At 37.7% G+C, this 56,585-nt stretch carries 57 protein-coding genes and 4 tRNA genes (2 of these 61 only partly in view); 19 read left to right on the plus strand and 42 right to left on the minus strand.

The annotated features are described in order from the left end of the window. On the plus strand, window positions 1–688 hold the 3' portion of the coding sequence (locus LEP1GSC203_RS03845) for an LIC10025 family lipoprotein (protein ID WP_002972677.1). 536 nt of this gene lie to the left of the window's left edge; 688 of the gene's 1,224 nt are visible here — the last part of the coding sequence; its start codon lies beyond the left edge, outside the window; it ends in the stop codon at window positions 686–688. Between the two features lie 55 nt (window positions 689–743). On the opposite strand, the gene LEP1GSC203_RS03850 is transcribed toward LEP1GSC203_RS03845, so the two are convergent. The 6 genes from LEP1GSC203_RS03850 to LEP1GSC203_RS03875 form a co-directional block, all read right to left on the minus strand. Continuing rightward, the gene (locus LEP1GSC203_RS03850; protein ID WP_002972776.1) at window positions 744–1,349 is read right to left on the minus strand and encodes an anthranilate synthase component II; all 606 of its coding nucleotides are present in this window, start codon (window positions 1,347–1,349) and stop codon (window positions 744–746) included. Between the two features lie 57 nt (window positions 1,350–1,406). Next, window positions 1,407–2,789, minus strand: a complete 1,383-nt coding sequence (locus LEP1GSC203_RS03855) for an anthranilate synthase component I family protein (RefSeq protein ID WP_002972448.1) — start codon at window positions 2,787–2,789, stop codon at window positions 1,407–1,409. Between the two features lie 111 nt (window positions 2,790–2,900). After that, entirely contained in the window at window positions 2,901–3,476 is a 576-nt protein-coding gene (locus LEP1GSC203_RS03860; RefSeq protein WP_002972537.1) for a superoxide dismutase, read from the minus strand. Between the two features lie 107 nt (window positions 3,477–3,583). Beyond that, window positions 3,584–4,426, minus strand: a complete 843-nt coding sequence (locus LEP1GSC203_RS03865; protein WP_002972357.1) for an inositol monophosphatase family protein — start codon at window positions 4,424–4,426, stop codon at window positions 3,584–3,586. A 12-nt stretch (window positions 4,427–4,438) separates the two neighbouring features. Next, complete coding sequence (locus LEP1GSC203_RS03870; RefSeq protein ID WP_002972600.1) at window positions 4,439–5,329, minus strand: LIC_10030 family protein; 891 nt, start codon at window positions 5,327–5,329, stop codon at window positions 4,439–4,441. A 24-nt stretch (window positions 5,330–5,353) separates the two neighbouring features. Then, on the minus strand, window positions 5,354–7,336 hold the full coding sequence (locus tag LEP1GSC203_RS03875) for a beta-galactosidase (RefSeq protein WP_002972667.1): 1,983 nt from the start codon (window positions 7,334–7,336) through the stop codon (window positions 5,354–5,356). 75 nt (window positions 7,337–7,411) lie between these two features. Between LEP1GSC203_RS03875 and LEP1GSC203_RS03880 the strand changes: the two genes are divergently transcribed. The 4 genes from LEP1GSC203_RS03880 to LEP1GSC203_RS03895 are packed head-to-tail and all read left to right on the plus strand — an operon-like array spanning window position 7,412 to window position 11,586. Continuing rightward, complete coding sequence (locus LEP1GSC203_RS03880) at window positions 7,412–8,266, plus strand: Hsp33 family molecular chaperone HslO (protein WP_002972461.1); 855 nt, start codon at window positions 7,412–7,414, stop codon at window positions 8,264–8,266. Beyond that, window positions 8,263–8,721, plus strand: coding sequence for a tRNA (adenosine(37)-N6)-threonylcarbamoyltransferase complex ATPase subunit type 1 TsaE (tsaE, locus tag LEP1GSC203_RS03885; RefSeq protein WP_002972509.1), 459 nt, complete (start codon window positions 8,263–8,265; stop codon window positions 8,719–8,721). The genes LEP1GSC203_RS03880 and tsaE overlap by 4 nt, the downstream gene beginning before the upstream one ends. Next, window positions 8,718–9,389: a tRNA (adenosine(37)-N6)-threonylcarbamoyltransferase complex dimerization subunit type 1 TsaB gene (gene tsaB, locus LEP1GSC203_RS03890; protein WP_002972138.1), complete on the plus strand. Its 672-nt coding sequence runs from the start codon at window positions 8,718–8,720 to the stop codon at window positions 9,387–9,389. The genes tsaE and tsaB overlap by 4 nt, the downstream gene beginning before the upstream one ends. 4 nt (window positions 9,390–9,393) lie before the next feature. After that, window positions 9,394–11,586, plus strand: a complete 2,193-nt coding sequence (locus LEP1GSC203_RS03895; protein ID WP_002972294.1) for a ribonuclease R family protein — start codon at window positions 9,394–9,396, stop codon at window positions 11,584–11,586. Between the two features lie 20 nt (window positions 11,587–11,606). On the opposite strand, the gene LEP1GSC203_RS03900 is transcribed toward LEP1GSC203_RS03895, so the two are convergent. Then, window positions 11,607–13,295 (minus strand): alkaline phosphatase family protein, encoded by a 1,689-nt coding sequence (locus LEP1GSC203_RS03900; protein WP_002972785.1) that lies wholly within the window; start codon window positions 13,293–13,295, stop codon window positions 11,607–11,609. Here LEP1GSC203_RS03900 and LEP1GSC203_RS03905 point away from each other — a divergent pair. Beyond that, entirely contained in the window at window positions 13,270–14,361 is a 1,092-nt protein-coding gene (locus LEP1GSC203_RS03905; RefSeq protein WP_084764898.1) for a CapA family protein, read from the plus strand. The two genes, LEP1GSC203_RS03900 and LEP1GSC203_RS03905, sit on opposite strands and share 26 nt — an antisense overlap. A gap of 62 nt (window positions 14,362–14,423) precedes the next feature. On the opposite strand, the gene LEP1GSC203_RS03910 is transcribed toward LEP1GSC203_RS03905, so the two are convergent. The 3 genes from LEP1GSC203_RS03910 to LEP1GSC203_RS03920 are packed head-to-tail and all read right to left on the minus strand — an operon-like array spanning window position 14,424 to window position 16,058. Further along, on the minus strand, window positions 14,424–15,053 hold the full coding sequence (locus LEP1GSC203_RS03910; RefSeq protein ID WP_002972750.1) for an L-threonylcarbamoyladenylate synthase: 630 nt from the start codon (window positions 15,051–15,053) through the stop codon (window positions 14,424–14,426). 13 nt (window positions 15,054–15,066) lie between these two features. Further along, window positions 15,067–15,804, minus strand: coding sequence for an SDR family NAD(P)-dependent oxidoreductase (locus LEP1GSC203_RS03915; RefSeq protein WP_002972739.1), 738 nt, complete (start codon window positions 15,802–15,804; stop codon window positions 15,067–15,069). Then, window positions 15,801–16,058 carry a hypothetical protein gene (locus tag LEP1GSC203_RS03920; RefSeq protein WP_232225760.1) on the minus strand — a complete coding sequence of 86 codons (258 nt, stop codon included), beginning with the start codon at window positions 16,056–16,058 and terminating at the stop codon, window positions 15,801–15,803. The genes LEP1GSC203_RS03915 and LEP1GSC203_RS03920 overlap by 4 nt, the downstream gene beginning before the upstream one ends. A gap of 24 nt (window positions 16,059–16,082) precedes the next feature. On the opposite strand from LEP1GSC203_RS03920, the gene LEP1GSC203_RS03925 reads away from it, so the two are divergent. Continuing rightward, window positions 16,083–16,643 carry a Maf family protein gene (locus LEP1GSC203_RS03925; protein ID WP_002972717.1) on the plus strand — a complete coding sequence of 187 codons (561 nt, stop codon included), beginning with the start codon at window positions 16,083–16,085 and terminating at the stop codon, window positions 16,641–16,643. On the opposite strand, the gene LEP1GSC203_RS03930 is transcribed toward LEP1GSC203_RS03925, so the two are convergent. Beyond that, window positions 16,640–16,870 (minus strand): hypothetical protein, encoded by a 231-nt coding sequence (locus LEP1GSC203_RS03930; protein ID WP_039937101.1) that lies wholly within the window; start codon window positions 16,868–16,870, stop codon window positions 16,640–16,642. The genes LEP1GSC203_RS03925 and LEP1GSC203_RS03930 overlap by 4 nt on opposite strands. 51 nt (window positions 16,871–16,921) lie before the next feature. On the opposite strand from LEP1GSC203_RS03930, the gene holA reads away from it, so the two are divergent. Further along, the gene (holA, locus tag LEP1GSC203_RS03935) at window positions 16,922–18,031 is read left to right on the plus strand and encodes a DNA polymerase III subunit delta (RefSeq protein ID WP_002972494.1); all 1,110 of its coding nucleotides are present in this window, start codon (window positions 16,922–16,924) and stop codon (window positions 18,029–18,031) included. Here holA and LEP1GSC203_RS03940 read toward each other — a convergent pair. Further along, on the minus strand, window positions 18,010–18,897 hold the full coding sequence (locus tag LEP1GSC203_RS03940) for an AAA-type ATPase lid domain-containing protein (protein WP_002972385.1): 888 nt from the start codon (window positions 18,895–18,897) through the stop codon (window positions 18,010–18,012). The two genes, holA and LEP1GSC203_RS03940, sit on opposite strands and share 22 nt — an antisense overlap. Then, entirely contained in the window at window positions 18,878–20,455 is a 1,578-nt protein-coding gene (locus tag LEP1GSC203_RS03945) for an LIC10012 family protein (RefSeq protein ID WP_002972152.1), read from the minus strand. The genes LEP1GSC203_RS03940 and LEP1GSC203_RS03945 overlap by 20 nt, the downstream gene beginning before the upstream one ends. A gap of 129 nt (window positions 20,456–20,584) precedes the next feature. On the opposite strand from LEP1GSC203_RS03945, the gene LEP1GSC203_RS03950 reads away from it, so the two are divergent. After that, window positions 20,585–21,166 (plus strand): lipoprotein LipL21, encoded by a 582-nt coding sequence (locus LEP1GSC203_RS03950; protein ID WP_002972335.1) that lies wholly within the window; start codon window positions 20,585–20,587, stop codon window positions 21,164–21,166. A 71-nt stretch (window positions 21,167–21,237) separates the two neighbouring features. Here the strand turns inward: LEP1GSC203_RS03950 and LEP1GSC203_RS03955 are convergent, their stop codons facing one another. From LEP1GSC203_RS03955 to LEP1GSC203_RS04000, 10 genes are all read right to left on the minus strand, one after another. After that, complete coding sequence (locus LEP1GSC203_RS03955) at window positions 21,238–21,621, minus strand: PilZ domain-containing protein (protein ID WP_002972820.1); 384 nt, start codon at window positions 21,619–21,621, stop codon at window positions 21,238–21,240. An 11-nt stretch (window positions 21,622–21,632) separates the two neighbouring features. After that, window positions 21,633–22,646 (minus strand): tRNA dihydrouridine synthase, encoded by a 1,014-nt coding sequence (locus LEP1GSC203_RS03960; RefSeq protein WP_002972910.1) that lies wholly within the window; start codon window positions 22,644–22,646, stop codon window positions 21,633–21,635. A gap of 13 nt (window positions 22,647–22,659) precedes the next feature. Next, window positions 22,660–25,185, minus strand: coding sequence for a DNA gyrase subunit A (gene gyrA, locus LEP1GSC203_RS03965; protein ID WP_002972496.1), 2,526 nt, complete (start codon window positions 25,183–25,185; stop codon window positions 22,660–22,662). Between the two features lie 19 nt (window positions 25,186–25,204). Continuing rightward, complete coding sequence (gene gyrB, locus LEP1GSC203_RS03970; RefSeq protein ID WP_039937103.1) at window positions 25,205–27,124, minus strand: DNA topoisomerase (ATP-hydrolyzing) subunit B; 1,920 nt, start codon at window positions 27,122–27,124, stop codon at window positions 25,205–25,207. Window positions 27,125–27,203: 79 nt separating this feature from the next. Then, a complete protein-coding gene (locus tag LEP1GSC203_RS03975) occupies window positions 27,204–27,527 on the minus strand; it encodes a DUF721 domain-containing protein (RefSeq protein WP_002972938.1) in 324 nt (107 codons plus the stop codon). Further along, on the minus strand, window positions 27,524–28,627 hold the full coding sequence (gene recF, locus LEP1GSC203_RS03980) for a DNA replication/repair protein RecF (protein ID WP_002972755.1): 1,104 nt from the start codon (window positions 28,625–28,627) through the stop codon (window positions 27,524–27,526). Before recF ends, LEP1GSC203_RS03975 begins: the two co-directional genes overlap by 4 nt. Further along, the gene (gene dnaN / locus LEP1GSC203_RS03985; RefSeq protein WP_002972312.1) at window positions 28,627–29,745 is read right to left on the minus strand and encodes a DNA polymerase III subunit beta; all 1,119 of its coding nucleotides are present in this window, start codon (window positions 29,743–29,745) and stop codon (window positions 28,627–28,629) included. The genes recF and dnaN overlap by 1 nt, the downstream gene beginning before the upstream one ends. A gap of 246 nt (window positions 29,746–29,991) precedes the next feature. After that, on the minus strand, window positions 29,992–31,317 hold the full coding sequence (gene dnaA, locus LEP1GSC203_RS03990; protein ID WP_002972158.1) for a chromosomal replication initiator protein DnaA: 1,326 nt from the start codon (window positions 31,315–31,317) through the stop codon (window positions 29,992–29,994). Between the two features lie 215 nt (window positions 31,318–31,532). Then, window positions 31,533–32,465, minus strand: coding sequence for a hypothetical protein (locus LEP1GSC203_RS03995; protein WP_002972592.1), 933 nt, complete (start codon window positions 32,463–32,465; stop codon window positions 31,533–31,535). 5 nt (window positions 32,466–32,470) lie between these two features. Further along, a complete protein-coding gene (locus LEP1GSC203_RS04000) occupies window positions 32,471–33,394 on the minus strand; it encodes a branched-chain amino acid transaminase (protein ID WP_002972699.1) in 924 nt (307 codons plus the stop codon). Window positions 33,395–33,564: 170 nt separating this feature from the next. Between LEP1GSC203_RS04000 and mnmG the strand changes: the two genes are divergently transcribed. Then, window positions 33,565–35,439: a tRNA uridine-5-carboxymethylaminomethyl(34) synthesis enzyme MnmG gene (gene mnmG / locus LEP1GSC203_RS04005; protein ID WP_002972532.1), complete on the plus strand. Its 1,875-nt coding sequence runs from the start codon at window positions 33,565–33,567 to the stop codon at window positions 35,437–35,439. Between the two features lie 139 nt (window positions 35,440–35,578). Here mnmG and LEP1GSC203_RS04010 read toward each other — a convergent pair whose 3' ends face one another. Beyond that, complete coding sequence (locus tag LEP1GSC203_RS04010) at window positions 35,579–36,304, minus strand: hypothetical protein (protein WP_002972515.1); 726 nt, start codon at window positions 36,302–36,304, stop codon at window positions 35,579–35,581. Window positions 36,305–36,362: 58 nt separating this feature from the next. Between LEP1GSC203_RS04010 and LEP1GSC203_RS04015 the strand changes: the two genes are divergently transcribed. Genes LEP1GSC203_RS04015 through LEP1GSC203_RS04025 form a run of 3 tightly spaced genes read left to right on the plus strand, consistent with a single transcriptional unit; the run spans window position 36,363 to window position 38,755 of the window. Beyond that, a complete protein-coding gene (locus LEP1GSC203_RS04015) occupies window positions 36,363–37,106 on the plus strand; it encodes an RsmG family class I SAM-dependent methyltransferase (protein WP_002972389.1) in 744 nt (247 codons plus the stop codon). Then, complete coding sequence (locus LEP1GSC203_RS04020; protein WP_002972914.1) at window positions 37,099–37,860, plus strand: ParA family protein; 762 nt, start codon at window positions 37,099–37,101, stop codon at window positions 37,858–37,860. Before LEP1GSC203_RS04015 ends, LEP1GSC203_RS04020 begins: the two co-directional genes overlap by 8 nt. Before the next feature lie 4 nt (window positions 37,861–37,864). Beyond that, the gene (locus LEP1GSC203_RS04025; protein WP_002972171.1) at window positions 37,865–38,755 is read left to right on the plus strand and encodes a ParB/RepB/Spo0J family partition protein; all 891 of its coding nucleotides are present in this window, start codon (window positions 37,865–37,867) and stop codon (window positions 38,753–38,755) included. Here LEP1GSC203_RS04025 and LEP1GSC203_RS04030 read toward each other — a convergent pair. From LEP1GSC203_RS04030 to LEP1GSC203_RS04045, 4 genes are read right to left on the minus strand one after another with little or no spacing between them, the layout of a single operon-like run. Next, entirely contained in the window at window positions 38,729–40,549 is a 1,821-nt protein-coding gene (locus LEP1GSC203_RS04030) for an ABC transporter transmembrane domain-containing protein (RefSeq protein ID WP_002972840.1), read from the minus strand. The genes LEP1GSC203_RS04025 and LEP1GSC203_RS04030 overlap by 27 nt on opposite strands. Window positions 40,550–40,553: 4 nt before the next feature. Next, window positions 40,554–41,024, minus strand: coding sequence for a YaaR family protein (locus tag LEP1GSC203_RS04035; protein WP_002972235.1), 471 nt, complete (start codon window positions 41,022–41,024; stop codon window positions 40,554–40,556). A gap of 8 nt (window positions 41,025–41,032) precedes the next feature. After that, entirely contained in the window at window positions 41,033–41,386 is a 354-nt protein-coding gene (locus LEP1GSC203_RS04040) for a bactofilin family protein (protein WP_002972551.1), read from the minus strand. Next, window positions 41,386–42,375, minus strand: coding sequence for a M23 family metallopeptidase (locus LEP1GSC203_RS04045; protein WP_002972343.1), 990 nt, complete (start codon window positions 42,373–42,375; stop codon window positions 41,386–41,388). The genes LEP1GSC203_RS04040 and LEP1GSC203_RS04045 overlap by 1 nt, the downstream gene beginning before the upstream one ends. A gap of 105 nt (window positions 42,376–42,480) precedes the next feature. Here LEP1GSC203_RS04045 and LEP1GSC203_RS04050 point away from each other — a divergent pair, with 105 nt between their 5' ends. Genes LEP1GSC203_RS04050 through LEP1GSC203_RS04070 form a run of 5 tightly spaced genes read left to right on the plus strand, consistent with a single transcriptional unit; the run spans window position 42,481 to window position 48,436 of the window. After that, the gene (locus LEP1GSC203_RS04050) at window positions 42,481–43,290 is read left to right on the plus strand and encodes a TatD family hydrolase (protein WP_039937106.1); all 810 of its coding nucleotides are present in this window, start codon (window positions 42,481–42,483) and stop codon (window positions 43,288–43,290) included. Beyond that, window positions 43,283–44,539: a serine--tRNA ligase gene (serS, locus tag LEP1GSC203_RS04055; protein ID WP_002972706.1), complete on the plus strand. Its 1,257-nt coding sequence runs from the start codon at window positions 43,283–43,285 to the stop codon at window positions 44,537–44,539. Before LEP1GSC203_RS04050 ends, serS begins: the two co-directional genes overlap by 8 nt. A 28-nt stretch (window positions 44,540–44,567) precedes the next feature. Further along, complete coding sequence (locus LEP1GSC203_RS04060; RefSeq protein WP_002972416.1) at window positions 44,568–45,983, plus strand: OmpA family protein; 1,416 nt, start codon at window positions 44,568–44,570, stop codon at window positions 45,981–45,983. A 42-nt stretch (window positions 45,984–46,025) separates the two neighbouring features. Next, window positions 46,026–46,883, plus strand: a complete 858-nt coding sequence (locus tag LEP1GSC203_RS04065; RefSeq protein WP_002972940.1) for a substrate-binding periplasmic protein — start codon at window positions 46,026–46,028, stop codon at window positions 46,881–46,883. A 5-nt stretch (window positions 46,884–46,888) separates the two neighbouring features. Further along, on the plus strand, window positions 46,889–48,436 hold the full coding sequence (locus tag LEP1GSC203_RS04070; protein WP_002972654.1) for a hypothetical protein: 1,548 nt from the start codon (window positions 46,889–46,891) through the stop codon (window positions 48,434–48,436). Window positions 48,437–48,587: 151 nt separating this feature from the next. On the opposite strand, the gene recR is transcribed toward LEP1GSC203_RS04070, so the two are convergent. From recR to LEP1GSC203_RS04110, 8 genes are all read right to left on the minus strand, one after another. Then, window positions 48,588–49,196: a recombination mediator RecR gene (gene recR, locus LEP1GSC203_RS04075; protein ID WP_002972928.1), complete on the minus strand. Its 609-nt coding sequence runs from the start codon at window positions 49,194–49,196 to the stop codon at window positions 48,588–48,590. After that, complete coding sequence (locus LEP1GSC203_RS04080) at window positions 49,174–49,545, minus strand: YbaB/EbfC family nucleoid-associated protein (RefSeq protein ID WP_002972536.1); 372 nt, start codon at window positions 49,543–49,545, stop codon at window positions 49,174–49,176. The genes recR and LEP1GSC203_RS04080 overlap by 23 nt, the downstream gene beginning before the upstream one ends. 15 nt (window positions 49,546–49,560) lie before the next feature. Beyond that, window positions 49,561–51,012, minus strand: coding sequence for a DNA polymerase III subunit gamma/tau (dnaX, locus tag LEP1GSC203_RS04085; RefSeq protein ID WP_002972428.1), 1,452 nt, complete (start codon window positions 51,010–51,012; stop codon window positions 49,561–49,563). 144 nt (window positions 51,013–51,156) lie between these two features. After that, a tRNA-Ser gene (locus LEP1GSC203_RS04090) sits at window positions 51,157–51,243 on the minus strand. Window positions 51,244–51,288: 45 nt separating this feature from the next. Next, window positions 51,289–51,729, minus strand: a complete 441-nt coding sequence (locus tag LEP1GSC203_RS04095; protein ID WP_002972303.1) for a nucleoside deaminase — start codon at window positions 51,727–51,729, stop codon at window positions 51,289–51,291. Window position 51,730: 1 nt separating this feature from the next. Beyond that, a tRNA-Arg gene (locus LEP1GSC203_RS04100) sits at window positions 51,731–51,804 on the minus strand. 392 nt (window positions 51,805–52,196) lie between these two features. Beyond that, a tRNA-Ser gene (locus LEP1GSC203_RS04105) sits at window positions 52,197–52,283 on the minus strand. A gap of 7 nt (window positions 52,284–52,290) precedes the next feature. Then, window positions 52,291–52,374 (minus strand) — tRNA-Ser (locus LEP1GSC203_RS04110). 70 nt (window positions 52,375–52,444) lie between these two features. Here LEP1GSC203_RS04110 and LEP1GSC203_RS04115 point away from each other — a divergent pair. After that, window positions 52,445–53,560: a class I SAM-dependent RNA methyltransferase gene (locus tag LEP1GSC203_RS04115; RefSeq protein WP_002972165.1), complete on the plus strand. Its 1,116-nt coding sequence runs from the start codon at window positions 52,445–52,447 to the stop codon at window positions 53,558–53,560. Window positions 53,561–53,621: 61 nt separating this feature from the next. On the opposite strand, the gene LEP1GSC203_RS04120 is transcribed toward LEP1GSC203_RS04115, so the two are convergent. The 6 genes from LEP1GSC203_RS04120 to LEP1GSC203_RS04145 all read right to left on the minus strand — a co-directional run. After that, window positions 53,622–53,822, minus strand: a complete 201-nt coding sequence (locus LEP1GSC203_RS04120) for a YgaP family membrane protein (RefSeq protein WP_002972894.1) — start codon at window positions 53,820–53,822, stop codon at window positions 53,622–53,624. Between the two features lie 47 nt (window positions 53,823–53,869). Continuing rightward, window positions 53,870–54,748, minus strand: a complete 879-nt coding sequence (locus tag LEP1GSC203_RS04125; protein ID WP_002972818.1) for an alpha/beta fold hydrolase — start codon at window positions 54,746–54,748, stop codon at window positions 53,870–53,872. Then, window positions 54,729–55,742: an alpha/beta hydrolase family esterase gene (locus LEP1GSC203_RS04130; RefSeq protein WP_002972480.1), complete on the minus strand. Its 1,014-nt coding sequence runs from the start codon at window positions 55,740–55,742 to the stop codon at window positions 54,729–54,731. Before LEP1GSC203_RS04130 ends, LEP1GSC203_RS04125 begins: the two co-directional genes overlap by 20 nt. Then, the gene (locus LEP1GSC203_RS04135) at window positions 55,739–56,212 is read right to left on the minus strand and encodes a WbuC family cupin fold metalloprotein (RefSeq protein ID WP_002972418.1); all 474 of its coding nucleotides are present in this window, start codon (window positions 56,210–56,212) and stop codon (window positions 55,739–55,741) included. The genes LEP1GSC203_RS04130 and LEP1GSC203_RS04135 overlap by 4 nt, the downstream gene beginning before the upstream one ends. Further along, complete coding sequence (locus tag LEP1GSC203_RS04140) at window positions 56,190–56,381, minus strand: (2Fe-2S)-binding protein (RefSeq protein ID WP_039937230.1); 192 nt, start codon at window positions 56,379–56,381, stop codon at window positions 56,190–56,192. Before LEP1GSC203_RS04140 ends, LEP1GSC203_RS04135 begins: the two co-directional genes overlap by 23 nt. Window positions 56,382–56,497: 116 nt before the next feature. After that, window positions 56,498–56,585: the final stretch of a glycosyltransferase family 4 protein gene (locus tag LEP1GSC203_RS04145; protein WP_002972678.1), read on the minus strand. 989 nt of this gene lie beyond the right edge of the window; only the last 88 of its 1,077 coding nucleotides appear in the window; its start codon lies beyond the right edge, outside the window; the stop codon is at window positions 56,498–56,500.

The following is a 56,585-nucleotide window of genomic DNA, read 5'->3' on the forward strand; positions in this document are numbered from 1 at the left end:
TCATGTAACTGAAAATGCTGAATGGCATACTTTAGAATTTACAATTAACGAGGATACAAAAAGTAAGTTTCCTGGATTTTATCAACGCACAGGATCTCGATTAGAAAAAACCAAACTGAATATTGAAGTTTGGGATAAATTGAATCCAACACATAGATTTAAAATTACAAATATGGGAAAAGCGATCCAATTTCATTTTCCCATCAATCCACCGGCAGATTATTTCCTTTCTCCAAAAGAAATTCGATTTTTAGGAGATATTGAAATTCGATCATTTGGAATCACAGTGAAAATTAACAACTTGGAATATAAATTAAAAACAAGTTTCGAGAATCAAACAGATACTCTTAATGGACATTTTGTACGGATTGGCAAAAAGGAAATCAATGGAAGTTTTTTTTACATCATTCCCCAAGGGTTTGTAAACTTTTTTATCCCAGGAAATATGGATGAATACTTTAATGAGTTTTTTACCCTACTCATCCAAGGAACCCAAGGAAAAGGTGGGTCTCAAATCCATGCAACATTTCGAAAATCTCCTCGGGGACAAATCAACACAATTACTACATACAATGAAACAAAACGAAAACGTTTTTCTTTGTTTGGCGGCGATGATTCCCAAAAAGCCAGTAATGATTTTGATTTTTTTGCCGCATGGGAAGAGGCCATGTTACAAGATTTGAAGTAGAATGTATTTCTTTGAATTTAAACCTAAAATTAGTATGGTTTCCGTTTCTATGAATCTAGGAATTGATAAAATTTCTTAAGAGATCTTTTCCTTCTTCGGATCCAAACGATTCTGGATGGAATTGAACTCCTTCGATTTTTAACGTTTTGTGTCTTAGTCCCATAATTTCTCCCTTTCCCTCCCCTGCAGATACTCGTGCTGTAATTTCCAAATCCTTAGGAAGAGAGATTTCCTTTGCTACCAAAGAATGGTAACGCATAATTTCGATTCCTTGTGTAAGCCCTTGAAATACACCTTTTCCGTCATGTTCGATAGGAGAAAGTTTTCCATGCATTGCTACATTGGCACGAACCACTTCCCCACCAAAGACAGTTGCCATCCCTTGCATGCCGAGACAAATTCCGAGTACCGGAGTTGTTTTACCCAATTCTTTTAAAATATCAGCACTGACTCCAAAGTAAGCTGGATCTGCAGGATGACCAGGACCGGGAGAAATAATAATCTTATCGTAGTTAGCTGATTTGATTGCTTCAAATGATTTTTCATCATTTCGAATCACATCCAACTGAAAAGGAAGTTCTCTTTCCTCCAAAATTTCACCGACGATTTGATAAAGATTAAATGTAAATGAATCGTAATTATCTAGAATGAGTACTTTCATAGTGTTGAAATTATTCCTTAGGCCTTTATTTGTTCCTCAATTGGATTGATTACTTGTTTAAGATTTTTTATGTAAATCTAATGCTTTACGAACGGAAGCCATTTTATTGATGATTTCTTGGTATTCATCTTCCGGTTTGGAATCAAAAACAATACCACCAGAAGCCCGGACAAATCCTTTGTTTCCATTCACAAAAAAACTACGAATGGGGATTGCAAACGTACAATCGCCGTTCAAACCAAAACTCCCCACAGCACCTCCATAAGGACCCCTTGGCGACTTTTCAATTCGTTCAATGATTTTCATGGATTCTATTTTCGGTGCACCCGATAAGGTCCCTGCGGGAAAAGAAGAAGCAAGTCCCGAAAACATATCTTCTTTGGAAGAAAGAATTCCTACTACTTCGCTAGATATATGCTGCACATGAGAAAATCTTTTAACATCAAAACGTCTGCGCACTTTGACTGTTCCAAATTTTGCCACTCTTCCCACATCGTTACGGTGAAGGTCAATGAGCATATTGTGTTCTGCTATTTCTTTTGGATCTGTGAGTAGTTTTCTTGCAAGAAGTGTATCTTCTTTGGCGTCAACTCCCCGTTTGGTGGTTCCCGCCAACGGAAAGGATTCCATTTCTCCTTGCCGTAATCTAAATAATAACTCAGGGCTTGCGCCCAAAATAGCTCTTGAACCAAATTTTACATAATACATATGAGGAGAGGGATTGATTTCTCTGAGTGTTTCATAAATGGCTAAAGGATTTCCTTCAACTTGGTAGATTTCTTCAAATCCTATTTGGCATTGAAATGTATTGCCTGCTTTTACTTCTTCTAAAGCCTCTTCTACCATTTGTTTGTGAACTTCTTTGGATAAACCCGCATGTAACAGCGAAACTTTTGCTTTTGGTTTCTCAGATTTTTGGTTAACCGCAAATTTCAGGATTTGGTTCACTTCTTCGATACGATTGGTTCCATTATCAAAATAGATCAATTCACCAGTAAATTTATCGTATATGAGTCCATCCAAATACAAACCAAAGATCATAGCTGGGAAATCTGGATGGGGTTCCAATTTCAGTTTAGGTTCAAAGAATTGCATACTTTGATAACCTAAATAACCTACAAATCCACCCGCATAACTTATACTTAGCGAATTATAATCTGTAAGTTCTCTGAGAGCATAGTATGGGTTTTCTACAGAGTATTTTTTCCCATCAATTTCTAAAACACCCGTTTCTCCCACAAGCAAGTGAGAAGGTTGAAATCCCATGACAGAATATCGAGAGTCGTATTGGTTGTCTCCTGCTGATTCGAGCAAAAAACAATTTTCGTATTTTGCCTCCACAACCCGAAAGAGTTCCCAAAACTCGATTCCTTCTGGTAACAGCAATGAAGTATAATTGGGTTTTTTGGGGATCTTGATTTTAGGAAGTGTTTGGCTCATAAAAAACTCTATGTTAGGTACCAAGATTCATTTTGAATCTTTTAATGAAATAAAAAAGGCAGGAGCCGGATTCCGGAACCTGCCTTTCGTGATTTCGTTTTGAATCCGTAATTATTTTAAATTTTGGTTAGCGAAGTCCCAATTGACTAAATTCCAGAATGCTTCCACATATTTTGGTCGAGCATTGCGAAAATCGATGTAATAAGCATGTTCCCAAACGTCGATTGTAAGCAAAGATTGGAGTCCATCTTTCAAAGGGCTTCCAGCATTGCTCGTATTCACGATTTCTACACCATCACCTTTTTTGACGAGCCAAGTCCAACCAGAACCAAAGTTAGTAATGGCAGATTGTGAAAACTTTTCTTTGAAAGCATCAAATGAACCAAAAGACTTAGTGATTAGATCTGCCACAGCACCTGTAGGAGCTCCGCCACCTTTTGGAGAAAGAGAATGCCAATAGAAGGTATGGTTCCAAATCTGAGCAGCATTATTGAAAATTCCGCCGGTCGATTTTTTTACAATCTCTTCAAGGCTAGCGTTTTCAAATTCAGTACCTTTGATTAGGTTATTGAGATTGGTAACGTAAGTTTGGTGGTGTTTTCCGTAGTGAAACTCGAGAGTTTCAGCAGAAATATGGGGAAGAAGGGCATCCTTTGCATAAGGAAGTTCTGGGAGTTTATGTTCCATGGTGGGTCTCCTGATGGATTCAAGTGTAATTGTATTTTGTATCTAGTATGGATCGCAAAAGCAAATCGTAAACTAAAAAAGTGGAATGGTTCTAATCATTCCCTCTATCAATTTCGACTGACTGTAGAACGAACTGTCTTTAATAAATTTAAAATTTCAGAATGTAAAACTCCATTAGAAGCCACTAATTCAGGAAGTCCGGTATAATAATGGACTCCATTTAAATCTGTCAGTTTCCCACCGGCTTCTGTTAAAATCACCGAAATGGCCGAAACATCCCAATGTTTGACTGTCTTTTCCCAAATAGCATCCATCACACCTTCTGCTATAAAACATGCATCTAGAACAAAGGAACCAGTCCTTCGAAAAGAACGTGCATAGGTTAAAAAACCGGAAAGGTCTGCCATAATCTCTTGGATCATATGGGCTCGTTTTGTTGGAAGGTTTGGCGAAAAAATGGCGCGGTTCAATTCTGATATTCTAGAAGTGACAATCGGTTCTCCATTTTTATAGGCACCTTCTCCCATTACTGCTGAATAAACAGATTCCTGGGGAGGAACAATCACAACTCCACCAACGGGTGTTTCTCGATGTTCCAATCCAAAGGAAATCGCATATAATGGCAGTCCGCGTACAAAATTCATAGAACCGTCCACAGGGTCAAGTATCCACTTAAAGTCACCGCCATCTATGGTTGGTTTGTCTTCACAGATGATTCCATCTTTTGGAAAAGATTTTTGTAAAAATCGTATCAGGATATCACCTAACTTACCATCGGCGGCATCAATTCTTTCCTTTTCATCTGCATCCGTCTCTGATCGAATTGCTGATACTTCTCGTTGGATTTTTTTTGCTTCGTGGATAATTCCCATAGCATTTGCTTTTACGTATTCAATCCGTTTGATGGTTTCATCTACGGGGAAATTGATGGTTGGTGAAGATATGCCCATATGACCTGCTACTTAATTATCGGATGATTTTGGAATGACTTTCCATAAAATATTACCAGACTTCGACTGAGTTCTTTCTACTTCGAATAAGGAAAGATATTCATGATACTTCTTTAAGGTTTCTTCCGGAATTCCGGCTTCTGTTTCTGTTAGAATAGGATAAAAGGTTTTGAATTGTTGGATGGTTTTTGGCAAACTTGGGATTAAAAATCTTAATGAAAGAGAAAGATAGTCGATACCGATGGGACTATAAATTCTTCCTAATTTCCAAACTTCTGAATTGATTCCTAATTCTTCACGAATTTTAGATTCTGTTTCCGAAAAATCAATTTCGTCAAAAATTTCCGAAAACTTTCGAATAGGTTTGTGATCATCAGTTTCAGATTCTACTCGAAAGACCCCACCCTGAAATCTTTTTGCTTCAAAATCAACAATATCCTCTCCATCTTCTTTTGTAGAATGGAGGTGAATGATTTTTGTTTGAAAGTATAATCTGTCGGTGAGAATCGATGGTGTCATATTTTGAGAACCAGGTTTCTTAATTTCTTCTGACTTGGCACCACCCAAATACAACATATCTACAGAAAAAACATATAGGAACCGCGATGAACCAAATAACATAGGCCGAACAAAAAATAATTTACCAGTTTCTCTTTTGGGCCTTGGTTCGGGTAATAAAAACGTTCCTTCAATTGCTTCTGGAATGAATTTAAGAACTGTTTGTACAAAATTCTTAATATCACCAAACTCTGGTTGTGTGACATAGGTACCTGGTATAACAAATTTTTCTGGAAACTGAATATAAGGTGAATGTAGGTTGTCTACATAGATCTCACCTGGTTTATTTTTGGCGGATGTTTCATTAAGAATCCGATTGATTGATTTATAATCTTGTATTTTCATTTTCTATTTTCAAATAGCAAATCTCTATTTTCGAATTTTTTTGATTTTATAACCAAATGGTTTCAATATAGATAGTCCAGCCAACTTGTAACGAGGGGAATGGTTCATCGTAATTTCATAATTGAATTGTTTTCCTTCACGGTGGTGACGTTCTATACTCGCTCCCAGAAAACCAAACCTTACACCCGCTTCTTTTAATATCTTTCGGTACAAAAGGATAAAACTTTCAGGGGTTAAGGAAGTTCCTACATAATAAACTTTTCCCTTACCGTATTCATTCTTTGTGATGGCAGGTTTTCCAGAATAAAACTTTTTGGAGTCGTTGTACTTTGCAATTACCTTTGCCGTAGTTGGTTCTAGGATTTCACAAAACTTAGACCCTTTTAAAGGTAAAATTCCCATTCTGATTCCTACTTTGTCTGTTGCCGGTGCCTCAAATTGAAATACTTCCACTCCCGCCATCTCAGCAAATACACCTGGAACTGGTTCTTCCACCATCCAATGATCTTTATCCTTGATACCAGCGCGATAGCCAAGAACTAAAGTTCCCCCATTTATCACATAGGTTTTTAGTTTTTCCACAACTTGCGGATCAAACATAGTATAAAGTGGTAGTGTTAGGACTTTGTACTGAGACCAAACATTGTCAGAATGAACAGATAAAGAATGGGAATTTACATTTAAGACATTGGTACCTGCAAACCAAGTAGCAAGCTCTATATCATAACCCACCTGTGCGAATGGTACAGGAGAAAATTTCAATCCATCACTTAAAGGTTGGTGTTTATAATTACGAGAATTTTCAATATCATGTAGGATTGCCACCTCTGCCTTGTAAGGCGAATCAGCTATATCATTAGCAAATTCTTTAATTTCCTCAATGGTATCTTTTAACTCAAAGTATTTGGCTGTTTTTCTTTTTCCATGGTCTAAAATTCCGTAACACAATTGTTCCTGGCCAAAACGAGCCGTGCGGTAACGAAAAAAGTAAATTTGATTTGCCCCATTGACAATCGCTTGCGTGAGCCAAAGCCCGATTTGTCCTGGAGGTGGAAGATAACCTAAAGTATCATGTCCTTGGACGCCAGAGAACTGTTCCATAACAGTGTATGGTTTGTTTTTTAACCCACGAGAATACTGTTGGGTTGCTGTAACCAGTGGGTGAGGGTATGGTTCTTGTTGGTTCCCCCAAACAGGATAGTTGTCCCAAGACACATAGTCCAACTTAGAAAATAAGGCAGACATATCGGTCACTGGCAAAAAAGGAGAAGGATAAAGATTGGTAGTAAGAGGTTTATTCTTACTGTACTTACGTAAAATGTCAGCCTGAAAGTGAATATAAGAAACAAGTTCATCCGACTGAAACCTATAATAATCTTGAATCATTGCAGGATTGAAATTACTAGCAACATGGGCCGCTGGTAAGGGAATTTCATTCCAATCAGAATAAATCACTCCCCAAAATATATTCCCCCAACGTTTGTTAAGCGAATCTAAAGTTTTGTATTTAGTTTTTAACCAAAGTCTAAAGTTTTTTAATGCCAAGGGAGAATAATCAACATCAGAACCTTCATGTCCTGGTTCGTTATCAATTTGCCAACCAACAACAGCAGGATGATTTCCGAAATGTTTTGCCATAGCGGTAACAATTCGTTCAGTCGCTTTTTTGTAGGCCGGGGAGGAAAAACAAGCCTGACGCCTTGTGCCAATTCCTCTCACAATTCCTTCTTTGGAAACTTGAACTATTTCTGGAAATTTTTTATACAACCAAGGGGGAAAGGTAGCTGTGGGAGTTCCTAAAATCGCAGTCATCCCATGTTCTTGGATTTTTTTTAAAACCGCATCAAACAAAGAAAAGTCGAACTTTCCTTCCTTTGGTTCCATAATTCCCCAAGCAAATTCTGCCAACCTTACGGAAGAAAGACCCATCTCTTTCATTATTTTTAGGTCTTCATCCCAGTCCTTAGGGTTCCATTGTTCGGGGTAATAACAGGCACCAAAGATCATATTTTTCCTTTTTGCGATTGCAGAATCTATCTTGTGACACAGACTGAATCAGAAAACACCTCTTTCAATCAAATAATGTCTGACAAAGTTATTTTAGGTATATCCAACACCCACCACTATCGATTTACACTAGTCGATCTCACGGAAACCGCTAAAGAAGCGATGTTTCTACATTCTCTTAACAAGGAAATGTCCGTATTTCTTTCCAAAACTATGATGGGTGCGTTGTTTCTCGCAGAGATGACTAAAAACCAACAAAAGGTTAGCATTCAATGGAAAGATGATTCCAATAAACAAGCATTAGCTTATAGTGATCGTTATGGAAAAATGAAATCTGTGGCTTATTCTGCAAGCCATGAAGAAGGAGATATCAGAAATGAATTTATCTTAGGACAAGGAATTATGAAAGTAATTCGTTGGGACTTTGATTCTGATACCTACCAATCCTATACCAATCTTGTAGAAGATACTTTTGAAGTTAATTTTATAAAATATTTAACTGAGTCAGAACAAATCAAAGCCATTGTTGGAATGGAAGTATTTCCTTTTGATTTTCCTGGAAATGATTTTTATGCGAAGGGTTTGTTTTTTGAAGCACTGCCCGATGCTCCAGAAGAAAGTTTTCAATTTCTCATTTCAAAAATACAACCTATGGTGAAAAAAGAATCCTTTTGGGCCATGGGGTTGGATGAGATGTTTCTATCCTTACAAACTGAAATTGGATCTGATTTAGAAATCTTAAGTAACGAAACTCCCGAATTTTTATGCGATTGTTCTAGGCATAAAGTTGCCGACATCATTGCATCGCTTGGTAAACAAGAAGCTGATTCCATTATCGATGAAATGGGAAAAATCGAAATCACTTGTGAATTTTGTCGAACAGCATATCAATTTGATTCCTTCGATGTGGAGAAGTTCTTTAACCAATGAAGGCGAATTTTCTCTCTTTGAGAGAATCAGAACTGACTCCCTTGTTTCTAAGTTTAGATCAGTTGGTGACGCAGTATCTGAAAAAAAATATCTACCCCATTCTACTGCTGACTGGTGAAATGGGTGCAGGTAAAACTACCTTCATTCGAGAGTGGTTTCGCCGGTTTGGAACTGAAAGTTTAATCAATTCCCCTACTTTTTCTTTATACAATATTTACGATTCGCCTAACTTTCGATTGTTTCATTTTGATCTTTACCGTATCAAATTTCCTGAAGAGCTCGATGAATTGGGATTTGAAGAAATTTGGGGAAAGGAAGGAGTCTCGGCAATCGAATGGTGGCCAATTGCAGAAGCTTATCTACCAAAATCAAATCGAATCGTACTTTCCATCGAGTCTGATTCCATCGAGTTTCGGTCTTATACTTTAGAATGGTCAGAAAACGAGATCCAATGAACATTCTTTATTTTGATACAACACAAGATTGGATTCAGGTTTTGATTGGTTTGCACCAGCCAAAATCTCCCTTCCAAATTTTAGCGGAACAGACCAAAACCACACCAAAAGAGTCTTCTTACAAATTAGTAGAGATGATTCGGATTGTATTGGAAATGGCGAATATAAAAAAACCAGACCTAATTGTTGTGCCTACCGGTCCTGGTTCTTTTACAGGAATTCGCATAACAGTCACTACAGGAAGAGACCTCGCACAGTTATGGAAGATCCCGGTTTTTGGTATCGATAGTTTGGAAGCTTATCTAGTTGGCATGCCAAATGAAGATAGAGAAAGGAAAACTTCTTTGCTTTGTTTAGATGGCAAACAGGGTAAATATTACACAAAATATATAAATGATTATGTATTCTCTGAATCTTTTGACCTGACTCCCGAATCAATTGAATTGAAAATTACAAATACCGAATGGACACCTAACAATTGGTACTATACAGGAAATTTGCCTAAGTTTTACCCAGAAACGGCAACAAAAATTGAAGCGACAAAGTTGAATCTTTCGTCTATACTAGAGTATAGTTTGGAACAATACTTCAAATCAGAACAAAATAAAAACGACTATTTATCTCTCCTGCCTAATTACATTCGCGGGACCTATGTAGATCACAAATGAATTTATGGATACCTATAAAATACAAAGAAAAATAATAGAATTTCTGGACCAACGCTCCGGAAAGGACATCACAAGACAAGAGATCAAAAAAAAATTTACCGAATCAAGTGAATTCAAACGACCCGACCCAAAAACAAAGAAGGTAAAATCCTTTAAACGCAAAGAAAAAATTCCTAGAAAAGAAATCGAATTTCTTATCGACCAACTGATTGATCTCCTCCAAGCCGAGGGATTACTAATACCCAATAAAAAGTATTTAACTGTTGCCAATCCATTTCGCCTAACAGGAAGAATTTCCATTTCCAGAAGAGGAGATGGTTTTATTGCCCTACCATCTAAAAATGATATTTTTGTTCCTGGCCCAATGACAAATTCTGCCATCACAGGTGACAAAGTAGAAGTCATTCCATTAGGGGTAGGAAAGAAAAACAAACTTGAAGCAGAAGTGACAAATATCGTCAAACGAGGTCGAGTTCTCTATCGTATGCGAGTTCGCGAAAAAACAAACAAATTTGTTTTTGGTAACTTTTTAGATATGTTAGGCGATAACAAAGAAGGTGTTCTTCATGTTAAATCCATTCTAAAAGATACTTTTGATTCTATAAACGTTAACGATATTCTCATCGTTAAATTTAAGGAAGGCGCACCCCCTCAAGAAAATATGTATGATGTAAGTTTTATCCGTTTTGAATCGGATACAAAAGAGGATAGCGACTTACAGCGGATTTTAATGAAATATAATTATGATCCAGTTCATCCAGATTTTATACCATTGGATTTCCCCGAAGAAGTATCCGAAAAAACGGTTACCGATTGGAATCTAAGAACTGACTTACGTGATTTATATGCGGTAACTATTGATGGAATCACAGCTAAAGATTTTGATGATGCAATCAGTTTTGTTGATGAAGGAAATAGACTACGAATTTGGATTCACATTGCTGATGTTTCCTACTATGTAGAAAAAGATTCTCTTTTAGATAAGGAAGCATACGAACGGGCAACTTCTGTCTATTTAGCAAATCGTGTGGTGCCTATGTTACCGCCAATCCTTTCTGAAGACCTCTGTAGTTTGGTAGCAAATACCAATAGACTTGCCTTTACGGTAGAACTGGAAGCTAGTAAAACTGGTGAAATTTATAATGCTAAATTTTATAAATCAGTTATAAAAGTCAAAACTCGTTATACCTATGAAATGGCCGAAGAAGAAATCAAAGCCAAAGATCCAAATAATTGGATGTATCAGGTTTCTCTATTCACGGAAGCCTTACGAAAACGTAGGATGGCTGCTGGCCGAATTGATTTAAACTTAAGAGAAACAACTATCACTTGGAATGAACGAAAAGAACCGATCGGAATTGAAAATCGCGAACGTCTAACAAGTCATATTCTTATCGAAGAACTAATGTTATCTGCAAACTTGAAAGTAGATGAATTTTTAAGGAAAAGAAAAGCTCCTTCACTCCATCGTATCCACGAACCAATGGATGAAGAAAAATTAGAAACATTAAACAATTTTCTTCAACTGAACGGTTACAACATCCAAATCAAAGATACCAGTTATGCAGAAATTATGAAGGCAGTCAAAGAGATTGAAGATAATTCAATAGGAAAAATTTTCAATTATTTACTTTTGAGAAGTTTTATGCAAGCCTACTACGGAGCAGATCCATTGGGTCACTGGGGCTTGGGATTTAAAGACTATTGTCACTTTACTTCACCAATCAGACGTTATCCAGATTTAATAGTTCATAGAGTTTTACAAGCCACACTTCTCGAAACTGAAAGAACTTATTCTGAAAATGAAATTGCTATGATGGGACTACATTGTTCAGAAGAAGAACGAAGAGCCGCGGATGCCGAACGTGATATTGTCAAAATCAAATCATTTCGGTATTTGGAATCTACGGGAATTAAAGAATTCAAAGGTTTTATCGTGGGAATCCGCCCTTCGCAAATTTTTGTAGAGTTGGATATTTCTAATTTAGAAGGAGTTTTAGATAAATCGGAATTTACTGATGAATTTGAAGTGGTCATTAAAAATGACTTTTCTTTTTATTCGAAGAAATATTCAAAAATATTCTTCATTGGTGATCCAGTTTCTGTAAGTCTCGATCGAATTGATTTTGAAGAAATCAAAGTTTTTTTGAAATTAAAAGACTTCAAAAAAGACGAACCTCCAATCAAAAAAAAATAAAACAAATCTCCGAATCTATTTTATAAAGATAGATTCGGAATCTCATTTCGTTTCCATATTTTTCTAAAAAATATTTTTTGATTCACCTGAATGGAAAGAATTTTGTTTATGATCGCTTCTTCACTTACATTGTGCTTTCTCATTAGTTCCCGATTGTATGACAGTTGGGAATGAGCTACCCATTTGATCAGAGAACTTTTGTTTCGTTCTCCTTCCGGTAATAGTTCATTCACTGCTGCAAAAAATTGTTCATGACTTAAGAATAGTCCATTGGAAATTTCCGGCATGGGAGCTGCGCCGTGATCTGCTGTGACGACCAGGATAAAGTTATCACCAAAGTTATCTTTTAGATATTGAAATATTGTTTCAATTTCTTTGTCTGTTGCTTTCAAAACTTGTTCAGCTTCTTTTGATTCCCATCCATACAAATGTCCAACAGCATCCGTTGCTTTTAACGTCACATAGGCAAGGTCTGTAATTCCATCCTTATTTTTTTTTGAATTCAGTATTGTTTCTGTAACTGTATCTCTGAAAAGTGCTCCATCCATTTTTACTTGGAATTCAGAACCTTGAAAGTGATGGATTTTTGCAATGAGTTCGATAGGACTATTCGCTTTAAAATGTGTTGAGATTTGGTTTTTATTCTCTAAATAAAATTTGTACAAATTGTATTTCTCTGCTGATTTGGGTGTCAGATAGGCTTTTGGATAAGAAGACCAGGAGAGAGATTTGATATCCTGCCAATAGACATAGTCTTCATCAGAGGTTAGAGAATTTTTTTGCAATAAGGAAGGATTAAATAATTTTCCATGGCCTGCCATTCCAACGGCTGCTCTTGCCGCATAACACTGACTAATGATAACTGGTTCGTTATCGTTGGAAAGATCCCATTCATCAGAAAAACTAGGAACTTCTAATTCACTTAAATTCCAATCTTTATCGGGCCCTTGGTATACTGGTCTGTGGAGGACCTTTCCATCTGCGTAAGAATAGATTTCATTAGAGAAAATTTTTGAATCTTTTGGAAAGGCTCCTGTTCCGATCGCCATATGTCCAACGGCGGTATGTGATTCCAAATGACCTACCTTAGCTTTTTTGAAATAAGCCGAATTGTTTTTTAAACTATCTAAAAAGGGGTAAGCACCTTTGTGGGCCTTGTAAAGTTGTCTTCCTCCTTGGTCCACCACTACAGTCACAATAATTTCAGGTTTTTCTTTCTGTTTATGAAATATTTTATCCAAATAATTAGTATTGAGTGTATTGCTAAATTGAAAATTTAGAATCCTACCATAAATAGAAGGGATATGTTGTTGGTTGATTGGATCAGAGTATTGTCCGTTTCGAATCCATTTAGGTCCATAGATCCAAATGGGAATTTCAGTGTCGTAAAAATATTGTGTGTAATGGGAGGTATAGTTTACTTCTTTCGAAAAATTTTCTTCTTCTGCGTCCAATTGCCATTGGGATTTTAACTCTTCCCAAGACAAACCATGGTCTTCTAAAATATTTTTAATCTCTTCTTTTGAATAATGGGAAAGAGTGATTGCATCTCTTGCCTCTCTATCAAAAATATTGAATGGATAGGGAGCTAAAATTAAATCTGTATCAGGTTGCATCGATAAAAATGCAGCACGTTTATAATCTGCTTCCCATCCACAACTAATAAGAACTAACAAAAAACCAATGACCATTCCATACGTTCGTTTCATACTATTTTGGTTTTTCACTATATCCTTCCTATCTTGCTACACTCTACCTGATATTTACTTTTCGAGGCAAGTTAGAATTAAAGTTGTAGGTGATCTCATGTGTCACAGCTCTCAAATTTCTGCTTATTATCGACCAAAAACCAAAGACTATGACTCTTCTAGTAGTTTCGAATTCGTTTCAAATCTATTACAAGATGCTGATTTAACATTAGGAAATTTAGAAACAACCATTGTTACAGATCCGAACGAATTTACCGGTTATCCAAGATTTGGTTCTCCACTTGGTTTTTTAACGGGAATCAAAAATGCAGGATTTGATCTTCTTTCCACAGCGAACAACCATTCTGCTGACAAAGGTTCTTTTGGAATCGATCATACAATCGATTCCGTTTTATCCAAAGGAATGATTCCTATTGGAACATTTAAAGGGAACTCTGATTATTTGGAACGAAAAGATTTATTTCAAGAAATCAATGGAATCAAAATTGCAATCTATAACTATACTTATTCCACAAATGGGATTCCTGTTAAAAATGAACGAATAGTGCGTTTGTTAAATGAAACAACGATACAAGAAGATGTTAAGTATGCCAAAGAAAATGGAATTCAATTTGTTATTCTTTGGTATCATTACGGAAAAGAATACGAAGAAAAACCTGATCATTCACAAACTAAATGGGTAAACATTGGACTAGAGGCAGGTGCCGATATCATTATCGGAGGTCACCCCCATGTAGTCCAGAAAGTAGATGTTTTCCAAGAAGATAAAAATTTTGAAGATAGGTTGGTTGCCTATTCACTCGGGAACTTTTTATCAGCACAAAATAGAGAAGCAACAGATGGTGGAATCATTCTCACCTTTCAACTAGAGATAGATTCACAACAAAGAAAAAGAATCAAAGATGTAACTATAGAACCGGTATGGGTTTTTCCGCATGGATATAAAATTATCCCCATTCAAAAATACAAACAGAATGAGTTAGCTATAAAAGTTCCGAAACATTCAGAAAAACGAATGTATGCCTATGAAACATTGCTGAAAAAAATTCCAGGTTTGGTCTTTTAAATTAAGTTCTACCGTTTTACTTTGAAAATGAAACTGCTATTCAATAGGTCTACTGACTCAAATTAAGTATTAGAAATTTCAGAAGAAATCAATTCATATCCTTTTCCTTCGCGGATTAAATCGATTGAATCATCATTAATTTGTAAAATCGTAGATAGTTCTGTTTTTACTATACCCCCATCGACGATCCCTTCCACTTGGTTTCCGTAGATGGTATCCAAGTCATCAATATCGATTATGAATTCATCATCAGAGAATGCTGATGTGGATGTTAACGGAGAATCATGAATTTTTAATAGTTCAGACAGATAGATATGGTCTGGAATTCGAATTCCAATATGTCGGTCTCTATGATGAGCCACCGATGGTTTAGGTAAGTTTTTATTTGCTTTTAGAACAAAGGTAAATGGTCCAGGAGTCACTCTTTTCATGAGTCGGTATGCAGAGTTTGGAAGGTATTCAATAAAATTTGATGCCATTGAGATATCTTTACACATTAACGAAAGAGGTTTGTCTTTGGATAATTTACGAATAGCGTAGATTTTCTCTACTCCTAACTTCGAGTGTGCATCTGCAATGATGGCGTAAACTGTGTCCGTAGGGAAAATAAAGACGGCCCCATCCTTCAATCGTTCCGAAATTTGTTTTAGTTTTCGAACTTCTGGATTTTCAGGATGAAGGTATAAAATCATACTTTACACGCTGCTACTGTGCAGTCAGTCCCCCGTCTAGAACGATACATTGGCCTGTCATATAGGATGATGAATCAGATGCCAAGTAAATCGCAGCCCCTAAAATTTCCTCAGGTTTTCCCAATCTTCCCATTGGAATACCAGCAAGCACTTGTTTCATGATAAATTCTTTGTCTTTAATCATATCTGTCATTTCAGTATCAATGAGACCTGGACAAATCACATTCACCCGATACCCATTATTACACCATTCGATAGCCAAGGCTTTTGATAGTGTAATCACAGCGCCTTTAGTTCCAGAATATACAGAGGCAAGTTTACTACCTACCATACCCAAAACAGAAGCAACGTTGATAATGTTTCCACCCTCTTTTTTATGGTGTTTATAATAAGCTTGGCAATTACGAAAGACACCGACGTAATTGGTTTGGACTATATTTTGTAATTCTTCCTCTTTGAATCCAGAAGCGGGGGTGTTGGTCGCAATCCCCGCATTGTTGATGAGAGTATCTAACCTTCCATGTTTCGTTTTGATTTGTCCAATCACTTCGAAGGCGGCACCTTCATTGCGGACATCGAGGACTACACCGTTAATCCCTTCTTTACTCATCCATTCGATAGACTCGGGTCTAGAACCAGCTCCATAAACGATAGCACCGGCATCACGAAATCCAAGAGCCAAAGTTTTACCTATACCTCGGCTCGCCCCCGTAATCAAAATTGTTTTTCCTTTTACATCAAACAGACTCATTTTACCTCATGATTGGAAGGATAACAATCGCTAGCTTGAGGTTTTGTGTCTTCCAAAAGTTTTTTATAATCTAAAGTATTATCGTCCCGAACCAAATCTCTTCTTATGTAGTGTGTTCCCTTATCATAATAATCCGCAACGGGATTACAATCTTGGATGTCTTCCGAATAACCTCGTTTACATCCAAAAAGCAAAGCGAATGCACATAAAAAAATAGCCAAAAGCCGAGGACTCATCATTATGAAATGAAACAATATCCCGTAAGGAATAGCAAGAATTTGTTTATACTCAAATCAGCATCACCCAGGCGAATCCAAATCCTGACAGATCTTGGATTTCAATTCCAGGTGGATCCGACAAACATAGACGAAACTCAAAATCCAGAGGAAGATCCATTCGATTATTTAGAACGAATGGTTCACTCAAAATTGGGTGAACCTGCAGATAAAAATAGTCTTTATCTAGCAGCAGACACCATCGTGGTGTTTCAAAATGAAATTTTGCACAAACCATTGGATCTAGAAGATTCGATTCGCATTCTGAAAACACTTTCCGGAAATAAACATTCTGTATTTTCGGGAGCCGCTCTTAGAACCAATTCCATTACAGATTTCTTTTACGAAGAAACCGTAATCGAATTCAGACATTGGACGGAAGAAGAAATTAGAGACTATATCTTACGATGTAAACCTTTTGATAAGGCTGGTTCTTATGGAATTCAGGACCAAGGCGGCCCAGTGGCTTTTAGAGAGGGATCGTATACGAATGTTATGGGATTCCCACTCCGAAGTTTTTTGTCACGATCTTCGGTGTGGTTGCCTTTTTGGAAAAGGCCTTAAGCGTATAAGTTAACTAAATTTCCAGGTTTGTAAGATGCTTTTGCTTCGGGACTAGTTTGGATTTCCGTCGCCTTTTTCTCTGTTTCGCCCGAAACGTATTTTGGTTGGTAGGCGCGAGACTGGATCGCTTCTACTTGTTCGACAGCTTGGGTATTGTATGTGGGAGACACATACATATACGGTTCGCCTAGTCCTGAAACTCTTGCCACATTACTTGAGATTTCCATAGTATGAATATCGCCCTGATCCTAACGAAAGATTAGACCGGTTTACAGAAAATGGAAACAAAAAAATCACAAGCAAGAGAATTTACCTCTCTTTTCCAACTCTTCAAAACCCAAACTACGAATTTACCCCAGTTTTTTGCCTATTCGGGAGAAGACTCTTATGAATTTGAACTCATCATTGATCATTATAAGGAAACACTTTCTAAATCCGCTGGAACATTTGAAATTATTTTGATTGTTTCCGAATCAGGTGAACAAGCAAAACTCTTTGCTGAATTATTCACTCCGGATATGTTTTATCCGCGTAAACTCATCATAGTCAAACAAGCAACAGCTCTTTTTAAACCGATTCTCGATACAAAAGCTGCACAGGAATGGAAGGACTTTGCTTCTGGATTTCGTAAAAACATTACTTCTGTTTCCGATGAAATTTTTCTTTTAGTCCACTATGATAGTAAAGACATTCCTCAGAGTTTAATCCAACTCTTTCAAAGTACTCTAAACTATTATAAAACAAAATTTTTATATCCTAGCGATTATCCAAAAGTATTCAAAGAAGTTTGTGACCAAGAACAAGTGCATTTTGAACCAAACGCTGCAGATGAATTTATTCATAGAATTCCAGCAAACGTAGGTGCTTATTTAAAGAGTGTTAAAAAACTAAAACAATACCTTCATCGTTCTAAATTTACAATAGAAGATGTAAATGCAGTTCTATTCAGTCAAAATGAACTCAATACAAATACTCTTGTTGAATCTTTAATTCAAAAACGAAAGGTAGATTTTTTTAAAGAATTTACAAAGTTTAGCGACCAAAACTCAGAGATACTTAGTTTTCTCACAAGACTCACTTACAAATTGGATGAAATTCGTAAAATCAAAGTAATACGTTCTAGGCATAACGGGGAAGTTCCGATTCCTCTGATGGATGAACTTTTAAAAACAGGAAGTTATTCAGACGCGAGAAAAAACTTTGTAAGAAGGCAATTGGTTTCTGATTCAGCAATTTTTACCGATAAAACTTTAGATCAGTTTTATGACCAAGTGATAGAGATGAACATTAAATTTAAATCTGGTCTTCGTGATGAAGAAGGGAAAAACTATTTTTTACAAAAGATAATGCACCTGTTTTCTTTACTTCAGGAAAGATCTTCCAATTGATATTCATGCAACTTACGGTACAAATTTCTTTCAGAAATTCCCAATAACTTTGCTGCCTTTTCTCGATTTCCTTTAGTAAAAATCAAATTCGCTTTTATAATTTCTTTTTCATAAACTACTAAACTAATTCCTGGTTTTACTTCTAATTCAGACAGTTGGTTCTCAAAAAAATGTGAAGGAATTTGTTTCCAATGCAATTGTTTGCCCGAGGAAAATCCTACAAGAGCAAAAATCATATCTTTAAGTTCAGAAATATTGGAAGAGAAGGTTTTGTTTTTGAAAAATACAAAAAACTCTTCTTCAATTCCTGTGATTTTTTTATTTAACTCTGCGTTTGCTTCAGTCATAAACTGAGAAACGAAGAGCGGTAGTTCTGAGATTCGTTTTTTTAGATTTGGAATTTCAAAACGAAAGGATTTAAGTTGGTCATAAAATTCTGCAAATACATTCTTTTGATTTAGAATTTCGAGTTCATCGGAATGAATTTCCCAATACAAATATACTTTAGACTTCTCTTCATATTTTTCTGATTTCCACCATTGTTGCAATTGAAGAACATCTTCTGGTTTTGCCTTTGTAATTTGATCAATGTAGATTGCGATTTTTTGTTTTGAAGTTTGAATTTTCTCTAAGTATTCGGCAAAAGGAAATGGGTATAAAAAATCTAATCGGATGATTGAATTGTCCGTTAGATTTCTTTCTTCCATACTTTTCTGTATCCAATAGCTTTTTCCCACTCCCTTTTCACCAACGATTAACATTGGTAAATTGGAATGGGAAGTTTCGATCCATTGGTTGCGAATCTTTTGTATGTCGGATCCACTACAAATCCATTCTGTATTGGATTTACTTCTTTTTGATGACACTCACTGTCCCTTGAATGTAGCCATTAAATTCTCTGATTTTATTTGTATCTAAAAACTTTTTAGCTTGGGAAGGTTTTACCATCAATGTTTTTGGATAGGTTGAATTTACTTTTAACAAATTTGTTTCTACAGGAGCATTTTTGACTCCCCAAGTTGATAATGGATCAAGAACAAATGTTGTTTGGATTAAATATTCTTTTCCTTTGGTAACTGCCACATCGTAAGGTAATTGGATCCAAATCGCCTCACCTTTGGATTCCAAAAGAACGGTTTGAAATCTGTCTTTTTCCGATTGGTCCGAATTCGATTCTGTGCGTAGTATGTATTCCAAATCTGTTTTGATTTCTTCTTTTTCCAAAACTCGTTTGTCTGAAATCTTTTCATACGCCAGATATAAATTGTAAGGTGTGATTACATCCACTGCGGCACGAACTAAAGAAGCATCATATTTTTTGCCTTGGTATTGGTTCCAATTAAAAGGCAACTGCAACTCTTCCACAGAAGAATAAACATTAAATTGATTTAAATATAAATATTCATACCCTTCAGAAGTTCCTATCTTTTGGTATTCTGTAATTCCTACTACACGACTATTGCTTGCTTTACCTATCCTTTGGAGTTCTCTAATGGTGCTAAGATCGGAATGGTTAGGGATCAGTATAACGGGTTCAATTTCCATATGACGTAAATCATTTAACGCCATAATGATAGAACCAGATTTATCTTTAACACTTGAGGAAAGTAACAAAAATATTTTTCGCGATTCTTTTTTACCAGATGTTACTTTTGATTTTAAACCTTGTAAGGCGGAAACAACCGATTCAGTTTGATTATTCCCTTGCCATCCAGTCTCTTCCATAAGTTTTTTAATTTCAGAATGTTCTTTTGTTGGAGGAATATTTACAGTTTTGTCTTTTTTTACAAGTGTAACACCTAAATACAATCCATCTTGATCATACAGTGAAGATAAGCTCTTAAGTACGTCTTTTTTGTAATAAGCATACGAAGAGTGGATGTCTATAAAGAGTGAAATTTCATAATTTGGCGCAATTTTATTTTTCTTTTCGTAATAACGCGGAGGCAAAAAACGAAAACTCTTATCGTTATGTTTTTCATATGCTAAGATAAAATTGGATATGAGTTTGGATTGAATTGTTTGTCTTGATTGATTTTTACAATTGAAGATTACAGTTTTTACTAGGATAGGATTTCCAAAATCAATTTGGTCCTGAACTACAAAATGCGAGTCCCACTCCGTACAATAGGAATATAAGTCTTGGTCCTTTAGATCAGCCTCTTCATTCCAGTCTGTCTCATTTAAATAATTTTCTATCAATTTAGGATCTGTAATTTCTGTAAAAAAATTTCGTTTCAAATAATGTCGCGAAAGACGGGACAATTCGAATCCTGCCTCACGTCTCGATCCAAGAACCGGAGGAACTTCTCCAGAAATGTAAGCAGGTAGGATAGAAATTTCTTTCCCTAAAATAAATTCGGGAAAGAACGCAATAAATATCAAAATCATTACATAGGGAATTCGGAAGGCTCGGAGAGACATAAAATTAGAATCGGTCTATTGTGGGAAAATGTAAATCTTTATCCTACGGTCATCATTCGTTTTCTTTGAGAAAAGATTGACAAGGTCTTTTTATAGGATCAAATTCTTCGGAAAAGGAGTAGATTCTTTATGAAGAAATCGCTTATCGTATGTGCCTCTCTAATCGCATTTGTTGTATCTTGCGGATCCAATGATGGAGGCAGAAGAGACGCTACGACCGTAGGTAAAAATGGTTGGATTTTTGAAGGTTGGGCTTGTGCACCTGATGCCGCTGCTGCTAAACGTGGTGAAAGCCCTGCTGAGTATTGCAAAGGGAAAGAGAAAGAATACGATTATCTTTACATGAAATTTTCTGCACGTGCTTCTGACAAAGCAATCAAAGCTAACTCAGTGGCAATGAAACAATCCACTTGCCGTGAAGCAGCTCGTCTCCAAGTTGCTGGTGATGGTTTGAAAAAAATCTTGGGTGAATACTTAGAACAAGCATCTGGTGTATCTGATGGTCAATCCACAGGTTCCGTGATTGTTTCTGAATCTAAGGGAATCATCAAAGGTGTTGGGGTTTATGACTGCTGCTCACTTAACAATGAAACAGGAATTTGCGCAAATGTTGGCGAACCTGAAACTTGGGAAGAATGTCAGTGTGTTGGATACTTGCGTTATGCGGGTGGACAAAAAGCTCTTGAAGCTAAGGCAACTGCTGCTCAGTAATCTGACTGTAGCCACTTAAAGTTTCAAAAAGGCCTCCTCTTTGGGAGGCTTTTTTTTACCCTAACCTAAGTTTACTTTTTAGCTTTAGGGTCAAAATAGTGTTTGTGAATGAATTCTTGAACAACCTTATGTTCTGCTGCTGCCAAAGGTTTGAAAATGACTGAAGTGGTTTTTCCAGCGGTTCGATGAACTGTTCCAACAATCTCTAGCGGATTTTGATGGAGAGAAAATTGAACTTTCACTTGGTCCCCTTCATAAAATATGGCAGTTGTTTGAAAGGCCAATCCTCCCGTTCCTAAATCGGAAAGATGTCCTGTCACCGGTGTATTTTTTGATTTAACCAGTTCTACAGTGCAAGGTACGTCTAACTTCACTCTTGCATCTTTACGTTTTTGTTTTACTCCGCCATACTTACTGTAACTATCAGAAAATATTGACTGTTTTGAATCGGCCATTTTAACTTCCTCTACACGAGACTCACAAACGTTTCACAGTTTATATTCTCGTTATTTATTTCGCTTGTTTCCAAGAATCTAGAATCCATAGAAACAGATTCCAATCTATCTTTAAATTGATTTACATTTGTTATTTGCAATAACTCTCGTTTGCTTTCATCGGGAAAACCTGTATTTTCTATATACCGAATAAAGTGTTTCCGAAAGAGAATCAAAGCATAATCATCTTCCGAAGGATAAAAATTTAACATCAAATCCAAATGTTCTAAAATCACATCTTTTATTTCTAACCAAGTTTTGTTTTCTTTTTTTACATCGGAAAAGATCCAAGGGTTTCCAATGGCTTTGCGTCCTATAAGAACCAAATCAACACCAAACTTTTTTTTCTTCTCTAAAGCTTCCTGAAAAGTTGCAACATCTCCATTTCCAAATATAGGTACAGTCGCTTTGGATTTAATTTCGCCAATAGCATTCCAATCAGCAGATCCTGAATAGGCCATAGCTTTCGTTCTGCCGTGAACTGAAATCGCTGAGACCCCAGCTCCTTCTAATACTTTGACTGTTTCTAAATAATTTAGAGATTGTGAATCCCAACCAAGGCGAATCTTTGCTGTCACAGGAAGTCCCGTTTTTTTGCGAATTCCTTCAATCATGGCACCTGCCAATCGGACATTTCGTAAAAGCCCTGCCCCTGAACCATGATGAGAGACTTTTGCCACGGAACATCCCATATTGAGATCTATCACGTCAGGTTTTTTGGAAGCAGCAATTTCTGAAGCGTTAACGACCGTTTCTAGATCAGAGCCAAATATTTGAAAAAAGATGGGTCGTTCTGTTTCTAAATAACGAAACATATCAAGGGATTTTACATTTCCCAGTAACAATTGTTCTGTGGAAACAAATTCAGTATAAGCAAAGGCAGAACCAAAACGTCTTGTAATTTGCCTGTAAGGACTGTCTGAAATACCAGCCATCGGAGAAAGAACAACGTCACCTTTGATTGTTACATTCCCGAAGGTAATCATACGAACTCTTTATCTATTCAGGCTCAGTTTCCGAATCTCTGACTACGGCAAAGTCTTTTACAAAGTCTTCATCTTTGGTATTCACAACTTTGACTCCCATCGCAGAACGTCCCACCATAGAAATGGTTTTTACTTCCACACGAATGGCCATACCCGATTGGGTAATGACAAGAAGTTCATCGTCCTCTTTCACAGTAGCGATACCTACAGACCTTCCGTTTTTCTCACCAATCTTAAAGTAGGTCATCCCTTTACCACCACGACCTTTTGTTGAGAATTCTTCAAAATCCGTTCGTTTGCCAAAGCCATTTTCTGAAATGCAGAATAAGGTAGTCTCTGGTTCTACTTTGGTAATCCCTGCAATCGCATCATCATCTTCTAACTTCATTGCTGTGACACCGGAAGCCGTTCTACCTTGTGACCTAAGCTCATTCAAATTCATTCGAATCGCTAAACCATTTTTACTTCCAATAAAAACATCGTAATTATTTGGATTGGCAATTACATCGATCAGCTCATCTCCATCACGAAGGCCAATGGCAATGATTCCTGATTTTTTAGTATTGGTGAATTCATCCAGTTGGATTTTTTTCACAAATCCTTCTCTCGTTACCATAAGTAGATAGGATTCATCAAAGTTTCTAAACGTAAATAATGAGGTAATGATTTCATCATCATTCAAATTGATCACAGCTTTGAGGGACTTTCCGCGAGCTTCTTTTGAACCAATAGGAAGTTCATACACTTTCATGAGGAATGCTCGGCCTTTGTTTGAGAAGAGCATCAAGTTATCATGAGTCATGGCACTACTTAGTTTTTTAACAAAGTCTTCTCTTTTCGTAGAGATTCCTTGTACACCCTTTCCACCGCGTTTTTGGCGTCGGAAGGTATCCATAGGAAGACGTTTGATAAACATATCTTCAGAAAGTTGAACCACCACTTCCTCATCTGCAATTAAGTCCTCTGCATTGAAGGTGGATGATTCCAAAGACTCGAGACTAATTTCTGTAGAACGAGTATTTCCAAACGATTGTGCCACTTTTCCCAGTTCATCACAGATAATGGATTTCACTCGTTCTGGTTTGGCTAAAATGTCTTCTAAGTCAGCGATAAGAAGTCTCACTTGTTCCAATTCTTCAATGATCTTTTGTACTTCGAGAGAAGTAAGTCGTTGCAAACGCATTTCCAAAATAGCATCCGCTTGTAACTCAGAGAGTGCAAACGTTGCCATGAGTGAACCTTGTGCTTCTCTCGCATCTTTCGAGGCACGAATGATTCGAATCACTTCATCGATGTTATCGAGTGCAATCCTTAGTCCTTCTAAAATGTGGGCTCTTTTTTGCGCTTTATCTAAATCAAATTCCGTTCGTTTGATAACGACTTCATTTCTATGATTGGCATAGGATTTTAGAATTTCTTTAAGAGAAAAGATTTTTGGACGGTTGTCCAAAATTGCAAGCATTGTGATTCCATAACTCACTTGCAGTTGTGTTAGTTTGAATAACTGATTGAGGATTACTTGCGCATTCGCATCTTTTTTGATGTGAATCTCTACTCGAATTCCCTTTCTATCAGATAGATCCAAAATTTCAGAAATCCCTTCGATGATTTTCTCATTTACCAAGTCCCCGATTTTTTCGAGTAAGTTCTTTTTGTTTACTTGGTAAGGAATTTCATTAATTACAATGATCTCACGACCTTTGTTGTTTTCAATGATGTCGACTTTGGAACGAATCCGAATGGATCCCTTTCCTGTGGCATAGGCTTGGTAGAGGCCTTCTCCCCCAATGATAGTTCCCCCGGTAGGAAAGTCAGGTCCTGGAAGGATTTTCATCAGTTCAGGAAGTGTGATATCAGGATTTTGAATGAGTGCAATGACTGCATTTACCGACTCTTTCAGGTTATGCGGTGGAATGTTTGTTGCCATACCCACGGCAATTCCCGTAGATCCATTTACTAAAATATTAGGAAAATTTGCTGGTAATACATCCGGTTGTTGTCTCGTATCATCAAAGTTTGGCGAAAAACTGACTGTATTTTTTTCTATATCTTTTAGAAGTTCTTCGGCAAGTTTTGTGAGCCTAGCTTCTGTATATCGATAAGCCGCTGCATTGTCCCCGTCGACAGATCCAAAGTTTCCTTGGCCATCGATTAAAGTTTCACGCATTGAAAATGTTTGAGCCATACGAACCATAGTTTCGTAAACAGCAGAGTCACCGTGCGGGTGATAGTTACCAATCACTTCCCCAACAATTTTCGCTGACTTTACATAAGGTCGATCGGATCTCCAAGCTCTTTCATTCATCGCATGAAGAACACGCCGATGAACAGGCTTTAATCCATCCCGCACATCGGGAAGAGCACGACCCACAATTACGCTCATCGCATAATCTAAGTAAGCTTCCTTCATTTGGTCTTCGATTTCTACCGGAATGACCCGTACACCAGCTCTAAGGGCACCGGCTACGTCTGGTCTACCGGAAAGGTTCAGTGCTAAGGTTTTGTTTGATTCGTTTTCTTGGCCGTTTTGTTCGGTCATTTTTCTATCCTAATTCCGATTAAAGATCTAAATTTGCAACTTTGTATGAATTCGCTTCAATGAAACGACGACGAGGAGAAACTTCATCTCCCATAAGGATATTAAATGTATCCTCTGCTTCTACAAAATCTTGTAACTTTACTTGTAACATAACACGTTCTTTTGGATCCATCGTGGTATCCCAAAGTTGTTCTGGGTTCATCTCCCCGAGTCCTTTGTAACGTTGGATCACAACTTTATCATTCGGTCTGGCTTTTAGTATATCTTCCTTTTCTCTGTCGGAATACACATAGACTGCTTCCCGTCCAAATTTCAAAAGATAAAGCGGAGGTTGAGCTACATACAAAGATCCGCGTTCGATGACTGGTTTCATATAACGAAAGAAAAATGTTAAAAGTAGAGTTCTGATGTGCGATCCGTCTACATCCGCATCTGTCATGATGATGATTTTTCTGTAGCGAAGTTTTTCGACATTAAATTCATCATCACCGATACCAGTTCCCATAACAGTGATTAAAGTTCGAATCTCTTCATTTGATAGAATTTTATCCAAACGTGCTTTTTCTACGTTTAATATTTTACCTTTAAGGGGAAGAATCGCTTGCGTATTTCTATCTCGTCCTTGTTTTGCTGATCCACCCGCCGAGTCCCCCTCGACAAGAAATAGTTCACAATGTTCAGGATCTTTTTCCGAGCAGTCCGCAAGTTTTCCCGGTAAACCACCACCTTCTAAAACAGTTTTCCTTCTCGTAAGGTCACGAGCCCTTCTTGCTGCTTCTCTTGCTTTGGATGCTAAGATACATTTTTCTAAAATCTTTTTGATGACTGCAGGATTTTCTTCGAAGAAACGATTGAGACCTTCTCCTGTGATGGTTTGCATCAAACCTTTCACTTCCGCATTCACTAACTTTTCTTTTGTTTGTGAGTTAAACTGCGGTTGTGGAATTTTTATAGAAATCACTGCGCAAAGGCCTTCTTTAATATCATCGCCTTGCAATCCATTTGGTTGTTTTTTGAAAAGGATTTGGTCTTTCTTTAAATGATCATTTAACGTTCTAGTGAGTGCAGTTCTAAATCCCTCTAAATGTGTTCCACCTAGGTTGTTGTTAATTGCATTCGTAAAACAAAAAATATTTTCGCTATACGTATCGCAGTATTGAAGTGCGATTTCTGCCCAAACATTTTCTTTTTCTCCTACAAAGTGTAAAACTTTATGAAGTGGGTGTTTGGATTCCGTTATGTATTCTACAAAGGAAACAATCCCGCCATCGAATTTAAATTCATGTTGCGCAACTTCTTCTTTTCTTTGGTCTTCTATACGAATCAGAAGTCCTTTATTTAAAAATGCAATTTCTCTAAATCTTGCAGAAAGTGTATCAAAGGAAAAATCAACAGTAGTAAAAATAGTATCATCTGCTTTAAAGCGAACAACGGTTCCGCGGTGTGTTGTATCCCCTATTACTTTTACATCTTCTACAGGAACACCTGCTTGGTATTTTTGATAGTGAAGTTTGCCTTCTTGGTGAACTTCTACTTCTAAATAGGTGGAGAGTGCATTGACTACGGAAACCCCTACCCCATGAAGACCACCGGAAACTTTATAGGCGTCGTTTTCAAATTTACCACCGGCATGTAAAATGGTGAGAACCACTTCAATGGTAGACTTTCCTTTGTCGGGATGGATTCCCGTAGGAATCCCGCGACCGTTATCTTTCACTTCTATGATATGATCAGGAAGGATTCGGACATCAATTTCTGTACAGTGGCCGGCCATGGCCTCATCCACTGAGTTATCCACCACCTCATAAACCATCTTATGTAGGCCGGATTCATCTTGGGTTCCGATATACATTCCGGGACGTTTCCGGACCGCTTCGAGACCCTCTAGGATCTTGATTTTCGAGGCTGAATAGGCGTTTGGATCGGTTTGGTTGGACATAGATTTATAAGATACCCTATAGGAAGTATCCTAGAAAGACCTTCGAACGGCAAGTGAAATCGGGGAGATTTGGGTGGCTTTAAGTCCTAGGATTTTGGAATTCGTTTCCCGTTTTAAAGTGGATTTTTTCCAATAAAACCGGGTTCGTAATTGAGTTCACTTTGGAGAGAAGTTCGGTCTTTTGGAACTCCAATTCCTGGGATATCATGGAGTGACGACAAACAACTGTGAGTTTTTTACCTTCAATGGTTTTGGGAAAACTCTGTTTGCCAAAATACTCGCCCACGATTTCATTCCATTGCAATCGGAGTTTTTTCAAGATTTGGTCACGAAAGACAGCTTCTCTGTCCATACCGAGTTTTTCCAAACTTTGGAAGAGTTCTGAGAGTTCCACTTTCTTCATTTTGGCGAATACACCTTCACTTTACCAGCTTCCACTTGGTAAATTTCTTTATCGAGAGTTAGGTTCCCAACATACTCATTGATTCCTTCCAAATCTGTAGTCGTAAAAAATGCCTGTCCACATTCCGAAATCAAATTCACGAAGTATTCTCGTCGTTTGACATCGAGTTCCCGAATGATGTCATCAATCAGTAGAACGGGAGCTTCTCCTGTCGTATCTCGGATCATTTGGAAACAGGCAGTTTTTAGAGCAATCACAGCACTTCGTTTTTGTCCTTGGGATCCAAACCCACTTAGGTCTTTGTCATCAAAACCAATGGGAAGTGTGTCTCTATGATTCCCACAACTCGTGTAACCGATGGCTCTGTCTTTTCTTAGATTATCAATTAACTTCTGTCTATGTTCTTCTTTGGAAGATAGGTTTGGTTTGTAGGTCAAAAAGAAAGGGTCTTTTCCAGAACTTAACTGCTGTAAATTTTTATGAAAGTATCCAGAAAGGCTTTCGATCGTATTCGTTCTAATTTCACGAATTTCTGCATCATGTTCAATGATAGGTTCATCCCAAATTCCAATTTCACGATCAGTTGAATTTTCTTTCTTTAAGGCGGCATTGCGCTGTTTCACTAACCTATCGTATTCTATGAGTTGTTTCAAATAGTAACGATTTGTAGAAGAGATAAAGGCATCTAAAAATCTTCTTCTTTCCACATTCCCATCTTCAATGATCAGAATGTCTGGTGGACTCATGACTATGGAGCGAAAGTATCCCACATAATCAGAGATCTTCTTAAATTCTTCTCCATTCACTTTGAGTTTTTTTCGTTTGGAATAGGAATGTTCAATTCCATATTCAAATAGATATTCATTTCCTTCTGACTCAAATTCTGCCCGAATGAAAGTGTCTGAAGTATCCCAACGCAGCAGTTGGTTTTGGTCTGATTCTCGAAAACTTTTTAAGTATGAAAGTAGAGAGATGGATTCGAGAAGGTTTGTCTTACCTTCTCCATTGTTTCCAATAAAAAAGATAAGACGAGATTGAAAAGTAAGGGCTGTTTCTTCGTGATTACGAAAGTTCTTTATGTAGATCTTTTTTAGAAACATTAAAGTTTCATTGGCATAATTACAGAAACAAAGTCACTATCCGAAGGATCCTTAAATAGAACAGGTGCACTAGAAGTTGTGAATTCTAAGATCACTTCAGGATCATCCACAGCTTTTACCACATCACTCAAATAATCCCCTTTAAATGCGATTGTGATTGGTTCCCCATTGTATTCAATCGGCATGTTGTGATCAAACATCATAGTTCCTGGATTGGAAGAGCTGATATTCACACTACCTTTTGTAAATGCTAAACGAATTTGTTTCGAAGGTTCTTCCGCAGAAATCAAAGCTTGCTTTAAGAAAGTTAAAAAGTCAGCTTTAACCACTCGAACAGATTCGGATGTTTGTTTTGGAATCACTTGCTCATAGTCAGGAAAGTTTCCATCAATGAGTTTAAACAAAAGTTCTACGTTTCCACTGGATACATAAATTTGTTCTTCCACAAAACCAATCTTAGCTGTTTCTTTTCCTTCCATCATCTTTAACATTTCACGAACTGCTTTGTGTGGAATGATCACTCCATTTTTAAACGGAAACTGTTTTGGAAACTTTCTAACAATTTTTGAAAGACGGCGTCCGTCAGTTCCAACAACAATTAAGTCAGTGTTATCTGGTTTTAAGAAAAGACCATTAAAGACAAAACGTGTTTCTTCGATCGCCATGGCATAAGAAGTTTTACGAAACATTTCTCGAATGGTTTGGCAAGGAAACTCTACGACACTTGTTTCATCGACTTTAGGGATGGTTTTGATATCTTCAGAATCAATTCCATTCACTTTAAACTTTGTGTCCATTTTTCCAGAAGCATCAGTAATCGTTGTTTCCGAATTTTCTGATTGATCAGTCGTAGTTAACAAACTTGTATCAAAATTTAGATTTTTGAAAATACTGGAGAGTTGTTTTGCAGGTAAGGATGCTGTTCCTTTTTCTCCAATGGTTGAAGGAACAGAAGTTTTGATCGCGATTTCTAAATCCGTCGCAGAAAGATAAACTTCATTGTCGCCTGTTTGGATTTTCAAATTGGAAAGAGCCGACTTGATCTCTCGAACCGAGATGACACCATCCACTGAGTTGATTGCTTTTAGGAAGTCTGTAGTATTGACAGTGAATTTCATTTTTCCTCTTCTTCTTAATTATATTATATATCTTTATATATATTATGTCGTTTCCGTTGGTTCTGTCAGTATGTCGATAAAGCCTGGAAACTTCAATTTTTATTGAATTATGTCAGTTTTTTTCCTTTTTGCAACTGTCAATATTTATGTCGCTTTGAACAGGTTGCGAGACATTTAAGGGACAATAAGAACTGACTATGTCCTATCGACAGTTTATCGACAGGTTGCAAGCGTGTTAATCACAGGTTATTGGAAGCTTATCTTGTGTTTGATGGAATGGAAAATATCTTCCCACTGAGAATCTGATTTCATACGTTCTTTGAATTTATCAATCCCGTGGATGACAGTAGAGTGTGTGGTCGAAAAAATCCGACCAATCTGCGCCTTAGGAACATGAAGGACGTCATGGAGGAGGAGCATACACAAATGCCTAGGAGGGATAAAATCTGCCTTTCTGCTTTTGCCGAGTAAATCCTTACGGGCGACATTCGTTCGTTCACAAACCAGATCAATGACCATGTCGGGACTGAACCCAATTCTTTTTTTATTGGTGAGAAATCGTGCTTCGGCAATTTCCTGGATTTTCTCTTCTGTCAGTAAAAAGTATTCATAGGCTTTTTTATACAAAACCAAATCGTTTACGATTCCAATGAGTGCTCGGGAATCACCTTCCAAACGTTCTGCAAGCCAAAGTAAAAGTTTGTCACTGGCCGGAATATTGAATTCGGAAAAATTAGCTCTTAATAGTTCAATGCGTAGGGCCAGGTCATGGGATTTGATATCTGCTTGGAGGCCATGTACAAATCGGGATTTGAGTCTTTCGTGTAACGGAAGTTCGTAACTTGGTCTATCTGATGCAATGACAATTTGGCGTTTTCTGTCATAAAGAAAATTGAATAGGGCAAAAAACTCTTCTTGGGTTTTTTCTGCCCCACCATTCAAAAACTGAATGTCATCAAAGAGTAAAACATTATAAGACTGATAACGAATTTTGAACGACTCAAGTGACTCACGATTGTTTTGACGGACTGTAAAAATAAATTCATTTAAAAAGGATGTGCTGTTTACGTAGCGAACAGTTTTCCAAGGATCCTTTTTTTTGATTTCGTTTCCGATCGCATGTAACAAATGAGTTTTTCCAACACCTACTGGTCCAAAGAGATAAAGTGGATTGTACTTTCCAGGTTGTTCCACCACACTTTTGGCTGCTGTGAAGGCAATGCGATTGGAATCGGAAGTGATATAATTGCTAAAAATAAATTCTGGATTTAGATCCGAGTCTGATTCATCAAATTTCGACTGAATGACTTCTTTAAAAATTTGGGAAGAGGCTTCTGTTTCTGCAAGGATGGAGACGTGAAAACGATCACCTACGACTTGGTAGACGGCATCTTCTATAAAACTCACATATTTTGTTTCCACATGCCGTTTGATTCCGCTTGAGGGAGCCATCAAGTGGACCACTTGGTTTTCCCATTTCTCGAATCGGAGCGGTGCAATGAAATTGGAAAAGTACTTGGGAGGTATCTGTTTCGATATTTCTTCTAAAATTTCTTCCCAACGTTTGTCCAAGTTTCCCGCCCTAAATGTGAAATCGGGTACTATACTTTTAGCAAGTAGGTAGAATTCAAATGAAAAATCGAGAAACGATCCAAACTAGAAAAAATAGTCGACGTTGATAAAAAAACTATGTCTCTTTATTGATTTGATAGAGATTGTCCGGTGAATGTTTGTTAGGTGATTTTTGTTCCAAATGCAACTTTTGCATTCTACGAATCGATTCTATCTTATGTAGCTAGTCTTAAAAAAAGTTGTGATAAAAGAACGTATTCTAAGGCAGGAATTTCATAATGTAACTTCATTTTGAAATCTAAAATGGCTTCGATTCTTCCTACATTGGCTTCAAAGTTTTTCTGTCTATACTCGTAGAGAAGTAAAAGACAAATCATTTCTAAAAAGTCAATTCCTGTGAGACCTTCTTTGTTGGATTTGAATTCTCCAAACTGATCGCGTACCCAGTTTTCCAATTTAAACAATAGAATAGAATCATGGCAATGTTCTCTGACGTTCTCATGCCACTCTTCTAAAAATTCATCAGCAATTTCAAATGGATTGAGAGATCCACCGTAGTAAAGTTTAGATTCAGAAATTTCATTTCTTCTGATTTTTTTGATTTCGTCTTGTGGGAGATAGTTGAAAGGAATACAAACCGATCTTGAGACAATGGTTTGTTTTAAGTTTCGAATGTCGTTGACGATGAGGATAAACTTTGTATGAGGCGGTGGCTCTTCTAAAGTTTTAAGAAGAGTAGTTTCCGCTTCGTTATTAATACGGTTGGCTTCTGGAAACAAAACCACTCGGTAATCGGATGTGTGAGGTTTGTAAGGAATACGAGAAGACAATAGCCAACGGATGGTAAAGTCTTCCGGATCTTTTTCTTTTCCTATCGCTATGTTTTTTCTTCTGGGAAACTGGATGAAGTCGGGATGGACACCTTTCATAAATTGGCGGCAAGAATCACAAACTCCGCAAGAGGTTCCTTCCAAACAAAGAAGTTGTCTTGCAAATCTTTCCGCAGCAATCCACTTCCCTACCCCATCTGGACCATGAAAGATAAGAGAGCCTGGAATTCTCGATCTATCTTTTACAAAAGATTTTAAATAAGTCAGTGCAACATCTTGGCCTGACACTTGGTCGAAAGAAAACAAAGTATCAGACATAGTGATTAGTATACCGGAGTGAGCCAGCTCATATAGTTCGGCTGTTCCCCACGAACTGCTTCAAAGAAAATCGATTGGATTTTTTTTGTGATGGGACCTATGTTTCCATCTCCAATGATCCTTCGATCTACTTCTTTTACCCAAGCGACTTGAACGCCTGTGCCAGAAAAAAATAATTCATCAGCAATGTAGAGTTCTGAACGTGCAATGTCTCTTTCTACTACTTGGTAACCCAAGTCTTTTGCAATTTGAATGATACTACGACGAGTGATTCCTTCTAAGATGGAAGAAGGAATGGTTGGTGTATGGATCACTCCATCACGAACAATAAATAGATTTTCCGCAGAACCTTCGGATACAAAACCTCTTGCATCCAAAAAGATTGCTTCATCCATTCCATTTTGTACGGCTTCTGATTTTGCAAGAGCTGAGTTTACATACCCACCACTGACTTTGGAAAGAGTGGGAATTTGGTTATCAGAAAATCTTTGCCATGAAGATACGATGGTCGTGAGGCCATTTTCTGTATCAAGATAGTCATCCAACTTCAAAGCATAAACTGTGATGTCCGCTTTCACATCGTGAAATCTAGGAGAGAGTTGTAAGGCAGAAGTATAAATGAAAGGCCTGAGATATATATTTTGTTTTGCTTCGTTTTTACGAAGCAGTTCCAAAATGATGGATTGGATTTCCTCTGGTGTGATTTTGATTTGAAGCTGCATGATCTTTGTGGAGTTGACAAGTCTCTTGCAGTGGTCAGGCAAACGGAAGACATAGAGATTTTTTTTAGCTTCATTGTAGTATCCGCGGATTCCACCAAAAACTCCGGTTCCATATTGTAAGGCATGGGTTTGGACACTGACTTTTGCGTCTTCGGAAGGAACGATCTTTCCTTCAAAGTATGTATAAGGGAATGAATTCTGAGCCATTGAGATTCCTATCCTTCCAATCTTCTGAAGTTTCAAAATTAGAAAATGAATTTTATCTTTTTTTCTCTCGAAGCTTAGGCCGATGGTTTTGATATCGTTCTAAAGAGTAGAATAAGAATGAAAACTCACCCTCGTTTTTGATACGAACGGAAACTATAAGAAGACATAATATGAATCCTTCCTTTTATCCCAACCAATTTGATTGTATCGTTGTCGGTGCCGGCCATGCCGGAACAGAAGCTGCCTATATTACTGCCAAGGCAGGACTCAAAACTCTCCTCATCACAATGAACTTAGATACCATCGGGCAGATGAGTTGTAATCCAGCCATTGGTGGAATTGCCAAAGGACATATGGTAAGAGAAGTGGATGCACTTGGCGGTCTTATGGGCCGAGTCATCGACCAAACTGGAATTCAATTTAAGATGTTAAACACATCGAAAGGTCCTTCGGTCTGGGCTCCGCGTGCGCAAGCAGAGAAGAAACAATACCAACTCATGATCAAACACCAGTTGGAAAAATTAAAAACTCTCTCTATCAGACAAGACACAGTGGAAGATTTGATCGTAGAAGGAAACCAAGTGACTGGTGTCATCACAGGTCGTGGATTTACTTTTTATACAAACCATGTGATCTTAACCACTGGAACTTTTTTATCCAGTGTGATTCATATTGGAACTTACCAAAAGGAATCGGGTCGTATTGGAGAACCAACTACCAAAGGACTCTCGCATACTCTGGCAAGATTTGAATTGAAACTAGGAAGATTGAAGACAGGAACTCCGGCTCGTGTTCATAAAAACTCCATTAACTTTGAAGGTCTTGATGTACAAGAAGGAGATGAAAACCCTCGTCCCTTTTCTTTTGCAACGAAGAAGATTGATCGCAAACAAATTCCTTGTTACATCACTTATACCAACGACACCACTCACGAACTGATCAAACAAAACTTAGAATTCTCACCTATGTATTCAGGTCAGATCAAAAGTATTGGACCCAGGTATTGTCCGTCCATTGAAGACAAAGTGGTTCGCTTCGCAGAAAGGGATCGTCACCAAATTTTTATTGAACCAGAAGGTTATGAAACCAACGAAATGTATCTCAATGGTGTATCCACAAGTTTGCCAGAGGAAGTGCAATGGAAGTTTCTTCGCAGCATCAAAGGTTTGGAAGAAGTGGAACTCATGCGTCCTGGTTACGCGATTGAATACGATTTTGTAGATCCAACAGAATTAAATCCAACTCTGGAAACAAAAAAAGTCAAAGGTCTCTACCATGCAGGCCAGATCAATGGAACCACTGGTTATGAAGAGGCAGCAGCACAAGGACTTGTCGCCGCATACAATGTGATTCGGTCTGTCAAAAAAGAAGAACCTATTCTTTTCAAACGAAGTGAATCTTATATCGGAGTCCTTGTTGATGATTTGGTTTATAAAGGAGTAGAAGATCCCTACCGAATGTTTACCAGTCGTGCGGAATACCGTTTGCTTCTTCGCCAAGACAATGCCGACCAAAGACTCATGCAGTATGGATATGAGATGGGACTTGTGGAAGAGTCACTCTACACGGATATGAAAGATCGTTACGCACGGATCGATAAAATCAAAACACAAATGTTTGTGACTTCGATGAAACCAACAGAAGAACTCACTAAGGTTTTAGAAGAGAGAAAGATTGAGAATTATAAATTCGGCCATACCGTGGCTTCTTTTTTGAAACGCTCAGATATCAAAATCAAAGATATCGAACCGATTCTTTCTGATCTAGAATCCTTGAACGAAGATGAGAAGGCAGTACTTGAGATGGAAGTCAAATACGAAGGGTATTTAAAACGAGAGTTGGAAACCATCGAGTATCGTAAGAAGTTTTTAAACTTCCAGATTCCTTCTGATTTTGATTACGCAAGTGTGAAAGGTTTAAAGACAGAGGCTGTGGTGAAGTTAGAAAAACATAGACCTATGAATCTGGAAAATGCCCTTCACATTTCTGGTGTGGATCCGTCGGATGTAGATTTACTTCTCTATCATTTGGTGGACAGACGATAGAAAATAGATAACCTCCTCCAATGTTTTCGCATAAAAAAACCAAGAAGGTCTTAACTTCTTGGTTTCTACTTTCAAACTCTTATTAAGCTTCTTTTGTATTCAAGAAATCAATTCTCACAATCTACAGTTTAGATTTTCATTAATCGTAAACGAGGACGTGGGTCTTTTCTAGAATCCAGTTGTCTCCTTGTTTCACGTGAAACGAATGGGACTCCAAACTTCCATCTGCTTTGTATTTGAGTTTATGCACACGTCGGTTCTCACCTTGAAAGAATTCCCTTTCGACGAGATTTCCTTTCGTATCAAATTTGAAGTGAATCTCCCCGAGTCCCTTTTTTTTGTCATCGGTTAGGTATTGAATTTGAACATTCGGACGTTTCGGATCCATCTGAAAGCGAAAGGATTCATTATCTTTCGTTTCTAAATTTTTACCCTCTGCTGCAAAAACATTACCTTCTCCATCACTCTCAATGGAATAGACTATTAGCAAACGACCTTCTCCATCTTTGATATTCATCTTTTTCAAAGCACGTCCTTTGAATTGAAAATCCTTTCTCTCTACTAAGTGTCCACCGTTGTCATAAACTTCTTCACTAGAGACAAGTCCATCGGTGTAACGAAAGGTTGTTTTCCCATCGCCCTTACCTTCTTTATCAGAATATGTTTCGCTGATTAATTTTCCGTCAGAGTTGTATTCATATTCTGCGACATAAACCACCTGCCCTTCTGCATTGCGGACTATTTCTTTATTCGGAACTTTTTTAATCTTTTTAAAAAGATAGGCATCTTTGTGGGACCACTTGCCAGGTGTGTAACCTAAAATAGGAAAGGAAAGGATGATTAAAAAACTAATGATTCGAATCATGGAAAAGAGTTCTCCTACAGGAGACATCGGCGAATTCATTTAAAACGATAACGAGATTATGTCAGAAAAAACGATCCAAGAAGAAATCCAATCTATCATCCCTAATCTTTTTCCCACTCTCGAACCTGAGTTTGACTGGGAACTTGTGAAGAATTTTTATGAGTTTCTCAAACGAGACAATGAGAAAGGAGGATTCTTTTCACGAAACGATTCAGAGAAAATACTAGAGAGACATATTTTGGAATCTTTGATCTTTGTTTGGAAGTTAAAAAGCACAGGATATGTTTCACGTGAAACGAACATTGCGGATGTCGGAACTGGGCCCGGTCTTCCCGGCTTTCTATTTGCCCTTTTAAAAAAAGCACCCCATGTCTTTCTCGTCGATTCCCAGAAGCGTAAGTTGGCATTGTTGGAAACTGAAATTGAGTCAGGCAGTCTTTCGAAAGTGAAAAAGCGAGTGGAGTTTATCTACGCACGCACAGAAGAGATTAATTCTAATTTTGATGTAGTCACTTCAAGAGCTATGGTTCCTTATCCCTACATTGCGGAAGTTACGACAAGGATGGTGAAATCAAAAGGTATATTATGTCCCTTTCTTGCGCAACCATACCAGGATTTGGAAAAGGAAACTGAAGTATTAAGCAACAATGGTTTCCTTTTGAAAAAAGAAATTCCCATTCCCGAATTAGAGTTTGTGGGAAAGAGACATATCAAAATACTGCAAAAGAATTCCCTTCCTAAAAAGGGATATCCCCGCGACTGGAAAGAAATCGTAAAGGAGACTAAAAGCAAGAATGGGTAAAATCGTTTCTATCAGTAACCAAAAAGGTGGAGTCGGTAAAACGACCACGGCGATTAACTTGGCATCCAATCTTGTTGATCTAGGAAAGAAAGTACTTCTCCTCGATATTGATCCGCAAGGAAACTCAGGCTCTGGTCTTGGGTTGGAAGTGCAGTCATTACATAAAACAACTTATGAAGTTTTGATTGGAGAACTTTCCGCAAGAGAAGCGGTTCAAAAAACTTTTGTAAACAATCTAGATATCATTCCTTCGAACATCAATCTCTCAGGATTGGAAGTCGACTTTCTTGGAATGGATAAAAAGGAATTCAAATTGAAAGATGCATTGGCATCGATCAAAGAATCTTATGATTATATATTAATCGATTGTCCCCCTTCTCTTGGTGTTCTTACGATCAACGCTCTTTGTGCTTCTCAGTCGGTGATGATCACTTTGCAAACAGAATACTTTGCACTCGAAGGACTCTCCCAGTTGATGCGAATTATTTCTCTCGTACAGTCGCAGTGGAATCCGTCCCTCGCACTCGAAGGAGTACTTCTCACGATGTATGACAAACGAACTAACTTAGCTAACCAAGTTGCAGAAGATGTTCGTAACTACTTCAAAGAAAAAGTTTATGAAACTGTCATTCCACGAAATGTAAAATTATCAGAAGCCCCTTCCTTTGGAAAACCGATCAACTATTACGATCCCGATGGTGTAGGTGCTAAAAGTTATAAAAGTTTAGCGGAAGAAATTGTAGGGAAGGCATAAGGTTATGGCACTCGGCAAAGGTAAAGTTTTAGGAAGAGGACTTGGGAATTTAATTCCCGTAAATGAAAATAACGTAGAGATTTCGAAAGACGAACAGAGTGGTCTTAGAGAAATCAAAGTCACTGAAATTTTACCAAACCCACACCAACCAAGAAAACAATTCTCTGATGCATCCATCCAAGAACTTTCAAACACGATTGTAGAACATGGAGTGATCCAACCTATCGTTGTACAAAAAAATCCTGCTGGATCGGGATTTCTTTTGGTGGCAGGGGAAAGAAGGTTACGAGCTTGCAAACTAGCAGGCTTTGCCAAAATACCGGCAATTGTTCGAGACATTTCCGAAGCTGATATGATGGAATTAGCTCTCATCGAAAACATCCAAAGAGAAAACCTCAATCCAATGGATGAAGCATTGGCTTACCAAGCTATCATCGACAAACGCGGGTTAAAGGTAACGGATCTTGCCACTCGTGTGGGAAAAAACCGGGCTACGATTTCCAATTTAATTCGACTTTTGTCTTTACCAAAACCATTACAAGATTGGGTGAAGGAAGGAAAACTTTCGGAAGGCCAAGCGCGTCCCCTTCTCTCCATCCCTGATTCTAAAAAACAATTTGAAGTGGGTCAAAAGGTAATCGCAGAAGGTTGGAATGTTCGCGAAGTAGAAAATTATGTTTCTAATCTTTTGAACCCTGATAAAAAAACCAAATCAGTGGGTCCTGACAGACGGGATGCGAGTATCGTAAAGTTAGAAACAAAACTTAGAAATAAATATAGTTCCAAAGTGGAAGTGGCTCACAATGAAACGAATGGAAAAGGTAAGATTGTTTTTTCTTACGCTAATATTACCGACATGGAAAGAATCTTAGAGCAACTCGGTGTGAAACTGTAGTTTCGCCAATCTTTCATACAATTCACTTTTTTTCATGAGTTCGTCATGTGTGCCGACGGACTCAACCTCCCCTTCCTTAATCACTACAATCTGATCCGACTTCACAACGGTCGAAAGCCGATGAGCGATCATGATGGTAGTTCTTTCTTTCACTAAAAAATCCAAAGCACGTTGGATCATTTGTTCTGATTCGGAATCGAGAGCCGATGTGGCTTCATCTAAAAGAAGAATTCTTGGGTTACGTAGTATGGCTCTTGCAATGGCAATTCTTTGTTTTTGTCCACCGGATAGCCTTGTCCCTAAATGTCCCAAATTACTTTCATAACCCTCAGGGAGTTGGTTAAGAAATTCTGTTACGTAAGCGTTCTCTGCAGCTTTTTGAATTTCTTCAAAACTAGCATTTGGTTTTCCATAAGCTATATTCTCACGTAAACTTCCGCTAAAGAGAATGGGTTGTTGGGGAACAAAACCAATCAGAGATCGTAAATCTTTAAGAGTCAGGTCTTTCAGATCTAACCCTTCAATGAGTATTCGACCTTGGGTCGGATCATAAAACCTAAGGATAAGTTCAAAGAGAGTACTCTTTCCTCCGCCGGATGGACCAACAAGTGCAGTAGTTTTATTTGCAGGAATTTCTAAATCAATTCCTTTGAGTGCTTGGTGGTCTGGTCTAGATGGATAAGAAAAAAATAGATTTTCTAAATTGATTTTTAGGCCATTACGCTTGGAGGAACCATTGGAGGAATGGTTAACTTCAGTGATCTTTAAAATTTTAGAGATTGGAGTAGGAGTGAGAGAATCTTGAATTTCCGATTCGGAAAGTAGAAGTTCCATTAAACGTTCCGTAGCACCGGCGGCTCTTTGCAGATCACCTAATACTTCTGAGACGGCACCTACACTATTGGCTACCATGATGGCGTAAAATGAAAATGCGATCAGTTCCCCACCCGTGATTTTTCCTTCCAATACGTCGGTTCCACCGATCCAGAGCATCACACTAATTCCTGTGAGGATAAAAAGAATCACAGCGGCAATGAGAAGTGCTCTTTGTTTGATACGGGAAACTGCGACAGCAAATGTGTCCTCTACCGTCTGCGTAAATTTCTGTATGTCAACTTCTTGGTGGTGAAAGGATTGCAGGATTTTTATATTGAGAAGGGACTCACTGACATAAGTTCCAATGTTTGCAATTTTATCCTGAGTGCTACGGGAAAGGTTACGTACTTTTTTTCCGTAATACAAAATGGGAAACACAATGAAGGGAACACTGAGAAGGACAATCATGGAAAGTTTTGCATTTGTGATAAAAAGGAAAATGATTCCTCCCACAAACATCAAAATATTACGTAGGGCAATCGAAGCTGAGGATCCAATCACAGTCTGGATGAGTGTGGTATCGGTTGTAATTCGAGATTGAATTTCGCCAGGGGAATTGGTTTCAAAAAAACTAGGATGGATGAAGATGATATGTTTGAATACATCTCTCCGAATGTCAGAAGCAACACGTTCTCCTATCCAAGAAACTGTGTAGTGACGAATGTAAGTTCCGATCGCAAGAAGGATCCCGACTAAAATGATAAAGGCGAGAGAGTAACCTAATTCCTCTTTGGATCTAGCGGAAAATCCAGCATCCACCAAATGACGTAATCCTTGTCCGAGACCTAAAGTTACCCCTGCTGTAAAGAGTAAGGCAAAGGAAGAAAGAGCCATTTGGAATCTATAGGGTTTTAGGTAAGAAAAAGTTTTAGAGAGAACGCGGATGTTTTTCGACTTTGGCCGATCAGGTGTTTGCAAAGAATTATCCTTTTAGATCAATAAGTAGACCTCTGATTTCATCCAATTGTTTCAAAATTACGAAGGCACTGTTGTTTGGAGAAAACATAGTTTTTGCAAGTAAGTCCAATTTCTCATCTACTACTTTTACATAACGAACATCTTTTTGGTCATTGCGTCCTCGTTGAGGGGCTTGCATTACTTTGTAGTTTTTTTTAAGAATGAGCTCTGCAATTTGTTTGATGTGTTTTTTGTAGGACTCGAGGTTTTTGTGGTTAGGATCTTTGATGAGTTCTTTTTCTAAATCAGGAAGGTCTTTCCAAAGTTCATTTAGTTCTCTCGTTTCTTCTTTTCCTGCGGGGACGATGGATTCTAAAATATCTAAAAAACTTTGTTTGGCTTCATCAACAGATCCGAGACTGCCTGTGAGTTTTTCTTTGGACCCTTTTTTTGCCTGAGTGGATACCGACTTTGGGTTGTTGTTTTGGATGATCATAAACCCGCCTAATGACGAGTGGGATTAATCGTGCATTTTCCGTGAAACACTACACCTTCTTCGACAATCAGACGAGGAGTGACAATATCCCCTTCCAATCGACAGCTAGAAAGTAATGTAACTCGTTCCGTTGCATAGATGTTCCCTCGGATTTCTCCTCCGGCAACTACCACACGTGCTTTGATATCTGTATCGACGATTCCTGACTTTCCTATAAGTACCTTTCCGGTGGTTTCGAGAACACCGCGAAATTTTCCATCGATACGAATTAGGCCTGGAAATTTGAATTCACCTACGAACTCGGCGCCTTCTCCAATGATGCTATTAACTAAAAATTCTTCTTCTGTGGATGGATTGGACATTATTCTTGAATTTGGTTGAGAAACGAAAACGGATTCAACGCTTGGGTACCAACATGTACTTCATAATGAAGATGGTAAATCGGATTTTCTGGTGATTTTCCAACATAACCTAGGATGTCGCCCTTGGAGAGTTTTTCATTTTTCTTAACACGAATTCTGTCGAGGTTGGAGTAAATTGTTTTCCATCCAAACCTGTGAGATAGTTTCACATAATATCCAGTGGCAGGTGAATACCCTGTATCAAATACAATGCCAGGAGCCGTTGCAATGACTTCTGCACCAGGGAATGATCCAATGTCTAACCCTCGATTGATTTCTTCTTTGCCAGTGACAGGAGAGATATAATTTCCAAACGGAAACAATACATATCCTTTGGTTGGCCAAATGGAAGGAGTGTTTCGAATGATACTCTTTCTTTTTTTGATGAGTTTGATGATCTCTTCTGAAAGTTCTGATGATAATTTTAAATTGTGAATATCTTCTTTGATGCGAAAGGATTCATCCGTAATGTCGGACTGCGGTGTTCCTTGTAATGCGAGAAATTGTCCCGCCTGTCCACCCATCCCTTTAGAAACACGAGAAGGATCACCACCTAATTTGATGTAGAGATTGGAAATTCTTTCGTAGTAGTATTGGATGGTTTCATGAAGGGAATTTACTTCTTCCTTCATCTTAGAGGATTGTCTAATAAAGTCTTTGTTGGTTAAATTGAGTTCCGTGAGTTGGTGGATGGAACCACTATGTGATAAAACATTCACAGCACTGATCACAAGAAGGATGACCATGATTCCAATAAAGATGGAAATGGCTTTGTAGGAGATGACAAAGTTAATGGTTTTGCGATCGGTATGAGGAATGACCATAATGGTCAGACGTTCACGGCCTTTTTTGTCCAGGTCCTCATAACGTTGGGATAACTTAAGCTTCCATTCCTGGACTTTATACCGCAAACGGTAAAAAATTAAATGTAGTCTTTGTTTTACTTCCACGTTCTTTCGAGACCTTCGACTATTTAAACAAAACTTAATGCACCCACTATATCTTTCGATTGAATTTTCATTTTCAACCAGTGGAAATTACAAATCTTGCTATTTATGGGATATTCAACCATCGACACACACTGCCACTTAGACATAATTCGAGAACAAGGCCAAGAGATTGAAGAAACACTGGCGAAATCCCGAATGGCCGGAGTAGACCGAATGGTGCAAATTGGTATTGATTTGCCTAGTTCTAAGGAAGCTGTTCGTATTTCGGAAACTCATTCCACCAAAGACTTAGAGATTTTTTATTCAATCGGTTGTCATCCTACAGAAACTCATGAATTCCCTAATGCAGACCAAATTTTAGATTTAGCAAAATCCCGAATGAATGATTCAAAATTTTCAGCGATCGGCGAGATAGGTGTCGATTTGTATCATGATGCAAGTACTCGTTTAGCGCAGAATGAAGTACTTCGAAAGTTTTTACAATTTTCGTCTGATTATAAATTACCAGTTGTGATTCATTCTCGTGATGCCTTTGCAGATACTTATGAAGCACTGAAAGAATACAAAACTAAAGCCTTTGGAGTGATTCACTGTTTTACCTATGATTATGAAGCTGCCAGACAATTTGTAGATTTAGGTTACTATGTTTCTTTTTCTGGGATTGTTACGTTTAAGTCTGCCACAGATATCCAAGAAGCAGCACGGAAAATTCCTTTAGAAACAATTCTTATAGAAACAGATGCACCATTTCTTTCTCCAATGCCACACCGAGGAAAAAGAAATGATTCCTCACATCTTCCTTTTGTATTAGAAAAGATGTTTTCGTTACGTACTGAAACCAATGCAGAAGTATCAGATCGTATTTATCAAAATTCCATAAAATTCACAGAAAGAAAGGCCTATCACCATGCTTGATATCAACCGTATTGTCCAAAACCCAGAAGAATTACTTTCCACCTTACAGAAGCGAGGTGTCGCTTCTACAGACATTGAAGCTAAAATCAAATCTGTTTCCGAAAAACAACGTAAGTTAAAATTGGAAGTGGAGGACCTACGTGCGGAACGAAACCGAGTATCGAAAGAAATTGGAATCCAAAAATCACAAGGCAAAGACATAACTGAGATTTCTGCTTCCATGAAAGGTGTGGGAGATCGGATCAAAGCCATTGAAGAAGAACTCACCAAAGAAGAAGAATCCTTACACGAACTCAATTTAGGTCTACCGAACTTACTCGATCCCTCTGTTCCAGAAGGAAAATCGGAAGCAGACAATGTTCTAATCCGAGAGTGGGGTGAGGTTCCGAAACTTACTTATGAAGCAAAAACTCATTTTGATATTGGAGAAAAATTAGGGATTTTTGATTTTGAACGCGGAGTGAAACTTTCAGGTGCAAGGTTTTATACCTACCGCGGTCTTGGTGCCAAATTAGAAAGGGCACTGATGAACCTAATGCTTGATACTCATACTTCAGAAAATGGATATGAAGAGATGTGGGTTCCCGTTCTTGTGAATGATGAATCCATGACGGCAACCGGTCAGTTGCCAAAATTTGCTGAGGATTTTTATAGACTTGAAAAAGATGGACTCAATTTGATTCCCACTGCAGAAGTTCCGCTCACCAATTACTACCGAGATGAAATCATTTCGGAAAAGGAACTTCCAATTTCCGTTTGTGCTCATACTTCTTGTTTTCGTAGAGAAGCAGGTTCTTATGGTCGCGATACAAGGGGACTAGTTCGTGTGCACCAATTCCAAAAAGTGGAACTAGTTAAATTTGTAGAACCGGAGACCTCACATGCTGCACATGAAAAAATGCTCCAGGATGCGGAATCAATTTTGCAAAAGTTAAAACTTCCTTATCGTGTAATGTTACTTTGTAGTAAGGATATGTCTAGTGCCTCTTCTAAAACTTATGATATTGAAGTTTGGATGCCTGGACTTGGTCGATTTATGGAAATTTCTTCTGTTTCTAACTTCAAAGACTATCAAGCAAGACGCGGAAAAATTCGATACAAGTCAAAGGAAGGAAAAAACCTGCTCGTCCATACTCTGAATGGTTCCGGTCTTGCCATCGGTCGAACACTCGCGGCAGTGATCGAAAATTATCAATCAGCGGATGGAACCTTCCAAATTCCGGATGTATTAAAACCATACATTCGATAAAATTTAGGGCAGATGACCGAGGTGTCAAATGCCCTATTCCTTTTTATCTCCTTTCTTCCAAACAATCCGATTTGTTTTCCAAACGAAAGAAACGCTATTCTATAAAATACAATTTGGCTGTGGAATTTATCCGTTATACGGAAAATCACTCTTCGTGGGAGGTTATGCGAATTACGCTTATTACGTACTTTGGATTGGCCTATTTTTAAATACCCTTTTTTCCCCACTTTCCCTTCATAGCCAAACAAGAAATACAGAGGTTAGTTTAGTCGTTGCTCCCATCCAAGGACCTATCAATACAGAGTTTCAAGAATTTGGTCCTACGATGACTCCTGATGCTAAAACATTGTATTTTTATTCCAAACGATCCAGTCGTGGTTACACTGAGATTTTTAAATCAGAACGAAAAATAGATGGCACCTGGGATTTTCCAGAAGAAGTCGATGTTTTAAATTCACCTTTTGATGATCAAAGTCCATTTATTACAAGAGATGGAAAAATGCTATTATTGTCTTCAAACAGAGATGGTTCCGTAGAAGTTATGTTACCAGATGGAAAGGTGGGTATTTCTAGAGATTTGTATGTTTCCAATTGGAATGGAAATTCATGGAGCAAACCAGTTGCCTTGCCAAATGCAATCAATACAGAAGAAATAGAAGAAAATCCTCATCTACTGGGCGACACTTTACTTTTTACCAGATACCCTTTTGGTAAACCAAATTTAGCAAAAGTTTACTTTAGCCAATTTAAAGACAATGTTTGGTCCAATCCTAAACCATTACCTTCACCAATTAATGATAATTATGCGACTATTGCGGCAGCATTCAATGACGATGGTAGAATTCTTTTTTTCTCATCCAATAGACCCGGAGGGTTTGGTGGTTTTGATTTGTATATGGCCAAAATTGATGGTGATACATTTAAAGACATTGAGAACCTTGGTGCAGCTATCAATTCAACAGATGATGAAGCATATATAGTTTTCCAACAGGTAAAAAAAACATTTCTCTTTTGTCGAAGAGTAGAAGGTAGATCCTTTGATTTGTTTACAGCATCTGTTCCCAAACAAGAGAACATAGTGCAAAAGAAACTCGAAGAAACGAAAAAAATCTCTTTGGATTCGGTATACTTTGAACGTGCTTCTTCAGTCTTAAAACCTGAATCGTCAGCTCCTTTAGATGCGATTGTTGACTACATGCATGAAAATTCTACGAAAAAAATGAAAATTATTGGTCATACAGATTTAACGGGAACCTTTGAAGATAATATGGTTCTTTCAAAAGAGCGAGCAAATTCCGTAAAACAATATTTAGTCTCTAAAGGTGTGGATCCAAACCGAATATCAACTGATGGGAAGGGTCCGACGCAGCCGATGGTGGAAGGGACGGATGAGGCATCCTCTAAAAAAAATCGAAGAACAGAATTTGTACTAATTGATCCTTAATTTTTCCTTGCCGTTTCTATTTCCAGAGAAAAGGTAGTGGGGATGTTGCCTCTTCTCAGGATCCATTTTTTTGGGTTAGTTTCCTTTTCTGTATTTTTCTTTTCAGTTTCTCTTTCTGGAGAATCAAGCCAGGTATTAGAGAAGATTAAAAAAACAAAAACTCTCACAGTTTCAGTAAATGAATTTTATGATCCTTTTTATATTGAAAATCCAAATCCAAACTTTCCCGGACTGGATGTTGAGTTAGCACAAGAGTATGCAAAATTTCTCGATGTAGATTTAAAAATCATTCCACTTCGTACTTTTGATCAACATGCAAGGATGTTAGAGAAAGGTGATACACAAATTGCTATGGCTGGAATTTCCTCTTCCATCAATCGGTTTAGAGATGTTTATTTCACAGACCCATATCTGATTTCTACGCCGGCAGCTTTAGTTAATCGGACTGCACTCCCACCAGAACGGGAAGGACAAATTGTGACCGTGCAGTTGTTTCGTAATTTAAATGACCTAACAAACATTACGGGAATTTCTTATTCTGTGCTCGCAAACAGTTCTAACCATCTTTTTTTAAGAGATGCTTTTCCTAAAGCTCAGATTTTTTCTTATTTTACGAACGAAGCTGCTCTAAATGAATTAAAGAAAAATAATGTAAATGCATTCGTTGCAGATTCATTTTATATCCAAGCTCTTTTACAAAAAGATTCTTCCTTAAGAGCTAACTATTTACCAATTTTGGGTGTCGTGCAAGAAGATCATATTAGCATGGCTACTGCCAGACGAGATGTTGAATTTTTATATAACTTAAATTTTTTCATTAAAGAACTGAAACGTACAGGCAAAATTCAAATTTTAATTAATAAGTATTTTAAATCCAATCAATGGGTGAAAAAAGAATAAAGTCGATGTCATTACGAAATTTTCTTTTTATTAGTATACTCTCTGTTCTTATTCCTTCGGGTTTTTTATTAGCGCAAGAAGAATCACAAAGAACCTTTATGAATTTTAATGGTTCCTTTCGTGTTCGTGCTACAAACGTCGGTCGTGATGTATTACTTGAACGAAAAACACCCGTTACCCCAATTAATAATCTTGAAAAAGAAAATGCAGAACGCCAACAAACAGAACAACAAACCATACAATCTGATTTAGAAAGAAGGCAACAAGGATTACCTAGTCAAATCACACGTAGAAAGGAAGACGTTAGTTATTACGATTCTCGTTTTTTATACAATATGAGTTTTTCCGCAAATAAGTATGTGGAAGGGGTCTGGGGTATGCAGGTTGGTGATATTCCCTTTGGTGGAAAAGGATTACGTGCAACTGGACCCGATGGTTTTGATCCTGGTTTGGTTGGCCCTGGAGCCGGAGGGGAAAGAGGAAGAACCGCTGCGGTCAATGTACAAACAAACTTTTTGTATTTAAACTTTAGAATTCCGGAATCAGGACTTTTTATAAAAGTGGGACAACAACTTTTTAGTTCTGCGCAAGGGCGTGTGTTGTTTTCTACAGGAACAGGCGTTAGTATTTTGAAAAATTTTCAATTTTTGCGTTTGTCTTTGGAGGGTGGAATTTTACGAGCACGTGACCAAAGTTTTATGGATGTGGATAAAAATGGATTCGCTGATAAAAACTATCAAAGTTCCAATATTTATTACAATCGCTTGAAGTTTGAATACTTTCGAAACATTCGTAATGAAGTGTATGCCTATTTTTTAGATGATAACGACAAGTCTGATAATGAAACAGCGAGACTTGCTTGGTATGGGATGCACAATGAGTTCAATTTTCAAAAATTTTCCTTCATCGTTCATGGAATTCTGAATACAGGAACTGTTAAAAAATTACGTGCTGTAACAGATACCAATGACGTCACGGTTTACAATACTACTCAAAGGCATTTTATCAAAGGTGGAATGTATGATTTCCAATTTACCTACCGATGGAGCGAATCTTTAAATTTTAATTTAATTGCTCTAGGTACAACAGGAAGGCCAGGTTACGATGAAAAGGGACAGGAAGCTAACTTAAAAGGAAATGGGTATAGAACCTTAGCACCTAGATTTTCCATTTCTAATATTGCAACAGACTTTATTGGTGGTTATGCATTGTTTAACGGATCTAGTTTTTCTGGATTAAATGAATATGGTTTTTATTCGAACATTATTGCCTTTGGTCCTTATCAATTTACGTTGGGTTATTATCAGTTGTGGGCTACTAAATCTCCCGAAATTCGTATCAATCGAGAATTCAGTGAGCTGAATGGATATAAAACATCCACTTATATGGGAATGGAATATAATTTTAATATTCGTTACAATGTTACTTCAGACTTCCAAATCATTTTTCGTTCTGGTTACTTCGTTGCAGGCGATGCGTTATTTGTTTTGTTAGATTCCAAATATGGTCGTGTATTAAGAGAGGGATTTATTGTATTTGAACATAGATTCTAAATACAATTTTATTTTCCGCGTTTTACAAACTAAAGATAGATTCAAATTCCATTTTTGGAATCAAGGTTTGTGAAACCTTACATTCTTTCGTATCTTTTATCAGAAATGAAAAAATAATTTATAAATGGAAACTTCTTTCTGAATCAATCAATTACAAAGTAAGTCTAGATTTGATGGCTTTTCCCAGAGTGTATTGGTCAGAATATTCTAAGGTTCCTCCAATCGTAATCCCGTGGGCAATTCTTGTAATTTTAATTTCCATTGGTTTGATTACTGTAGAAAGATAAGAAGCCGTGGCATCTCCTTCAAGTGTGGGATTGGTTGCAATGAGCACTTCTTTTACCCCCGTATCTTCTAGTCGTTCGATCAACTGGCGAATTCGCAATTGATCAGGACCAATTCCATCTAGTGGAGAGATAGCACCATTCAGTACATGGTATTTGCCAACATATTCTTTTGTATTTTCTATAAAGAAAATGTCTTCCGGTTGTTCTACCACACAAAGAATTCCGTTATCTCTTCTATCAGACAAACAGATGGAACATACAGGATCTTCTGTGAGACCTCCACATTCATCACAAAACCGTAGTTTTGCTTTAGCTTCTTCGATATTAGATAGCCATGCTCTGAATGTAGAAGGATCCATACGTAAAATATGAAATCCAATTCTTGTGGCACTTTTTTTTCCAATTCCGGGAAGACTAGAAAAGGATTGGATTAGTTTTTGAAATTGTGGGTCAGACAGGGGGAAACCCTCCATCCTTTTGGAGTTGGTTGAAAACACCTTCAAAATCACTTGGGTTGAAGCCGAGGACATTTTTCATCTCATGAGCCATCGTTTCTTTGGCTTTTCTTTGCACTTCATTCGTTGCGGAAAGAATCAGATCTTCCAACATTTTTTTGTCTTCTGCATTGAACATGATCGGATTAATAATTATATTTGCAAGTGTTCCATCAGCGGAAGCTGTCACTTCCACCATACCTGCTCCCGCAGAGGCAGAAACGCGAATTTGAGCCAGTCGCTTTGAAAGCTCTTCTTGTTTTTCTTTGATGTTTCCGATCTGCGAGAAAGCTTCTCGCATTTGTTTCATTTGATCAAAAATTCCCATACTTACCTTTTGGACTTATAAATTCTTAAATTGTTTGGGATCTACTTCCATTCCTGAAAACTTTTCTTTTAAAAGTTTTTCCATATCTTCAGAAGCTGCTGGATTTGCTGTCGCTTGTTTTTGCGTTGAAGGTAGTTCTTGTTTTGGAGGATTCGGTTTCGTATCGAAATCTATATTTTGTTTTGGTTTTTCTGCCAGCGATTGCGTAGGTTCTGTCTTTTGTTGACTTGTTGTGGCTACAGGCGGTGTTTGCTTTTTTGTCAGGTCTACGTTTTCCGGAATATGAGAAATATCACCTTGAACTAGTTTGGTGAGCTCGGAAATTTTTGCGAGCAAACCGGAAACACTTGGTTTTTCACGATCTAAGATCAATTTACGAAATTGAATTTCTAAATAAACTTTCATTTCGTAAGAGCTACGAAGTTTCATTAAATTCAACTTTTCATGAATTGAAAATATTCTTTCAGCAAGTAAAACTAAAACTTCGCGATCTAATTCACGGTAGTTTTGTTTTAGCTTTTGTAAGTCTTCTTGTGGAATGTTAATTGATTCCCTATCTGCTAGGTTGTCTTTGATGAGAAGAAGGGAATTTAGAAATTCAATAAAGTCCCAAACAAATTTACTCAGGTCAATTCCTGCTTGAAAAAGATTTTCAAGAGTTTCAAAAATTTGGGCACTTTGGGAAGAGTCGAGAAGTTGGTTTAAAAAATCGGTAAAAGTATCAATTCCATGATACCCAATCATTTTTCTGAGTTTAGCACCAGTTAGATTGCCGTCAGTAAAGATCACCGCTTGTTCCATAAAGGAAAGTGTGTCTCGAACAGAACCATCGCCTTTTTTTGCGATCCAGAATAAACCTTCCGAATCGTATTTTAACCCTTCTTTTTCGCATAGTGTTTCGATATAGTTTTGTAAAACGGTTACTGGGACTTTTCGAAAATGAAAGTCTTGGCAACGAGACAAAATGGTTTCTGGAATTTTATGATATTCGGTCGTAGCTAAAATAAATACAACATGCGCCGGTGGTTCTTCCAAAGTTTTCAGTAGGGCATTGAAAGCAGCCCCACTTAACATATGCACCTCGTCCAAAATATAAACTCGGTACTTACCACCCATGGCATTGAATTTTACATTTTCACGTAGTTCACGTATATTATCCACACCACTATTAGAGGCAGCATCAATTTCAAATACATCATTTGAATTTCCTTTTGTGATTTCTAAACAGGAAGTGCATTCATTACATGGTTCTACTCCATCTGGTCTCTCGCAATTCAGTCGTTTGGCGAGAATTCTTGCTATGGTAGTTTTTCCAACTCCACGTGGTCCAATGAAGATATAGGCATGTCCGATTTTTTTAGACTTAAAGGCATTTTGTAAAGACCCAACTGCGAGGTCTTGGTAAATCACATCGCGAAAAAATTGGGGTCTATATTTTCTAAAGAGTACTTGGTGGTTTTCGCTCATGTAAGTCCGTATCAAAATCCAGTTTTATGGATATTTGATTCTACCGCATTGATAATGTATATTTGTAAGCGTTCCGAGAGGTTGCAACTAAAATTGCCGAAAGATTTCTAAGTGGCTTGGGGAAAGTAAAAGGAAGGTAGAACCTGGCGGAGAGACCGGGATTCGAACCCGGGGTGCTTTTGGCACACATGCTTTCCAAGCATGCACAATAGACCACTCTGACATCTCTCCAATGGTTTCTACTGGCTTCCATAAAAAGAAACGGTCATAAGAATTCTACCTTTTCTCTTTGAAAAAACTAAGAAATTCAAATTTTATGTGGGATCTCGGAATGAGGGTACACTTGGGAAAGTGATTCAGTAAATAAATGGATTCTGTTGTGTAGGAAGAAATTCCTTCCCCAGGTTTTGCTGGAACAAAATAAACTACTTCAGGAATTTTTACTCTTAAGATGGCACCTGCACAGAGGAGACAAGGTTCCAATGCAGTGATTAAAATAGCATCTGTCAGGTAACGACCTTCGGTTTTCGAAAGCGCATCTTCTATGGCTAAGAATTCGCTATGTTTTGTAGGATTTAATGTTTGTTCAACGGAATTGAAGGCGGAAGAGAGAAGAAGTCCATCTCTTGTAATGATCTCAGAATAGGAGGGAATTTCGTTTGGATGGTGGGAAACTGCTTCTGCGTATCGCTCTAAAAACGAGTCGAATGCTTCCACTTGCGCCCAAGAGGATTTGAACCTCTAACCTTCTGATCCGTAGTCAGATACTCTATCCAGTTGAGCTATGGGCGCGATGAATGCTTGAAGCATTTTTACCCAGTCCAAAAGAATGGGTATCACTATGGTTTTTTTCAAGCGGATGGAGTAAATCAAAAATCCAGCGATTCCTAGATAAAGTAGTACGGATAGGAGGTGGATGGTGGCAGCTAAATAGAGGCCAACGAAGGGAAGAACGGAAACCACTTGGGCTAATAACAAGCCTATTAAGAACAAACAAGTATTAACTGCTGAATACAAACAAACAGTAACAAATTCAGGAATGTTTCGTTTCCAAGTAAAAACTGGTACCCAAGAGAAATACAAAGGCAAAACCGCAAAAATTTTTGCCGCTTCGTCAGTGACTAGATAGGCTTGGATTTTTTCTAATTTGTCTTTGATTTGAGTGGTATTCATGACGGTAACAACGGAGACGCAGGGATTCGAACCCTGGGTACGATTGCTCGTACGACGGTTTAGCAAACCGCTCCTTTCGGCCACTCAGGCACGTCTCCAGCGACTCGGAGAAGGTAGGATTCGAACCCACGGTGGGATTACCACGACGGTTTTCAAGACCGCTGCTTTAGACCACTCAGCCACTTCTCCAAGAGTACCTATCCGTTATGTTAAATGCGAGTGCAGTGTCAAATGAATATTCAATGAATGGTTCTAGAGAATGGAAAAGTTGCGTATAAAATTAGAAAAGTGGGTCAATGGTGGTTTCTGTTTAGCTCACCATGAGGGGCATGCCGTCTTTGTTGAGGGTGGACTACCCGGCGAATTGGTAGACATAAGTCTTTATAAAACTGGAAACAAAGAATGGTTCGGATCTGTTTCCGAAGTCATTGAACCATCGGAAAGTAGAATCCCCTCTGATTGTTCTGTATTTATGGAGTGCGGCGGTTGTAGTTATCGGCACATCTCCTATCAAGATGAGGTGGAAATCAAAACCACACTTCTAGAAGGAATGTTTCCTAAATGGAAAGGGAAAATCCAAGTGGTGAAAGGGCCAGAAAACGAGTACAGAAATAATGTACAATGGCAATCGAATGGTAGAGAAATCGGTTATTTCTCAAAAAATTCCCATCGTATAGTAAAAGAATCAAATTCAGTCTGTAAAACAGTCGATAAACGTTTGTTATGGGATATGGTTCCCGCTGGTCTCCAGAAATCGGTTGCAAAAAACAAAGTGATCCAACTTCGTTTGTCTTCCAAATCTGTTGTAAATTATGAAAGAGACCAAACAGAAATCACTATTTTTAATACTAAGTTAAAAGTTCCCGAACGCGGTTTTTTTCAAATAAATCGGTTTCTATTAGAACCTTGGCTTGAAAAAATTAAATCTCTGTTACCAGACTCTGCCAATATTTTGGAACTCTTTTGTGGTTGTGGTACCATTGGAATTTCGATACGAGAAAAAATTGAATCGTTGTATGGAATGGAATCTCACGAAAAAAGTATTCGCTATGCAAAGGAAAATGCAAAGACGAACAGTGCATTGCAGTTTGAATATGAAGTAAGCGATTTATACCAAAAACACCTTCCGAAACATGTTTCTACGATTCCTATATGGATTGTCAATCCACCAAGAGCTGGGTTAACGGAAGGAATTATCGAATCTGCTTCTATGTTTTCACCAAAACAAATTATTTACTCTAGTTGTAATCCAAGTACACTCAAACGAGATATTACAAGATTAGAAGCCATAGGATATAGACTGACATATATGGGTTTATTTGATTTTTTTCCAAGAACCCAACATTATGAAGTATTGGTGAGTTTGAAAAAGTAAGGAACAAACATACAACTCACAAAGTTTATTTTGTGAGTTGTATTCTTTGTCCGAGAGGTGTTTATTTTTCTTTAGTTGTAAATTTAAAAGGAAGGTATGCTGGGCAAAATCCAATTGCTGAAGTTGCAATCATAACAAGTCCAATAGCAAAAAGTACTATTGCTGTTGTTCCTTCTACGACTCCACCCAAATACAATCCACCTAATACCAAACCAACGACAACTCGAATGATTCTGTCATAAAGACCCATATTTTGAAACATATTCAATCTCCCTAAAATACATATGACGAATAAAAAGGAATGGTTTCTTATTTATTTTTTTGTAACCATTCTAAAATCAACTTTGTAACTTCTTCTCTTTTCTCCCAATGAAGAAAGTGACCTGCATGGTCGAAACCAATTTTACGAAATCCACGAGGGAAGTCCGTTTCATCGATTAGGTGCTCAAAAAGATTTTTATGGAAACAACCATCATTTAGTCCATAAAGAATTTGAGTGGGAACTGTAATTTGAGAATCTAAAATTCCTAATATACTTTCCCTACCTGATTCTGTGAATAAATCATTTAAATTTCGATAATAAGCAAGAGCAGAAGAGAGAATTCCGGGATTTTGAAAGTTCGCTTTAATCTCAGCTAGATGGTCTTGATTTGGAGTAAATCCTGGCGACCAATCTTTCCATAAAAAATCAACAAGTGCAAAACCATTGGAACGAATGGTCAGTTCAGCCAAGAAGGGAATTTGAAACAAAACAACATACCAGGAATGGATAGTTTGTTGCGGAGCCCAAAAGAAGGAATCTTGGTATGTTCGAAGTAGAGGTACGCCGAGGCTCGTGATTGATTTGATTCGGTTTGGGTAGTACATTCCTGCAGCAAAAGCTATTACAGCTCCCCAATTATGACCCACCAAATGCACAGAATCCCATCTGCGATCTTCCATCCAACCAAGGATATCATCGACTAAATCTACTACGTGAAGCTTATGAGCATGGGAAATAGTAGAAGGTTCATATCCTCGCATAACAGGAGCAATACAATGAAAACTCTTTTTACCAATTTGTTCCATAATGGGAGCAAAAGTTTTATGGTTATCTGGAAAACCATGGAGGAAAAGAACAGGTTCCCCTGATCCAGTTTCTAAAGTGGTAAATACAGTGGATGAATTTCTAATTTCCGAATGATGCATTGTTTACCAACTTTTCTTTTTTATAAGTAGTTCTAAAAAATTGTAACACAATTTCCCTTGTATCCAAGTCCTTACTTAAATACCCGTATTGTTTTTCGTTTTGGTAATAAAAGCCATTAGGCCAAATATGACCTCCTCCTGGTATCAAATACCCTTCCACCTTTTGGTCCGAATGACAATCGGTAAACTGCGTGTATTGTATGTCACGTTTCCAAAATTTGTTTATATGACGTTTTTTCGATTTTGTCTCTTCTTTGCAGGAAAAACTAGAACTCCAAAATTCTAATGATTCTAAATAGGAGAGCACATCTCCTGCAGCAATACGTTTGGTATCGTTGTTGGGATCTGCTGGGATTGCTACTGTTCCCCCTAAATAAGGTACTACATCATCTGAGGTTCCCATAATGAATCCAATGGATTTATGTGGCGGTGGATTACAAATTTCTTTTAGACCTCTGGAAGTAACAGCGGCAACAGAATATCCAGAACTAAATAAATCTGGAGCTTCGCATAACAAACGCTGCGTCATGAAACCACCATTAGAAATTCCAACGGCATGAATTCGGCTATAATCAATTGGAATTTGTGTATCTAAATGATTTAGCATATCACGGAAAAAATCCACATCTTTAGTATTACGTTTATCTGTTAAGGAATGAGGGATTTTTCTTCCATCGTTCCAACGATTTGCATAACCATCAGGGTAAACGGCAATGAACCCATATTCTTCGGCCTTTTCGGACATACGTGTGAGGTAAATCATTCCTTCCCCACTCCCACCACCCCCATGCAAAATAAAAACTACAGGCAGTCGGTTTTCTTTGATTTGTTTTGGAATGTAATATCGGAAGGTTCTTAAAATTCCATCCGAGGAAATAGATTCAAATTTATGTTCTTTAACGGGAACAATGGAAGGCAGGGATTTACAAAAAAAGGAAAAAGAAACCATAAGGAGTGTCAGATAAAATCTTCTAAGGAATGAAATCCAATTCATACAAACAAAGATTCAAATGATTTAATTGTTTCGGGAACCTTTGGATTCCCTTCTAGAGGATATTTAGGATGAAACTCTTTATCAATCGTTGGATCATAGGGACCGGACTTTCCTTCAAAACAAACTGCATTCTCAGACAAACAAACTAAGCTATGCCAAACACCGGGTTTTAGGTCGATTCCTCGTTTGGGACCACTTGCTGAAAGTTTATGAGCTTCTTTAATTTCGCCACTTTCTTCGAAGATTAAAAACCCAATTTCGCCATTCAAAACCACGAAGGTTTCTGGTTTAGGATCCGACAAATGTCTGTGAGGTGGAATGTAGGTATCTTTTGAAAGAACGTTTAAAAATCTTTGGTATACTTCCGATTGTTCGTGGAAGTTGTGATTAGTACGTTTTCTTTCGGTGTTTTGTGCTTTTTTGACGAGAGATTCGATTAAGTTTGAATCAATGAGCTGTATTTCCTGCAAGTTGACCTTCCAATTCCTGCTCGATGAAGGCTAACATATCCGGAACACAAGCCGTACATGTATCAGCAGCTCCCATCTCGCGGGCAACTTCTAGTATAGGTCGATTGGATTCTTTGACAACATTTAAGATAGATTCAAAGAAAACTTCTGCACAGTGACACTTGATCATGGTTCTGAGAATCAGTCTCGGATGATCCCAATGGTACGACAAGAATTTTTTTGCTCTGAAAATTCCTTTTCTGAGTCGGAATTTAGGGAATATAACAGATTCCTTTCTACTTTCTTCTAAAAATGTTGTGATATCAAAGGTTGGTAGACTTGCTTTAATTTTTGAATGGCTGAAAGCCAAGTAAATCGGGCCGCATTTTTGATT

The sequence above is a fragment of the Leptospira terpstrae serovar Hualin str. LT 11-33 = ATCC 700639 genome (assembly GCF_000332495.1).
GTDB lineage: Bacteria > Spirochaetota > Leptospiria > Leptospirales > Leptospiraceae > Leptospira_A > Leptospira_A terpstrae.

Bases quoted from the DNA above. Each gene is read 5' to 3' on its own strand.
- LEP1GSC203_RS03850 (WP_002972776.1), bottom strand. From the start codon at position 1,349: ATGAAAGTACTCATTCTAGATAATTACGATTCATTTACATTTAATCTT.
- LEP1GSC203_RS03855 (WP_002972448.1), bottom strand. From the start codon at position 2,789: ATGAGCCAAACACTTCCTAAAATCAAGATCCCCAAAAAACCCAATTAT.
- LEP1GSC203_RS03860 (WP_002972537.1), bottom strand. From the start codon at position 3,476: ATGGAACATAAACTCCCAGAACTTCCTTATGCAAAGGATGCCCTTCTT.
- LEP1GSC203_RS03865 (WP_002972357.1), bottom strand. From the start codon at position 4,426: ATGGGCATATCTTCACCAACCATCAATTTCCCCGTAGATGAAACCATC.
- LEP1GSC203_RS03870 (WP_002972600.1), bottom strand. From the start codon at position 5,329: ATGAAAATACAAGATTATAAATCAATCAATCGGATTCTTAATGAAACA.
- LEP1GSC203_RS03875 (WP_002972667.1), bottom strand. From the start codon at position 7,336: ATGATCTTTGGTGCCTGTTATTACCCCGAACAATGGAACCCTAAGGAC.
- LEP1GSC203_RS03880 (WP_002972461.1), top strand. From the start codon at position 7,412: ATGTCTGACAAAGTTATTTTAGGTATATCCAACACCCACCACTATCGA.
- tsaE (WP_002972509.1), top strand. From the start codon at position 8,263: ATGAAGGCGAATTTTCTCTCTTTGAGAGAATCAGAACTGACTCCCTTG.
- tsaB (WP_002972138.1), top strand. From the start codon at position 8,718: ATGAACATTCTTTATTTTGATACAACACAAGATTGGATTCAGGTTTTG.
- LEP1GSC203_RS03895 (WP_002972294.1), top strand. From the start codon at position 9,394: ATGGATACCTATAAAATACAAAGAAAAATAATAGAATTTCTGGACCAA.
- LEP1GSC203_RS03905 (WP_084764898.1), top strand. From the start codon at position 13,270: ATGACCATTCCATACGTTCGTTTCATACTATTTTGGTTTTTCACTATA.
- LEP1GSC203_RS03900 (WP_002972785.1), bottom strand. From the start codon at position 13,295: ATGAAACGAACGTATGGAATGGTCATTGGTTTTTTGTTAGTTCTTATT.
- LEP1GSC203_RS03910 (WP_002972750.1), bottom strand. From the start codon at position 15,053: ATGATTTTATACCTTCATCCTGAAAATCCAGAAGTTCGAAAACTAAAA.
- LEP1GSC203_RS03915 (WP_002972739.1), bottom strand. From the start codon at position 15,804: ATGAGTCTGTTTGATGTAAAAGGAAAAACAATTTTGATTACGGGGGCG.
- LEP1GSC203_RS03930 (WP_039937101.1), bottom strand. From the start codon at position 16,870: ATGGAAATCTCAAGTAATGTGGCAAGAGTTTCAGGACTAGGCGAACCG.
- holA (WP_002972494.1), top strand. From the start codon at position 16,922: ATGGAAACAAAAAAATCACAAGCAAGAGAATTTACCTCTCTTTTCCAA.
- LEP1GSC203_RS03945 (WP_002972152.1), bottom strand. From the start codon at position 20,455: ATGTCTCTCCGAGCCTTCCGAATTCCCTATGTAATGATTTTGATATTT.
- LEP1GSC203_RS03950 (WP_002972335.1), top strand. From the start codon at position 20,585: ATGAAGAAATCGCTTATCGTATGTGCCTCTCTAATCGCATTTGTTGTA.
- LEP1GSC203_RS03955 (WP_002972820.1), bottom strand. From the start codon at position 21,621: ATGGCCGATTCAAAACAGTCAATATTTTCTGATAGTTACAGTAAGTAT.
- LEP1GSC203_RS03960 (WP_002972910.1), bottom strand. From the start codon at position 22,646: ATGATTACCTTCGGGAATGTAACAATCAAAGGTGACGTTGTTCTTTCT.
- gyrA (WP_002972496.1), bottom strand. From the start codon at position 25,185: ATGACCGAACAAAACGGCCAAGAAAACGAATCAAACAAAACCTTAGCA.
- gyrB (WP_039937103.1), bottom strand. From the start codon at position 27,124: ATGTCCAACCAAACCGATCCAAACGCCTATTCAGCCTCGAAAATCAAG.
- LEP1GSC203_RS03975 (WP_002972938.1), bottom strand. From the start codon at position 27,527: ATGAAGAAAGTGGAACTCTCAGAACTCTTCCAAAGTTTGGAAAAACTC.
- recF (WP_002972755.1), bottom strand. From the start codon at position 28,627: ATGTTTCTAAAAAAGATCTACATAAAGAACTTTCGTAATCACGAAGAA.
- dnaN (WP_002972312.1), bottom strand. From the start codon at position 29,745: ATGAAATTCACTGTCAATACTACAGACTTCCTAAAAGCAATCAACTCA.
- LEP1GSC203_RS03995 (WP_002972592.1), bottom strand. From the start codon at position 32,465: ATGTCTGATACTTTGTTTTCTTTCGACCAAGTGTCAGGCCAAGATGTT.
- LEP1GSC203_RS04000 (WP_002972699.1), bottom strand. From the start codon at position 33,394: ATGGCTCAGAATTCATTCCCTTATACATACTTTGAAGGAAAGATCGTT.
- mnmG (WP_002972532.1), top strand. From the start codon at position 33,565: ATGAATCCTTCCTTTTATCCCAACCAATTTGATTGTATCGTTGTCGGT.
- LEP1GSC203_RS04010 (WP_002972515.1), bottom strand. From the start codon at position 36,304: ATGATTCGAATCATTAGTTTTTTAATCATCCTTTCCTTTCCTATTTTA.
- LEP1GSC203_RS04015 (WP_002972389.1), top strand. From the start codon at position 36,363: ATGTCAGAAAAAACGATCCAAGAAGAAATCCAATCTATCATCCCTAAT.
- LEP1GSC203_RS04020 (WP_002972914.1), top strand. From the start codon at position 37,099: ATGGGTAAAATCGTTTCTATCAGTAACCAAAAAGGTGGAGTCGGTAAA.
- LEP1GSC203_RS04025 (WP_002972171.1), top strand. From the start codon at position 37,865: ATGGCACTCGGCAAAGGTAAAGTTTTAGGAAGAGGACTTGGGAATTTA.
- LEP1GSC203_RS04035 (WP_002972235.1), bottom strand. From the start codon at position 41,024: ATGATCATCCAAAACAACAACCCAAAGTCGGTATCCACTCAGGCAAAA.
- LEP1GSC203_RS04040 (WP_002972551.1), bottom strand. From the start codon at position 41,386: ATGTCCAATCCATCCACAGAAGAAGAATTTTTAGTTAATAGCATCATT.
- LEP1GSC203_RS04050 (WP_039937106.1), top strand. From the start codon at position 42,481: ATGGGATATTCAACCATCGACACACACTGCCACTTAGACATAATTCGA.
- serS (WP_002972706.1), top strand. From the start codon at position 43,283: ATGCTTGATATCAACCGTATTGTCCAAAACCCAGAAGAATTACTTTCC.
- LEP1GSC203_RS04060 (WP_002972416.1), top strand. From the start codon at position 44,568: ATGCCCTATTCCTTTTTATCTCCTTTCTTCCAAACAATCCGATTTGTT.
- LEP1GSC203_RS04065 (WP_002972940.1), top strand. From the start codon at position 46,026: ATGTTGCCTCTTCTCAGGATCCATTTTTTTGGGTTAGTTTCCTTTTCT.
- LEP1GSC203_RS04070 (WP_002972654.1), top strand. From the start codon at position 46,889: ATGTCATTACGAAATTTTCTTTTTATTAGTATACTCTCTGTTCTTATT.
- recR (WP_002972928.1), bottom strand. From the start codon at position 49,196: ATGGAGGGTTTCCCCCTGTCTGACCCACAATTTCAAAAACTAATCCAA.
- LEP1GSC203_RS04080 (WP_002972536.1), bottom strand. From the start codon at position 49,545: ATGGGAATTTTTGATCAAATGAAACAAATGCGAGAAGCTTTCTCGCAG.
- dnaX (WP_002972428.1), bottom strand. From the start codon at position 51,012: ATGAGCGAAAACCACCAAGTACTCTTTAGAAAATATAGACCCCAATTT.
- LEP1GSC203_RS04115 (WP_002972165.1), top strand. From the start codon at position 52,445: ATGGAAAAGTTGCGTATAAAATTAGAAAAGTGGGTCAATGGTGGTTTC.
- LEP1GSC203_RS04120 (WP_002972894.1), bottom strand. From the start codon at position 53,822: ATGTTTCAAAATATGGGTCTTTATGACAGAATCATTCGAGTTGTCGTT.
- LEP1GSC203_RS04125 (WP_002972818.1), bottom strand. From the start codon at position 54,748: ATGCATCATTCGGAAATTAGAAATTCATCCACTGTATTTACCACTTTA.
- LEP1GSC203_RS04130 (WP_002972480.1), bottom strand. From the start codon at position 55,742: ATGAATTGGATTTCATTCCTTAGAAGATTTTATCTGACACTCCTTATG.
- LEP1GSC203_RS04140 (WP_039937230.1), bottom strand. From the start codon at position 56,381: ATGATCAAGTGTCACTGTGCAGAAGTTTTCTTTGAATCTATCTTAAAT.